At 71.1% G+C, this 57098-nt stretch carries 53 protein-coding genes, 1 tRNA gene and 1 other RNA gene (1 of these 55 running past the window's edge); 30 read left to right on the top strand and 25 right to left on the bottom strand.

Features of this window, described 5'->3' with window-relative positions:
- Together IEY17_RS21400 and IEY17_RS21395 are read right to left on the bottom strand one after the other, a co-directional pair.
- Positions 1-770: the 5' portion of an FAD-binding oxidoreductase gene (locus IEY17_RS21400; protein WP_188990550.1), read on the bottom strand. 598 nt of this gene lie to the left of the window's left edge; the window shows 770 of its 1368 coding nt (coding positions 1-770); its start codon is at positions 768-770; the stop codon falls past the left edge of the window.
- Positions 771-931: 161 nt separating this feature from the next.
- Positions 932-1017: transfer RNA gene (locus IEY17_RS21395), tRNA-Ser, on the bottom strand.
- 247 nt (positions 1018-1264) lie between these two features.
- Here IEY17_RS21395 and ffs point away from each other — a divergent pair.
- Together ffs and IEY17_RS21385 are read left to right on the top strand one after the other, a co-directional pair.
- An RNA gene (gene ffs, locus IEY17_RS21390) (signal recognition particle sRNA small type) lies at positions 1265-1359 on the top strand.
- A gap of 64 nt (positions 1360-1423) precedes the next feature.
- A complete protein-coding gene (locus IEY17_RS21385; RefSeq protein WP_188990548.1) occupies positions 1424-3487 on the top strand; it encodes a DNA polymerase III subunit gamma and tau in 2064 nt (687 codons plus the stop codon).
- Between the two features lie 33 nt (positions 3488-3520).
- On the opposite strand, the gene IEY17_RS21380 is transcribed toward IEY17_RS21385, so the two are convergent.
- A complete protein-coding gene (locus tag IEY17_RS21380) occupies positions 3521-5344 on the bottom strand; it encodes an alpha/beta hydrolase family protein (protein ID WP_188990546.1) in 1824 nt (607 codons plus the stop codon).
- A 99-nt stretch (positions 5345-5443) separates the two neighbouring features.
- On the opposite strand from IEY17_RS21380, the gene IEY17_RS21375 reads away from it, so the two are divergent.
- The 8 genes from IEY17_RS21375 to IEY17_RS21340 all read left to right on the top strand — a co-directional run bounded on the left by IEY17_RS21375 (position 5444) and on the right by IEY17_RS21340 (position 12917).
- Positions 5444-5782 (top strand): YbaB/EbfC family nucleoid-associated protein, encoded by a 339-nt coding sequence (locus tag IEY17_RS21375; RefSeq protein ID WP_188990644.1) that lies wholly within the window; start codon positions 5444-5446, stop codon positions 5780-5782.
- 55 nt (positions 5783-5837) lie between these two features.
- On the top strand, positions 5838-6434 hold the full coding sequence (gene recR / locus IEY17_RS21370) for a recombination mediator RecR (RefSeq protein ID WP_188990544.1): 597 nt from the start codon (positions 5838-5840) through the stop codon (positions 6432-6434).
- 264 nt (positions 6435-6698) lie between these two features.
- Positions 6699-8393: an ABC transporter substrate-binding protein gene (locus IEY17_RS21365; protein ID WP_188990542.1), complete on the top strand. Its 1695-nt coding sequence runs from the start codon at positions 6699-6701 to the stop codon at positions 8391-8393.
- An 83-nt stretch (positions 8394-8476) separates the two neighbouring features.
- Positions 8477-9487 carry an ABC transporter permease gene (locus tag IEY17_RS21360; protein WP_188990523.1) on the top strand — a complete coding sequence of 337 codons (1011 nt, stop codon included), beginning with the start codon at positions 8477-8479 and terminating at the stop codon, positions 9485-9487.
- A 4-nt stretch (positions 9488-9491) separates the two neighbouring features.
- Positions 9492-10424, top strand: a complete 933-nt coding sequence (locus tag IEY17_RS21355; RefSeq protein WP_188990521.1) for an ABC transporter permease — start codon at positions 9492-9494, stop codon at positions 10422-10424.
- Between the two features lie 85 nt (positions 10425-10509).
- Complete coding sequence (locus IEY17_RS21350; protein WP_188990519.1) at positions 10510-11508, top strand: ABC transporter ATP-binding protein; 999 nt, start codon at positions 10510-10512, stop codon at positions 11506-11508.
- Positions 11505-12605: an ABC transporter ATP-binding protein gene (locus IEY17_RS21345; protein WP_188990517.1), complete on the top strand. Its 1101-nt coding sequence runs from the start codon at positions 11505-11507 to the stop codon at positions 12603-12605. The genes IEY17_RS21350 and IEY17_RS21345 overlap by 4 nt, the downstream gene beginning before the upstream one ends.
- Before the next feature lie 129 nt (positions 12606-12734).
- Positions 12735-12917: a hypothetical protein gene (locus IEY17_RS21340; RefSeq protein WP_188990515.1), complete on the top strand. Its 183-nt coding sequence runs from the start codon at positions 12735-12737 to the stop codon at positions 12915-12917.
- A 150-nt stretch (positions 12918-13067) separates the two neighbouring features.
- On the opposite strand, the gene IEY17_RS21335 is transcribed toward IEY17_RS21340, so the two are convergent.
- A complete protein-coding gene (locus IEY17_RS21335) occupies positions 13068-13418 on the bottom strand; it encodes a hypothetical protein (RefSeq protein ID WP_188990513.1) in 351 nt (116 codons plus the stop codon).
- Between IEY17_RS21335 and IEY17_RS21330 the strand changes: the two genes are divergently transcribed.
- A complete protein-coding gene (locus IEY17_RS21330; RefSeq protein ID WP_188990511.1) occupies positions 13392-13565 on the top strand; it encodes a hypothetical protein in 174 nt (57 codons plus the stop codon). The genes IEY17_RS21335 and IEY17_RS21330 overlap by 27 nt on opposite strands.
- Here the strand turns inward: IEY17_RS21330 and IEY17_RS21325 are convergent.
- Positions 13562-14509: an EamA family transporter gene (locus tag IEY17_RS21325; RefSeq protein WP_188990509.1), complete on the bottom strand. Its 948-nt coding sequence runs from the start codon at positions 14507-14509 to the stop codon at positions 13562-13564. The genes IEY17_RS21330 and IEY17_RS21325 overlap by 4 nt on opposite strands.
- 95 nt (positions 14510-14604) lie before the next feature.
- On the opposite strand from IEY17_RS21325, the gene IEY17_RS21320 reads away from it, so the two are divergent.
- A complete protein-coding gene (locus IEY17_RS21320) occupies positions 14605-15501 on the top strand; it encodes a LysR family transcriptional regulator (RefSeq protein WP_188990507.1) in 897 nt (298 codons plus the stop codon).
- Between the two features lie 99 nt (positions 15502-15600).
- The gene (locus IEY17_RS21315) at positions 15601-16833 is read left to right on the top strand and encodes a hypothetical protein (protein WP_188990505.1); all 1233 of its coding nucleotides are present in this window, start codon (positions 15601-15603) and stop codon (positions 16831-16833) included.
- Here IEY17_RS21315 and IEY17_RS21310 read toward each other — a convergent pair.
- Both IEY17_RS21310 and IEY17_RS21305 read right to left on the bottom strand, forming a co-directional pair.
- Entirely contained in the window at positions 16820-19246 is a 2427-nt protein-coding gene (locus tag IEY17_RS21310; RefSeq protein WP_188990503.1) for an ATP-binding protein, read from the bottom strand. The two genes, IEY17_RS21315 and IEY17_RS21310, sit on opposite strands and share 14 nt — an antisense overlap.
- On the bottom strand, positions 19243-19848 hold the full coding sequence (locus tag IEY17_RS21305; RefSeq protein ID WP_188990501.1) for a hypothetical protein: 606 nt from the start codon (positions 19846-19848) through the stop codon (positions 19243-19245). Before IEY17_RS21305 ends, IEY17_RS21310 begins: the two co-directional genes overlap by 4 nt.
- 123 nt (positions 19849-19971) lie before the next feature.
- Here IEY17_RS21305 and IEY17_RS21300 point away from each other — a divergent pair, with 123 nt between their 5' ends.
- A complete protein-coding gene (locus IEY17_RS21300) occupies positions 19972-20913 on the top strand; it encodes a hypothetical protein (RefSeq protein WP_188990499.1) in 942 nt (313 codons plus the stop codon).
- Positions 20914-21034: 121 nt separating this feature from the next.
- On the opposite strand, the gene IEY17_RS21295 is transcribed toward IEY17_RS21300, so the two are convergent.
- The 5 genes from IEY17_RS21295 to IEY17_RS21275 all read right to left on the bottom strand — a co-directional run bounded on the left by IEY17_RS21295 (position 21035) and on the right by IEY17_RS21275 (position 26159).
- Positions 21035-22423, bottom strand: a complete 1389-nt coding sequence (locus tag IEY17_RS21295) for a hypothetical protein (RefSeq protein WP_188990497.1) — start codon at positions 22421-22423, stop codon at positions 21035-21037.
- On the bottom strand, positions 22423-22737 hold the full coding sequence (locus tag IEY17_RS21290) for a type VII secretion target (protein WP_188990495.1): 315 nt from the start codon (positions 22735-22737) through the stop codon (positions 22423-22425). The genes IEY17_RS21295 and IEY17_RS21290 overlap by 1 nt, the downstream gene beginning before the upstream one ends.
- Before the next feature lie 113 nt (positions 22738-22850).
- Positions 22851-24485: a hypothetical protein gene (locus IEY17_RS21285; protein ID WP_188990494.1), complete on the bottom strand. Its 1635-nt coding sequence runs from the start codon at positions 24483-24485 to the stop codon at positions 22851-22853.
- Entirely contained in the window at positions 24461-24718 is a 258-nt protein-coding gene (locus tag IEY17_RS21280; RefSeq protein ID WP_229680390.1) for a hypothetical protein, read from the bottom strand. Before IEY17_RS21280 ends, IEY17_RS21285 begins: the two co-directional genes overlap by 25 nt.
- A gap of 322 nt (positions 24719-25040) precedes the next feature.
- Positions 25041-26159 (bottom strand): mandelate racemase/muconate lactonizing enzyme family protein, encoded by a 1119-nt coding sequence (locus IEY17_RS21275; protein WP_188990490.1) that lies wholly within the window; start codon positions 26157-26159, stop codon positions 25041-25043.
- A gap of 212 nt (positions 26160-26371) precedes the next feature.
- Between IEY17_RS21275 and IEY17_RS21270 the strand changes: the two genes are divergently transcribed.
- Positions 26372-27013 carry a DedA family protein gene (locus tag IEY17_RS21270; protein WP_188990488.1) on the top strand — a complete coding sequence of 214 codons (642 nt, stop codon included), beginning with the start codon at positions 26372-26374 and terminating at the stop codon, positions 27011-27013.
- Positions 27014-27127: 114 nt separating this feature from the next.
- Here IEY17_RS21270 and leuA read toward each other — a convergent pair whose 3' ends face one another.
- On the bottom strand, positions 27128-28918 hold the full coding sequence (leuA, locus tag IEY17_RS21265) for a 2-isopropylmalate synthase (RefSeq protein ID WP_188990486.1): 1791 nt from the start codon (positions 28916-28918) through the stop codon (positions 27128-27130).
- Between the two features lie 223 nt (positions 28919-29141).
- On the opposite strand from leuA, the gene IEY17_RS21260 reads away from it, so the two are divergent.
- A complete protein-coding gene (locus IEY17_RS21260; RefSeq protein WP_188990485.1) occupies positions 29142-29423 on the top strand; it encodes a hypothetical protein in 282 nt (93 codons plus the stop codon).
- 28 nt (positions 29424-29451) lie between these two features.
- Complete coding sequence (locus IEY17_RS21255; RefSeq protein WP_188990483.1) at positions 29452-29802, top strand: hypothetical protein; 351 nt, start codon at positions 29452-29454, stop codon at positions 29800-29802.
- Positions 29803-29901: 99 nt separating this feature from the next.
- Here the strand turns inward: IEY17_RS21255 and IEY17_RS21250 are convergent, their stop codons facing one another.
- Positions 29902-31125, bottom strand: a complete 1224-nt coding sequence (locus IEY17_RS21250) for an aminotransferase class V-fold PLP-dependent enzyme (protein WP_188990481.1) — start codon at positions 31123-31125, stop codon at positions 29902-29904.
- Positions 31126-31472: 347 nt separating this feature from the next.
- On the opposite strand from IEY17_RS21250, the gene IEY17_RS21245 reads away from it, so the two are divergent.
- Positions 31473-31739, top strand: a complete 267-nt coding sequence (locus IEY17_RS21245) for an HC3 family zinc finger protein (protein ID WP_188990479.1) — start codon at positions 31473-31475, stop codon at positions 31737-31739.
- A gap of 107 nt (positions 31740-31846) precedes the next feature.
- Here IEY17_RS21245 and IEY17_RS21240 read toward each other — a convergent pair whose 3' ends face one another.
- Positions 31847-32767, bottom strand: a complete 921-nt coding sequence (locus tag IEY17_RS21240; protein ID WP_188990477.1) for a LysR family transcriptional regulator — start codon at positions 32765-32767, stop codon at positions 31847-31849.
- Between the two features lie 222 nt (positions 32768-32989).
- Here IEY17_RS21240 and IEY17_RS25610 point away from each other — a divergent pair, with 222 nt between their 5' ends.
- Together IEY17_RS25610 and IEY17_RS25605 are read left to right on the top strand one after the other, a co-directional pair.
- Positions 32990-33421: a hypothetical protein gene (locus IEY17_RS25610; RefSeq protein WP_229680389.1), complete on the top strand. Its 432-nt coding sequence runs from the start codon at positions 32990-32992 to the stop codon at positions 33419-33421.
- Entirely contained in the window at positions 33418-34026 is a 609-nt protein-coding gene (locus IEY17_RS25605; RefSeq protein WP_229680388.1) for an alpha/beta hydrolase family protein, read from the top strand. Before IEY17_RS25610 ends, IEY17_RS25605 begins: the two co-directional genes overlap by 4 nt.
- 22 nt (positions 34027-34048) lie before the next feature.
- Here the strand turns inward: IEY17_RS25605 and IEY17_RS21230 are convergent, their stop codons facing one another.
- Together IEY17_RS21230 and IEY17_RS21225 are read right to left on the bottom strand one after the other, a co-directional pair.
- A complete protein-coding gene (locus IEY17_RS21230) occupies positions 34049-34672 on the bottom strand; it encodes a nitroreductase family protein (RefSeq protein ID WP_188990476.1) in 624 nt (207 codons plus the stop codon).
- A 15-nt stretch (positions 34673-34687) separates the two neighbouring features.
- Positions 34688-35842: a hypothetical protein gene (locus IEY17_RS21225; protein ID WP_229680387.1), complete on the bottom strand. Its 1155-nt coding sequence runs from the start codon at positions 35840-35842 to the stop codon at positions 34688-34690.
- A 360-nt stretch (positions 35843-36202) separates the two neighbouring features.
- On the opposite strand from IEY17_RS21225, the gene IEY17_RS21220 reads away from it, so the two are divergent.
- From IEY17_RS21220 to IEY17_RS21200, 5 genes are all read left to right on the top strand, one after another.
- Positions 36203-37468 (top strand): aspartate kinase, encoded by a 1266-nt coding sequence (locus tag IEY17_RS21220; protein ID WP_188990473.1) that lies wholly within the window; start codon positions 36203-36205, stop codon positions 37466-37468.
- Positions 37468-38520, top strand: a complete 1053-nt coding sequence (locus IEY17_RS21215; protein WP_188990471.1) for an aspartate-semialdehyde dehydrogenase — start codon at positions 37468-37470, stop codon at positions 38518-38520. Before IEY17_RS21220 ends, IEY17_RS21215 begins: the two co-directional genes overlap by 1 nt.
- A gap of 195 nt (positions 38521-38715) precedes the next feature.
- On the top strand, positions 38716-40191 hold the full coding sequence (locus IEY17_RS21210) for a gluconokinase (protein WP_188990469.1): 1476 nt from the start codon (positions 38716-38718) through the stop codon (positions 40189-40191).
- Positions 40192-40304: 113 nt separating this feature from the next.
- Entirely contained in the window at positions 40305-40805 is a 501-nt protein-coding gene (locus IEY17_RS21205) for a Fur family transcriptional regulator (RefSeq protein ID WP_188990467.1), read from the top strand.
- On the top strand, positions 40802-42250 hold the full coding sequence (locus tag IEY17_RS21200; RefSeq protein WP_188990465.1) for a catalase: 1449 nt from the start codon (positions 40802-40804) through the stop codon (positions 42248-42250). The genes IEY17_RS21205 and IEY17_RS21200 overlap by 4 nt, the downstream gene beginning before the upstream one ends.
- 285 nt (positions 42251-42535) lie before the next feature.
- Here IEY17_RS21200 and IEY17_RS21195 read toward each other — a convergent pair whose 3' ends face one another.
- The 3 genes from IEY17_RS21195 to IEY17_RS21185 all read right to left on the bottom strand — a co-directional run bounded on the left by IEY17_RS21195 (position 42536) and on the right by IEY17_RS21185 (position 47239).
- The gene (locus IEY17_RS21195) at positions 42536-44215 is read right to left on the bottom strand and encodes a dynamin family protein (protein ID WP_229680386.1); all 1680 of its coding nucleotides are present in this window, start codon (positions 44213-44215) and stop codon (positions 42536-42538) included.
- On the bottom strand, positions 44212-46023 hold the full coding sequence (locus IEY17_RS21190) for a dynamin family protein (RefSeq protein WP_188990463.1): 1812 nt from the start codon (positions 46021-46023) through the stop codon (positions 44212-44214). The genes IEY17_RS21195 and IEY17_RS21190 overlap by 4 nt, the downstream gene beginning before the upstream one ends.
- 163 nt (positions 46024-46186) lie before the next feature.
- On the bottom strand, positions 46187-47239 hold the full coding sequence (locus IEY17_RS21185; protein WP_188990461.1) for an IniB N-terminal domain-containing protein: 1053 nt from the start codon (positions 47237-47239) through the stop codon (positions 46187-46189).
- 288 nt (positions 47240-47527) lie between these two features.
- On the opposite strand from IEY17_RS21185, the gene IEY17_RS21180 reads away from it, so the two are divergent.
- Positions 47528-48892 (top strand): Hsp70 family protein, encoded by a 1365-nt coding sequence (locus tag IEY17_RS21180; RefSeq protein ID WP_188990459.1) that lies wholly within the window; start codon positions 47528-47530, stop codon positions 48890-48892.
- Positions 48893-48916: 24 nt separating this feature from the next.
- On the top strand, positions 48917-51388 hold the full coding sequence (locus tag IEY17_RS21175; RefSeq protein ID WP_229680385.1) for a helix-turn-helix transcriptional regulator: 2472 nt from the start codon (positions 48917-48919) through the stop codon (positions 51386-51388).
- Positions 51389-51450: 62 nt separating this feature from the next.
- Here IEY17_RS21175 and IEY17_RS21170 read toward each other — a convergent pair whose 3' ends face one another.
- On the bottom strand, positions 51451-52518 hold the full coding sequence (locus IEY17_RS21170) for an alpha/beta hydrolase (RefSeq protein WP_188990455.1): 1068 nt from the start codon (positions 52516-52518) through the stop codon (positions 51451-51453).
- 149 nt (positions 52519-52667) lie between these two features.
- Here IEY17_RS21170 and IEY17_RS21165 point away from each other — a divergent pair, with 149 nt between their 5' ends.
- A complete protein-coding gene (locus tag IEY17_RS21165; RefSeq protein ID WP_188990453.1) occupies positions 52668-53222 on the top strand; it encodes an NADPH-dependent FMN reductase in 555 nt (184 codons plus the stop codon).
- Between the two features lie 97 nt (positions 53223-53319).
- A complete protein-coding gene (locus IEY17_RS21160; RefSeq protein WP_188990451.1) occupies positions 53320-53817 on the top strand; it encodes a Dps family protein in 498 nt (165 codons plus the stop codon).
- A 69-nt stretch (positions 53818-53886) separates the two neighbouring features.
- On the opposite strand, the gene IEY17_RS21155 is transcribed toward IEY17_RS21160, so the two are convergent.
- Together IEY17_RS21155 and IEY17_RS25600 are read right to left on the bottom strand one after the other, a co-directional pair.
- Positions 53887-54705, bottom strand: a complete 819-nt coding sequence (locus tag IEY17_RS21155) for an ESX secretion-associated protein EspG (protein ID WP_188990449.1) — start codon at positions 54703-54705, stop codon at positions 53887-53889.
- Positions 54706-54719: 14 nt separating this feature from the next.
- Positions 54720-55577, bottom strand: coding sequence for a hypothetical protein (locus IEY17_RS25600; RefSeq protein WP_229680384.1), 858 nt, complete (start codon positions 55575-55577; stop codon positions 54720-54722).
- On the opposite strand from IEY17_RS25600, the gene IEY17_RS25595 reads away from it, so the two are divergent.
- Entirely contained in the window at positions 55564-55893 is a 330-nt protein-coding gene (locus IEY17_RS25595) for a hypothetical protein (protein WP_229680383.1), read from the top strand. The genes IEY17_RS25600 and IEY17_RS25595 overlap by 14 nt on opposite strands.
- 267 nt (positions 55894-56160) lie before the next feature.
- Here IEY17_RS25595 and IEY17_RS21145 read toward each other — a convergent pair whose 3' ends face one another.
- Both IEY17_RS21145 and IEY17_RS21140 read right to left on the bottom strand, forming a co-directional pair.
- Positions 56161-56745 carry a DUF3558 domain-containing protein gene (locus tag IEY17_RS21145; protein ID WP_229680382.1) on the bottom strand — a complete coding sequence of 195 codons (585 nt, stop codon included), beginning with the start codon at positions 56743-56745 and terminating at the stop codon, positions 56161-56163.
- Positions 56717-57098 (bottom strand): hypothetical protein (locus IEY17_RS21140; protein WP_188990447.1); only part of this gene is annotated, 382 nt, incomplete at its 5' end. The genes IEY17_RS21145 and IEY17_RS21140, both read right to left, overlap by 29 nt.

Here is a 57098-nt window from a genome sequence, read left to right as displayed (position 1 = left end):
CGGTTCTCCGGGATGAACGGCAGCGGCGGCGCGATCTGGAACGCCGGGAAGGCCCCGAGCTCCTCCGGAGCGTCGGCGATGATCTCGCGGAACGACCGCAGCACGGTCGCGGCCTGGTCGACGTCGAAGAAGATCGGCCCGCCGTAGATGTCGCCCACCGGGCCGAGCCGGTATTCGAACGAGGTGACCACGCCGAAGTTGCCGCCGCCGCCGCGCAGCGCCCAGAACAGGTCGTCGTGCTGCTGCTCGTCGGCCACGACGAACTCGCCCGAGGCCGTGACGACGTCGGCGGATATCAGGTTGTCGCAGGACAACCCGTGCCCGCGCGCCAGGTAGCCGATGCCGCCGCCGAGCGTCAGCCCGGCGATGCCGGTGGTGGAGATGATCCCGCCGGTGGTGGCCAGCCCGAAGGCGTGCGTGGCCGCGTTGAAGTCTCCCCAGGTCGCGCCGCCCTCGGCCCGCGCGGTCCGCGCCGCCGGGTCCACGCGCACGCCACGCATCGGCGACAGGTCGACGACCACTCCGTCGTCGCAGGTCCCGAACCCGGGAACGCTGTGCCCGCCGCCGCGCATGGCGAGGTCGAGCCCGTTCTCCCGGGCGTAGTCGACGCCGGCCATGACGTCCCCGGCGTTGACGCACCGCACGACGGCACGCGGGTGCCGGTCGATCATCGCGTTGTGCACCCGCCGGACCTCGTCGTAGCGCTCGTCGTGAGCGCTGATGACGTCGCCGCGAACCTGTTCCCGCAGCTTCTCGATCGTGATGCTCATGGCCGCCCCCGGAAAGCCGTCCAGACCACCACGGTCGGCCGCTGGGAACGCGGGTGACCAGGGGCGGAGGACCCGAGGCCGACTGCGGGGCCGGGTTGTCGACAACCGAGACGGAACGCGAAGAGCCCCGGTCGCGATCGTGCGGCCGGGGCTCTGCCCTGCGGAGGATACGGGATTCGAACCCGTGAGGGCTGTTAACCCAACACGATTTCCAATCGTGCGCCTTAGGCCGCTCGGCCAATCCTCCGTGCGGAAGCCTAGCAGAGCACCCCCTGAGCAGCGGATACGGGTCGTGACCTGGGGCGACGGTCCGGTGACCGGTGGAGTCACGATCTTGCACAGCGCTCGGAGACAACACTGTTCGAGGGCCCGTGACTGGTGTGCGTCAGGCACCTTCCAGACGGAAGGTGCCTGGCCGGGAGGCTGGTGCGGTGCTGGCCGGGCCGGGTGGTTGAGGGGTGCGCGAGGTGTCGGGCCGCTTCGGTTACACTGGTCGTGGACCTCGTGCGGCGTCCATCCTGTGAACCCCCCCAGGGCCGGAAGGCAGCAAGGGTAAGCGGGCTCTGGCGGGTGCACGGGGTCCCCATCTTTTCTCCCGGAGGGCCCGCCGGGGGCCGTCCGGGGTGTCAGCCGCACCGCGTAGGGTTCTGACCGTGGCGCTCGCCCTCTACCGCAAGTACCGGCCGGCGACCTTCGCTGAGGTCGTCGGGCAGGAACACGTCACCGAGCCGCTGCGGACCGCGCTGTCCTCCGGTCGGATCAACCACGCGTACCTGTTCTCCGGGCCGCGCGGCTGCGGCAAGACGTCCAGCGCACGCATCCTCGCCCGCTCGCTGAACTGCGCGCAGGGACCCACCGCCGACCCGTGTGGGGAGTGCGACTCCTGCGTCGCGCTCGCTCCCGAGGGCGGCGGCAGCGTCGACGTCGTCGAGCTCGACGCGGCCAGCCACGGCGGTGTGGACGACACCCGCGAGCTGCGCGACCGGGCGTTCTTCGCGCCTGCCCAGTCGCGATACCGGATCTTCATCATCGACGAGGCCCACATGGTCACCACGCAGGGCTTCAACGCCCTGCTGAAGATCGTCGAGGAACCGCCGGAACACCTGATCTTCGTTTTCGCCACCACCGAGCCGGACAAGGTGCTCACCACCATCCGGTCCCGCACGCACCACTACCCGTTCCGGCTGATGCCGCCCGGCGTGATGCGCGAACTCGTCGAACGCATCTGCCGCGAGGAGGGCGTGCGGGTCGAACCCGCGGTGTTCCCGCTGGTCATCCGCGCCGGTGGGGGGTCCGCGCGCGACACCCTGAGCGTGCTTGACCAGCTGCTGGCCGGGGCGAGTTCCGAGGGCGTCACCTACGAGCGCGCGGTGGCGCTGCTCGGTGTCACCGATGTCGCCCTGATCGACGACATGGTGGACGCGCTCGCCGCCGGGGACGCCGCCGCCGTGTACGGCACCGTCGACCGGGTCGTCGAGGCCGGGCACGACCCGCGCCGGTTCGGCACCGACCTGCTCGACCGGCTGCGCGATTTGATGCTGCTCAACTCGGTTCCGGACGCCGCGGAGCGCGGTCTGGTCCAGGCCGCCGGGGACGAGCTGGCCCGGATGCAGCAGCAGGCCGAGCAGCTCGGTCCCGCGACCCTGTCCCGGTTCGCCGAGATCGTCCACAACGGACTGTCCGAGATGCGGGGGGCGACCGCGCCGCGACTGCTGCTCGAACTGCTGTGCGCCCGCATGCTGCTGCCCACCGTTTCGGACTCCGAAACCGCGCTGCTGCAACGCCTGGAGCGCCTCGAGCGGCGGATGACCATCGCGCCGGGCGAAGGGGCGCCCGCCGCGACCATCGCGCCGGCCGCGGCCGACGTCGCGCCGGATGCCGAAGCGCGCCCCAGGCGTGTCTTCCAGCGCCCCCACGAACGCGCGGCGCAGGAGGCGGCGGAACCACCGCGCTCCGAGCCGCCCCGTGCCGCGACGCCCCCGGCTCCGGCGGAGCCGGTCGCGCCGCCGAAGGCACCGGAACCCGCCCAGGGCGGGACCGACGCGGCCACGGTGCGCCAGGTGTGGACGAAGGTGCTGCAGGCGGTCGCGCAGCGCAACCGGCCGACGCAGGCGCTGCTGCTCAACGCCCAGGTCCAGGACCTCAACGGCGACAACACGCTCGTGCTGTCGATGCCGACCTCCGGGCTCGTCAAGCAGTTGGCGCAGCAGCGGCGGTTGGACTTCGTGCGCGATGCGCTGCGCGAGGTGATGGGCGGCGAGTGGGAGATCCAGTGCGTGGAGGCCGGTGCGGCCCCGCCCGCACCGACTCGCCGCGCCGCGCCCAAGCAGCCGCCGCAGCGGCGGGAGACCCCGCAGCGCCAGAACTCCGCTCCGGCCGGGCAGCCCGTTACCGGCCAGCAGGCGTCGCACCCGCAGCCGGGGACGCGAAATTCGGTGCCGCGACCGCCGGAACCCGACGACATCCCGCCGCCGCCGGAACCGCCGTACGAGGAACCCCCGCCGCCGGACGACGTGCCGCCGCCCCCGGAGCCGCCGAAGCCCCCGGCGCCGGTGCGGCCGCCGGAACCGCCGGTCGCGGACGACGAGGAGGACCCGGAGGCGATGCTCGCCGAGTCGTCCCCGATGGACGACGACGCACCGACCGGTCCCGATTCGGAAGCAGCCGCGGTGGAACTGCTCGAACGCGAACTCGGCGCCCGCCGTATCGACAACTGACGCGGCTGCTCCGCGCGCATCACCAACCCGGGATCACGTAGTGAGGTGGCGGGCCAGGAAGTTCAGCGCCTTCGGGTAGGCGTCGAGGCGGTTCACGCGCTTGGCCAGACCGTGGCCCTCGTCGCCGTACACCAGCAGTTCGCACTCCAGGCCCTTCGCCCGCACCGCGGCCGCGATCTGCTCCGCTTCCGACAGCGGGACCCGCGGGTCGTTCGCGCCGTGCAGTACGAACAGCGGTGCCGCGATCGAGTCAGCCCTGGTCAGCGGGGACGCCTCCCGCAGGAAGTCCGCGTCGGCGGCCAGCGACCCGTACTCGCGCTCGCGGTGCGCCCGCCGGTACGGGGCCGTGTTCTCCAGAAACGTCACCAGCGACGAGATCCCCACGATGTCCACCCCGGCCGCCCAGCGCTCCGGCTGGAACGCCAGCCCGGCCAGCACCATGTAGCCGCCGTAGGAGCCGCCCCACAGCGCGGCCCGCCCCGGGTCCAGGCCGATCGTGGGCAGCCATTCGTGCAGGTCACCGAGGTCCGCGACGGCTTCCAGCCGGTTGCGGCCGTCGTCGGCGGAGTACCAGCGCTTGCCGTGCCCGGTGGAGCCGCGCACGTTCGGCACCAACACGGTGTGCCCCTGGCCGACGAGGGCCTGCACGACCGGGCTGAACGCCCGCACCGACTGGCTCTCCGGGCCGCCGTGGATCACGAGCACCGCCGAGCCCGCCAGCCGCGGGTCCGGGTCGGTCGGCGCGTAGACGAAGCACGGCACCTTCTCGCCGTCCCGGGTGGGCACCCGGTGCGAACTCGGCCGGACCGGTCGGTGCCCGTCGAGCTGCGCCGCGGACCCGGTCAGCGACCGGGCGGCACCGGTCGCGACGTCGACCAGCACGGCGTCCCCGGGCGCGTCGGGGGCGCTCAGGGACAGCACCACATGGCGCGAGTTCGGCGACCACACCGGTGTGGGCAGGGGGTTCGCGCACCAGCCGTCGGCGGGCAGGGTGATCACGCGCCGCAGGTCGCCGGTGGCGGCGTCGTGCAGCGCCAACCGGCTGACCCCGTCGTCGTCGGCGTGCACCAGCAGCGTCGATCCGTCGGGGGAGAGCCAGCCGATGAGGTCGTGTGCGTCGGAGGTCACCAGCCAGCGCCGTTGCCCGGTGCGCGGGTCGAGGAGTGCCACGCCCGCCCGGTCCCGCTCGAAGTCGGTGGTGACCACCAGCCCCGCGGCGTCGGGCAGCCAGGCCGGGGCGATGTGCCGGGCCGGTGTGGCGCGGTCGGTCAACTCGCGTACCTGCTCGGCCTCGGTGGCCGGCATCCTGTTGACCACGAGGACCTGGTCGGACATCGACTTCTCGGCGGGCACGGTGACGGCCACGTACTGGCTGTCCGGTGACGTGGACACCGCCAGCACCATCCCGCCCCGGTCGTAGACGACCTCCTCCTCGCCGGTGTGCACGCTGCGGATCACCACGTCGAAGTCGACGCCGTTGCGCCGGTTGGTGGCGTAGACGATGCGGCCGGGCAGGACGTCCAGCAGTCGGTGTACGTACTCGGGGTCGCGGACCAGCGGCACCAGGTCGTCCAGCCGCGCGGGCAGCGTCCCCGGCTCGTCCCACCGCAGCAGCGACAGCTGGCCGCGCTCGTTGCCGTCGGTGTCGTGCTGCACCACCACCGCCCGCTCCCCGGGCAGGTAGCGGCCGGTCACCGCGCCCGGCAGCGCCGTCAGCGGGGTGCACGTCCCGTCGGCGATCTCGACGAGCTGCGTCGACCCGGACTCGTCCGAACCGGCCAGCACCCGGCCGTCGTCGGTCACGTCGAAGGCCCGCCAGGTGGTCAGCTCCAGCAACCGCACGATGTCCAGCGCCATGCGATCACCTTGGCACGCCGCGCGGCCCGCGCCCAGAGCCTTGCTCCTCCGGCCGACTAGGCTGGTGGGGTACATGCGCCAGCTGGATGGAGGATGACGGTGCAACCTGGTGGCCAGCCGAACATGCAGCAGATCATGGAACAGGCGCAGAAGATGCAGCAGCAGCTGATGACTGCGCAGCAGGAGCTCGCCGCCGCCGAGGTCACCGGGAGCGCCGGTGGCGGACTGGTCACCGCGACCGTCAGCGGCGCCGGCGAGCTGAAGTCGTTGTCGATCGACCCGAAGGCGGCCGACCCGGAGGACACCGAGACGCTGGCCGACCTGGTGGTGGCCGCGGTGCGGGACGCGAACCGCGCGGCACAGCAGCTGCAGGCCGAGAAGATGGGGCCGCTGGCCGGTGCTCTCGGCGGTGGCGGTCTGGGCCTGCCGGGCATGTGACCGCTGTTTCCGGTGGGGCGACAGTCCCACCGGGACCCTGTGGAATGAGCGAGAAGTGTACGAAGGTCCCGTTCAGGATTTGATCGACGAGCTCGGCAGGCTGCCGGGCATCGGTCCGAAGAGCGCGCAGCGCATCGCCTTCCACCTGCTCGCGGCCGAGCCCGCGGACGTGACCCGCCTGCAGGAGGTCCTGCAGAAGGTCAAGGAAGGCGTGGTGTTCTGCGACATCTGCGGCAACGTCTCGGAGCAGACGACCTGCCGCATCTGCCGCGACGAGCGCCGCGACAAGACGATGGTGTGCGTCGTGGAGGAACCCAAGGACGTGCTCGCCGTCGAGCGGACGCGCGAGTTCCGGGGCCGCTACCACGTGCTCGGTGGGGCGCTGGACCCGCTGTCCGGGATCGGGCCCGACCAGCTGCGGGTGCGCGAGCTGCTGGCGCGCATCGGCCGCGACGAGATCACCGAGGTGATCATCGCGACGGACCCGAACACCGAGGGCGAGGCCACCGCCACGTATCTGGTGCGGATGTTGCGCGACTTCCCGGGCCTGACGGTGACCCGGCTGGCGTCCGGCCTGCCGATGGGCGGCGATCTGGAGTTCGCCGACGAGTTGACGTTGGGCCGCGCGCTGGCCGGGCGCCGCGCGATGTGAGTGTGCACGGTCCGTGACGGCCGCGGGTGTCGGAGCCACCCGCGGCCGATGCTCCCGCCCCTGTCCACATTCGATGGGTGTTCCGCGCTTGTGCAGGTGAGCGCGATCCGCCGAACAGGCTATTGAACTGGGTGGATTGCCGGAAAGACCGGATTTCTTAGGTAGCCCTAAGTAGCGGGATCGTAACCTCGGCTACCCCAACCTCGCCCAAATGCGAGTTAGTCTCACGACACTCTGAGATCTGAGACACACCGAGGTGCTTCCATGAGAAGAGCTCCATCGGCGCAGCGTCGCGCTCCGAGCGCGTGGCGTCGTGTCGCGGCGGCGGGGGTCGCACTCGTCGCGGCGACCTCGCTCGCCGCGTGCGCGCAGTCGCAGCGTGAGGCAGGCGGCGGTGAAGGTGGCACACTCACCTTCGGCGCGGCCGGTGCACCCGACCTGTTCGACCCCTTCTACGCCTCCGACGGCGAGACCTTCCGGGTCACCCGCCAGATCATGGAGGGGCTGGTCGGGTTCAAGCCGGGCACCGCCGACGTCGAGCCGGAGCTCGCCGAGAGCTGGGAGCACAGCCCGGACGGCAGGACCTGGACCTTCAGGCTGCGCCAGGGCGTGAAGTTCCACGACGGCACCGACTTCAACGCCGACGCGGTCTGCCGGAACTTCACCCGCATGTTCACCCAGACCGGCGCCGGGCAGAACAACGCGCTGTCCTACTACTGGATCGAGAACTTCGGCGGCTTCGCCGACGGCGCAACACCGTCGCTGTACCAGTCCTGCGAGGCCCCCGATCCGACCACCGCGGTGCTGCACCTGACCCGGGCCACCTCGAAATTCCCCGACATCCTCGGGCTGCCGTCGTTCAGCATGCAGTCGCCGACGGCGATGGACCGGTACCAGGCCAACAACGTGCAGGCCCAGGGCGACAGCTTCGTCTACCCCGAGTACGCCAGGGCGCACCCGACCGGCACCGGGCCGTTCCGCTTCGACTCCTACGACGAGAGCAACGGCACCATCAAGCTGGTCCGCAACGAGCAGTACTGGGGCGAGAAGGCCAAGCTCAAGGAGCTGATCTTCCGCATCATCCCGGACGAGACGGTCCGCAAGCAGGAACTGGAAGCCGGCGGCATCGACGGCTACGACTACCCGAACGCCGCCGACCTCAGGGCGCTGCGCGACGCGGGCAACAACGTCCAGATCCGCGCCCCGTTCAACATCCTGTACCTGGGTATCACCCAGAAGAACAACCCGGCGCTGCGGGATCTCAAGGTGCGTCAGGCGCTCGCCTACGCCATCGACCGCGAGACGCTGGTCAGGGCGAACATGCCGGAGGGCGCCGTGGTGGCCACCCAGTTCTATCCGGACACTGTGGACGGTTACGCGCCGGACGTGGTGCGCTACCCGCACGACCCGGCCCGGGCCCGGCAGCTGCTCGCCGAGGCGGGAGTGCCGAACCTGACGCTGAACTTCTACTGGCCCACCGAGGTGTCCCGCCCCTACATGCCGGACCCGAAGGGCATCTACAACGCCATCGCCGAGGACCTGCGCGAGGTCGGGATCACCGTCAACCCGATCAGCAAGCCGTGGAACGGCGGCTACATCGACGATGTGGACAACGCCAAGGCCGACATCTTCCTGCTCGGCTGGACCGGTGACTACAACACGCCGGACAACTTCATCGGCACCTTCTTCGGTACGCCGACCAACCGCTTCTACACCGCCGCCTCCCCCTGGGGCGAGGACCTGGCGGCGCAGCTGCGGGCGGCCGACAGCGAACCGGACGAGGCCAGGCGCACCCAGATGTACCAGGAGATCAACCGCAGGCTGCTCGCCGAGTACCTGCCCGCCGTGCCGCTGGCGCACTCGCCGCCGGCGATCGTGACCAGCCCGCGCGTGCACGGCCTGCAGCCCTCGCCGTTGACCGCCGAGGAGTTCCAGACGGTCAGCATCTCCGAGCAGTGACCCACCCGCGCTCCAGCCGGTGTCGACGCCGACTGGAGCGCGGACCGGCCGTTCGCTGACCGACTGATCAAAACGGGGGTTGCGTGCTCCGCTACACGATCCGACGGCTCGCGCAGCTGGCGCTGGTCGTCGTTGTGCTGTCGATGCTGCTGTTCGCCTGGCTGCGGCTGCTGCCCGGCGGGCCGGTGTCGGCGCTGCTGGGGGACCGCGCCACACCGGAGGCGCGGGCCAGGCTGGAGGCCGACCTCGGCCTTGACCAGCCGATCCCCGTGCAGTACTGGAGGTTCCTGGAACGGGCCGTCACCGGTGACTTCGGCACCTCGACCGGGGTGCAGCGCGGCGCGCCCGCGCTGGAGGTGTTCCTGACCCGCTTTCCGGCCACGCTGGAACTGTCGATCCTGGCGCTGTTGATCGCCGTCGCGGTCGGCATCCCGCTGGGCTACCTGGCGGCCCGCCGCCGCGGCAGCTGGCTGGACAACCTGAGCATCACCTGGTCGCTGATCGGTGTCGCCGTCCCGGTGTTCTTCCTGGCGTTCCTGCTGAAGTACGTGTTCGCCATCGAGCTGGGAATGCTGCCCGCCTCCGGCCGCCAGGACACCGGGCTGGACGCCACGCGGGTGACCGGCTTCTACATCCTCGACGGGCTGCTGACCCGCGAGTTCGACGCCGCGTGGAACGCCCTGGTACACCTGATCCTGCCCGCGGTGGCGCTGTCCACCATCCCGTTTGCGGTGATCTTCCGGATCACCCGGGCCGCGGTGCTGGACGTGATGGACGAGGACTACGTGCGCACCGCGCGGGCCAAGGGCCTGGCGGGCATGGTGATCCGGCGACGGCACATCCTGCACAACGCGATGCTGCCCGTGGTGACGACCATCGGGTTGCAGACCGGTGCGCTGCTGGCCGGGGCGGTGCTGACCGAGCGGGTGTTCAACATCGCCGGGATCGGCCAGGCGGTCGCGATCGGGTTCCAGCGCAAGGATTTCCCGGTGCTGCAGGTGGTGATCCTGGCGTCCGCCATGGTGTACGTGCTGGTCAATCTGATCGTGGACCTCTCGTACGCGTTGATCGACCCTCGACTGCGGGCACGGTGAGGTCATGGTGCTGAAGACGCAGCGCACGGAGCGGATCGACGCGCTGGCGGAAACGGCGTCCGACGCCGGGGTGAGCCTGGCCGCCTCGGCGTGGCGGCGACTCAAACGCAACCCGGTGTTCGTCACCGGAGCGGTGATCATCGCGGTGTTTGTGCTGCTGGCGCTGCTCGCGCCGCTGCTGGCCCCGCACGACCCGGCGCAACGGCTGCTGGAGCAGCAGGTGTCCCGCGCCGCCAACACGATCCCGCCGCCGCAGCCGGGGTTCCCGCTCGGCGGCGACCAGTACGGCCGCGACCTGTTCTCCCGGCTGCTGCTCGGTTCGCAGCAGACGCTGCTGGTCGCGGTGCTGGCCACGGTGATCGGGCTCGGCGGCGGACTGGTGCTGGGCATCCTGGCCGGCGCCTTCGGCGGCTGGGTCGACTCGCTGGTGATGCGCGTCGTCGACGTGATGCTGTCGGTGCCGTCGCTGTTGCTGGCGGTGTCGATCGGCGCGTTGTTCGCGCAGCAGACCCAGTTCACCGTGATCCTCGCGGTAGCGATCGTGCAGGTGCCGATCTTCGGGCGGTTACTGCGCGGCACGATGCTCGCGCAACGCGCCAGCGACCACGTACTGGCGGCCCGGGCGCTCGGCGTGAAGGAGAGCGCCATCGTGTTCCGGCACATGCTGCCCAACGCCCTCGGCCCGGTCATCGTGCAGGCCACCCTGGGGCTGGCGGTGGCCATCATCGACGCGGCGGCCCTGTCGTTCCTCGGCCTGGGCGCGGCCGACGACTCGGTGCCGGAGTGGGGGCAGATGCTCGGTGGTGCGCAGAACATCATCGACTCGCACCCGCAGCTGGCGTTCTGGCCCGCGAGCTGCATCATCCTGGTCGCCCTCGGGTTCACGCTGGTCGGCGAGTCGCTGCGGGACGCCCTCGACCCCAAGCGCCGCCGGTAGCCGGGAGGGTCGGTCCGTGAGTCGGTCGCCGTGGCAGGGCCGGGAGCCTCGCTCGAGTGCCCTTCGGGCGTAAAGGAATGGGGATATGGCACTGCTGGAAGTTCGGGACCTGTCGGTGGTGTTCACCCGCAAGGGCGAACCGCCGGTGACCGCCGTGGACGGCATCTCCTTCGACGTCGAGCCGGGGCGCACGGTCGGGCTGGTCGGTGAGTCGGGCTGCGGCAAGTCGGTGACGTCGCTGGCCATCATGGGCCTGTTGCCCAACCGGGGCGCGGAGGTGTCCGGCTCGGTGGTCTTTGACGGCACCGACCTGCTGGGGCTGCCGCAGCGCGAACTCGACCAGCGCCGCGGCCGGGACCTCAGCATGGTGTTCCAGGACCCGCTGACCTCGCTGAACCCGGTGGTGCCCATCGGGTTGCAGGTCTCCGAGGTGATCGAGCGGCACCGCGGCCTGCCGCGCAGGGCGGCGATGCCCGAGGCGGAGGACCTGCTGCGGCGGGTGGGCATCCCGGACCCGCGGCGGCGGTTGAAGGAGTACCCGCACCAGCTGTCCGGCGGCATGCGGCAGCGCGCGCTGATCGCGATGGCGCTGGCCTGCAGGCCGCGGCTGCTCATCGCCGACGAGCCGACCACCGCGCTGGACGTGACGATCCAGGCGCAGATCCTGCGGCTGCTCGCGGAACTGGTCGCCGAGACCGACACCGCGCTGATCATGATCACCCACGACCTGGGCGTGGTGGCCGGGCTCTGCGACGAGGTGAACGTGCTGTACGCGGGGCGGGTGGTGGAGCGCGCGGCGCGGCACGAGCTGTTCGCCCGGCCGCGCCACCCGTACACCGCCGGGCTGCTGGCCTCGATCCCGCGGCTGGACTCGCCACGCGGGCAGCGGCTGGTCCCGATCAGGGGTTCGGTCAGCGACAACATCCCCTGGGACGCGGGCTGTGCGTTCTGCCCCCGCTGCCCGAACGCGCTGAATATCTGCGAACAGCAGACCCCGGACGCGAGCATCGACGTGGGCGCGCGTCTGCTGCGCTGCCACAACCCGATGCGCGAGACGATGTCGACTTCCGTGGAGGCGTCATGAGCGAGACCGCGGGGACCGCCGACCCGCTGGTCGAGGTCGAGGACCTGGCCGTGCACTTCCCGATCAGGCGCGGCGTGGTGCTGGACCGCACGGTCGGCCACGTCTACGCCGTGGACGGGGTGTCGCTGCGCGTCGAGCGCGGCGAGACCTACGGCCTGGTCGGTGAGTCCGGCTGCGGCAAGTCGACGCTGGGGCGTGCCGTGCTGCGGCTGGAGAAACCCACCTCCGGGCGCGTCGTGTTCGACGGGGTGGATCTGTCGGCGATGAAGGGCGAGCCGCTGCGGCGGATGCGCCGTCGGATGCAGATGGTGTTCCAGGACCCGCTGTCGTCGCTGGACCCCCGGCAGTCGGTGCAGTCGCTGCTGGTGGAGGGCATGCGCGCGCACGGGCTGGACACCGACCGCGCGGCCACCGACAAGCGGCTGCGGGAACTGCTGTCGTCGGTCGGCCTGCCGTCGACGGCGCTGCGCAAGTACCCGCACGAGTTCTCCGGCGGGCAGCGGCAGCGGATCGGAATCGCCCGCGCGCTGTCGGTGGGCCCGGAGCTGGTGGTGGCCGACGAGCCGGTGTCGGCGTTGGACGTCTCGGTGCAGGCCCAGGTGCTCAACCTGCTGGCGGACCTGCAGGAGGAGTTCCGGCTGACGTACCTGGTGATCGCGCACGACCTGGCGGTGGTGCGGCACATCGCCGACCGGGTCGGGGTGATGTACCTGGGCGGCCTCGTGGAGGAGTCCACATCGGACGAGCTGTACGCGCAGCCGCTGCACCCGTACTCGAAGGCGCTGCTGTCGGCCGTGCCGGTGCCGGACCCGGTGGTGGAGGACCAGCGGGAGCAGATCCTGCTCTCCGGCGACCTGCCGTCGCCGGCGGCGCCGCCGTCCGGTTGCCGGTTCCACACCCGCTGTCCGTGGCGGCAGCCCGTGCGGTGCGACACCGAACGCCCGGTGCTGCGGGAACTCAGGCCCGGGCACCGGGTTGCGTGCCACTACGCGGAGGACATCCGGGACGGCCGGATCGAACCGCACGAGGTGGTGGCCGAGGCGGTGCACCCGGCGGACTTCGGCGACGTCGACATCACCGCACCCCGGTCCGCCTGACCCGCGGGTGCGATGTTATGGGAAATATGCCGCCGTCCGGGCGGGGAAGCGAGGTGTGTCGCATCTCGCCCGCGCGGTGTTGTGCGTCCACATAGGATCCACCGTGTCAGCGGTGGAACGGAGGAGCGAGTGAGGTACAGCAGCGCGCCGCGGTGCTCCGCGTGCGAGCACCGGGCGATCCTGGAGCGCACGACGGCCGAGCGCCTGGTGGCCGAGTCGCGGGAGTCCCTGGTCACCTATGACTGCCCGGCGGGCAACGGAGTCCACGTCTGCAACCCGGACTTCGAGCGCATCGGGACCCACCGGTCCTGACCGCCCTGGCGGCGGTTGCGACGAAACTGCGACATTGCCGAGACGGGGTTCCGACGCCACAGCGCAGCACAGTGGCTGCCATGAGCCACTTCCCTCGGAGAGCAAGCACGTTGCGCAGCAGGATCGGCGCGGTGGCGGCACTGGCGCTCGTCACCCTTCCAGCTCCTGGTTCCCCGCCCACGAGGACGACCACGACAGGGCTGACTTCCGCCTGACGGCGACCGTGCCGGACGGCTGGAGCGTCGTGTCGATCGGCCGGGAGGAGCCGGTGCCCGCCGTGAACACCGTCCGCTGGAGCGAAACGGACGTCGACCCGGCCGCCATTTCCGTGGCCGTCGACCGCTTCGAGATCGAACGCTCGACGTTGGCCGACGGGACCCCGGTGGTCAACGCGTACGCATCAACACCTACACCAAGGGCAAGCTCGCGCTGCACGCACTGCGCCGGCAGATCGGTGACGCCGCGTTCGACCGGGTGCTCAAGCAGTGGCCGCAGCAGCACCGCGGTGATGACGTCGACTGGCCGCAGTTCGAGGCGTTCGTGGCGGACATCTCCGGGCAGGACCTCAGCGGTTACTTCCAGGAGTGGTTCCGCGGCTCGGCGGTGCCCGCGAAGCAGCACCTCTGGCCCGGCACGCTGACGCCCTAGTCCGGGCGCCCCGGCCCGAACGCCCGGGCCGGGGCACTCACGTCACCGGGTTCGAGCACCTCGGGCGGGGCGGTTCGCCGGGGAAGCTCCAGGCTGCCCAGGAGGACTCCGGTGACCACCACGGCACCCGCGGCGAGCTCCACCGGGTGCGGGCGCTCGCCCAGGATGAGCCACGCGGTGGTGATCCCGACGATCGGCACCAGCAGCGAGAACGGTGCCACCCGGCTCGCCGGGTAGCGGCCCAGCAACGTCGTCCACAGCCCGGAACCCACGATCGTCGCGAGCAGCGAGGTGTAGGCGAGACCGCCGAGCGCGTACCAGCCGGCGGGGGAGTCCAAGGCGGTTGCCAGCGCGTCCCAGCCCGCGGTCGGCCCTTCGAAGGCCGCCGACAGCGCGAACATCGGCAGGGGCGGGACGATCGCGATCCACAGCGTCAGGTGCAGCGGGTTCTGCGGGTTGGCCTTGCGCGCGCACAGGTTGCCCAGGGCCCACGAGAGCGCACCGCAGACGGTGATCAGCATGGGCAGCAGGGCGGCGCTCTGCGCGCGGTGCCAGCCGATCAGCACCATGCCGAACACGGCGGTGAGGATGCCGGCGACCTGCACCGGGGAGATCCGCTCCCGCAGCAGCAGCGCCCCGAGCGCCACGGTGAACGGCGCGGAAGCCTGCTGCACCAGCGACGCCAGCCCGGTCGGCATCCCGATGTGCATCGCCACGAACAGAAACGCGAACTGCAGGGACCCGAAGAACAACCCGTAGCCGATCAGCCACTGCCACGGGACCTGCGGCCGCGGCACGAAGAACAGCAGCGGCAGCAGCACGGCGAACCGCAGCCCCGCGAAGAAGAACGGGGGGAAGTGCCCGAGCCCGAAGTCGAGGGCGATGAAGTTGGCGCCCCACAGCACGGCGACGAGCACGGCCAGCGAACGATCCCGCGGAGTCACGTCCTCCAGCCTGGGCGGCACGATCGTGAAGAACAAGCAACATTATGTGCACTGAGCATGGAGAAGTCCTTCATGGACACCGCTAGCATCGTGCCATGGACGTTCGCAGGTTGCGATTCCTGCGGGAGCTGGCCGACCGGGGGACCGTCACCGCCGTCGCCAAGGCGCTGTCCTACACCCCGTCCGCCGTGTCGCAGCAGCTTCGGGCCCTGCAGGCCGAGGTCGGGGTGCAGCTGACCGAGCCCGCCGGTCGCGGCCTGCGCCTCACCGACGCCGGCCGGGCGTTGGCCGCGCGGGCCGACGAGGTGCTGGCCGCGATCGACCGAGCCGAGGCGGAGCTGGACAGCTACCGGTCCACGCCGCGCGGGGTCGTGCGGGTGGCGATCTTCCCGTCGGGAGCGTTCCTGCTGCTCCCTGGCCTGCTGCGACGAATGGGCGCGCACCCCGAGGTGCGGCTGGAGTGCCGCGACGTCGACATGACGCCGGTGCAGGTCCCAGGCCTGACCGCGGATTTCGACCTGGTGGTCACGCACCGGGACGACCAGGCACCGCCGTTCGACGGCGAGCGGATGGCGATCACCCCGCTGCTGCGCGAACCGCTGGACGTCGCGCTCCCGCTTGGGCACCCGCTGGCGGCGCAGGAGCGTGTCGAACCGGCCGAGCTGGTCGAGGAGCCGTGGCTGAGCGTCGACGTGGGGTTCCCGGTGGACGACGTGCTGCGCTCGCTGGCCGTCCGCACCGGCGTGCGGCCGAGGGTCGTGCAGCGCATCAACGACTTCCGGGTCACCGAGGCGCTGGTCGCCGACGGGCATGGCGTGGCCCTGCTCCCCCGGTACTCGGCGAATCGCCGCTCGGTGGCGCTCCGCCCGCTGGGCGGTGTCCGCGCCGGTCGCAACATCGAGGTCGTCTCCCGGCGCGGAGCCACCGAACGCCCGGCCGTCCAGCTCGTGCTCGACGAGCTGATCGCCGAAGCGAGCCGGATCGTCGAATGATCAGTGGTTGATCAGAAGTTCCGAAGTTCGCTGGTCCTGGTCCGGTTCGGGTCGCCACCGTGGTCGGCGTTCGGTTCGATCACGGGAGTTGGTTCAGGCATGGCAGGACGGATGCGGTGGGTGGCAGCGGCGTTCGCCGCCCTGGTGGGCGTGGCGGGGTGTGGTGGTTCGCCCGCCCCGGCGCCAGCCGAGGCCGCGCGCCCGGCTTTCCCGGGAGCGCCCCTGCCGGGGTTGGCCGCCCAACCGGCGTGGCAGGGGACGGTGGCCACGCGGGGTGAGGACGACTTCGGGGCGGGACCGTTCCGCAAGGTCGTCGGTGTCGGTGACGTGTTCGCCTTCCTCGGCGACCGCGGGCAGCAGGAGGTGCTGCTCTTCCTCGACCCCGCCACCGGCCGGGAGCGCGCCAGCGTCCCCGTTCCCTCCGACGACGCCCAGTCCGCGCTGGAGCCGGCGGAGGTCGGTGGCCGGCCGGTCGTGGTGCTGACCTATTCGACGACGACACCGGAAACGACCATGACCGCGGCCCAGGAGCAGCACGTCACCGAGGTGTACGACGCGGCAGCACGGCTGGTGTGGCGGGAGGTCGCGACCGACGGGTCCCCGGGGCACTTCCGGAACGGTTGGGTCCTGCGCTCCGAGCAGGTGGGCGGCGTCGACACCGAAACCGTCCACGACCTGCAGGGACGTCCGGTGTGGACAGCGGGGGAGCCGACCATCGCCGGGCGGCAGCGCGTCGTCGGCGTGTACGGTGACGTGCTGCTGGCGCAGTACGGCGATGACGGTGAACTGGTCGCCTACCGGCTGTCGCCGACCACCGAGCTGTGGCGGGGCCGCGACGTCGCACCGCCCGGCGAGGAGGGCCCGGCCGAGGCGCCGGACGTGGTCGGCTTCGCCGACGGCCGGGTGCTGATCCACTGGCAGCTCGGCGTCGACTCCTTCGCGCTCGCCGCTCACGATCCCGCCAGCGGTGCCATCGCCTGGTGGTTCCCGGTCGAGCGCGGGCACCGGTGGTCCGGCTTCCACCAGGAGTTGACCTACGACCCGGTCAGCGGCATCGGCGCGGTGCATTCCGACCAGGGCGCCACCGTGGTGGACGTGCGCGGCGGGCGGCTGCTGTGGGAGAACGCCGACGGCGACCGGGCGTTCCGGGTGACCGCGGTGACCGGCAGCACCATGTACGGGCTGGTCGACGAGAAACTGCCGGTCGCCGTGTCCACCGAGCAGAAGCGGCCCCTCGCAGAGGGCCTGACCGCGCTCCCGGTCGCCAGCGCGGGCGGCTACGCGTGGGCCACCCGCGGTCCCGGTGAGCACTGGGTGTTCAAGGTCGAGTGAGGCCGGCCGCCAGCGCCACGCCGTCCGGGACCGACAGCCGGGCGCCTTCGTCGAACTCCTTCGCGAAACAGTCTTCGCCGAGGGAGTCGCGGACTCGGTCGGTGTGGTGCTCGTGGCGCGCCACCAGGTCGGGAAAGCCCAACAGCCGCTCGCCGACGTGCCGCCACGTGGCGTGGGCGAAGCCGAACAGGCGGGCCGCGTCCGCGGCGCGGTCTTCGGCCGAGGCCACCCAGGCCAGTGCGTCGGCGACCGCGGCGATGCCGAGCCGGTCGTTGAACCCGCGCTTGAGCAGCAATGTTTCGCGCAGCAGCGCGGTCGCGGCTGCGCTGTCGCCGCGGTGCAGGTGTTCGATGCCCAGCACCCACAGCACCGACGACCGCAGCCAGGACTCGCCGTGAGCCTTCCCGATCTCCAGCGCCTGCTCGTAGAGCTCGATCGCCCGATCGCTGTCGCCGCCCGCCGCGTGCACCATGCCGAGCTGCCCCAGGCCGAGCTGGACGCGGAACGGGTCGCCCCAGTCGCGGTACCCGGCCAGCGCCGCTTCGGAGAACGCCGCGGCCTCGTCGCGTTCCCCCCGGTACACGGCGGCCAGGCCGCGGACCATGGCCGCGTCGGTGAGCAGGCGGCTGTCGCGGAACCGCCGGGCGATGCCTTCGGCAGCGCTGAGCTGCTCCAGCGACGCGGCGAAGTCGCCCTGCACCGCGGCCAGGTACGCGCTCGCCCACAGCCCCCGGGCCAGTGCAAGCCCGGGTTCGGAGTGTTGCCGTCGCGCCCGGTCGAGCCAGTCGCGGCCCTCGCGCAGCAGGCCGCAGGCGATCCAGTAGAAGGCCAGCGAGCTGGTCGCGCACAGCACCGCCTCGGTGTCCCCGGTGCGCAGCCAGGAATCCAGCGCGCCCCGGAGGTCGGCGTGCTCGTGGCGCAGCCGCTCGAACCACATCACCTGGGCGGCGCCACCCCACTCCGCTTCGGCGCTGCGCACCAGGCGCGCGCACCAGGCGCGGTGCCGCGCGCGGACCTGCGGCTCGTCGCCGGATTCGGCGAGCCGCTCCCGCCCGTACTGGCGCAGCGTCTCCAACAGCGCGTAGCGAACCTGACCGGAAGTGTCCACTGTGGTCAAAATGGATTTGTCGACCAGCCCGGCCACCGCGTCGAACACGTCCTCTGCGGTCGTCTCCTCGTCAGCGGCGACGGCCTCGGCGGCGTCCAGCGCGACACCGCCTTCGAAGACGCTCAGCCGCGCCCACACCGCCTGCTCGGTGGGCGAGCACAGGTCCCAGCTCCAGTCGAACAGCGCCCGCAGCGTGCGGTGCCGCTGGTCGCCGCCGCGATCCCCGTTGCGCAGCAGCCGGAAGCAGTCGCCCAGCCGCTCCAGCAGGTCCTGCGGCCGCAGCACCCGCAACCAGCGCGCGGCCAGTTCGATGGCCAGCGGGATGCCGTCCAACCGGCGGCACAGCTCCGCGACGACTCCGCGGTTCTCGGGGGTCAGCGCGAAGCCCGGGACGACGGCGGACGCGCGGTCGACGAACAGCGCCACGGCATCGGACAGATCATCACCGTCCGGCAGCGGCAGCGGACGCACCAGCATGGTGTGCTCGCCGGTGATGCCGAGCGGCTGGCGGCTGGTGGCCACGATCAGCAGCTGTGGTGCCGCGGCCAGCAGACTTCGGGCCAGCGCCGCGCATTCGTCCAGCAGGTGCTCGCAGTTGTCGAGCACCAGCACGAGCCGCTTGCCCGACAGGAAGTCCGCCAGCGCCGACGGGTTCGACTCGCGCACGCCGAGCGCGGCGGCGACCGTGCGGGCCAGCATCCCGGGCTGCCTCAGCCCGGCCAGCTCGACCAGCCACGTCCCGTCCGGGCATGCCCGGCCCGCCCGAGCGGCGACCCGCAGCGACAGCCGGGTCTTGCCGACACCACCAATCCCGACCAGCGTGACCAGCCGCGACCGGCCCAGCAGCCGTTCGGCTTCGGCGAGTTCCCGTTCACGGCCGATGAACGTGGTCAGTTCGGCGGGCAGGTTGCCCTCGGGGGTGGCGGGTTCGGCGCGGCGCTCGACCGGATCGGGCGCGTGCCGCAGCTTCCGCCAGCGCTGCGCCCACTGCGCGGCGAGCTCCTTGGCCGTCCAGCCGCGCGCCGAGTCCGCGGCGTGTTCGGGGTTGGCGTGGGCGAAGGCGACGCACGCGCGGACGAACATCTCGGTGACGTCCCACGTGGGCACCTGCTTGCCGGCGGCGGCGTTGCGTAACGACGTGTCCGAGAAGCTGTGCCCCAGCCGGGCGGTCTCGTAGGACAGCGTCTCGTAGCTGGGGTTCCCGGCTTCCTGCCGCAGGCGTTGCAGGTCGAGCGCGAACCGGCCCAGCGGTGACTGCGGGTCCGGCACGGGCGCGGCGCGGCGGCCGACACCGCGCGGGCTCACGGCGTGCCGTCCAGGAGCGAGAGCACCAGCATGATCAGGACGATCACCCCGCCCGCGATGCCCATTCCGGCCCAGCCGTGCCGCAGCCGCCGGCGTGCCAGCTCCCGGTCGGTCGCCGAGCGCGCGGCCAGGGCGAACCCGATGCCGATCAGGCCCACCATCGGCATGAGCAGGGCCGCGCCGCACACCAGCAGGATCGTCGCGTGGCGGCCGACATCGACGCCCGGATCACGCAGCCGCCTCGCGCAGACCACCCCGGTCACCAGCACGGCCAGCGCCGCCACCGCCATGATGTGCCCCAGGTTCCGCGAGATCAGCGCTGCCGCGGCGAAGAGGAACACGAACGACGCGAGTCCGCCGCTGCCGACCAGCACGCGCGGGAACGGGTCGACCGGTTCCTCGCGCTGCAGGCTGCCCCGACCCGCCGAGCTCAACGGGGTGCTGCTGTTCACCTCGGGCGGGCCGATCGGTGGCGTGACCGGGGATGGTCCCGGGTCGATGGTGGGCACCCCGGACGGGGACAGCACGTCCTGGGTCCAGCCCGTCTCCCGGCTCCACCACCGCGGTGTGCCGGACGAGTCGGCGTACCAGCCTGGTCGCAATTGCCACCTCCCTGTTGATGCGGGATGAACACGATCACGGTGACGTGCTCGATGATGAACAACCAACGAGGTCAGCGGGCTGCTAATTCTTTGTGCAGCATCTACCGACGATTGGAGCCGGACATGACGGGGAAACCGGGTCGCCGCGAGGCCGCCATCGACCCGGAGGAGGGGCCGCTGGCCAAGTTCGCGTACGAGTTGCGCATCCTGCGGCAGCAGGCGGGTGGGCCGAGCTTCCAGGAACTCGCCCGGCAGTCCCGCCAGCTCGGGGAACCGTTCTCGACCAGCACGATGCGCAACGCGGTGTCCGGTTCGGTGCTGCCGACCGCGGAGGTGACCGCGGCGTTCGTCCGCGCGTGCCTGCGCCACGCCCGGCAGAACCGCCACCTGCTGGCGAACCCCGAGGTGCTCGACCACGACGTGGACGAGCTCGTGGACCGCTGGTGCCAGCGCCGCAACGAGCTCGCGCGTCCCGCTCCGGCCGAGGAACCGGCCGCGCCACCCGAACCGGCCCCGGCACCGCCTCCCCGCCGCCGGCTCCGGCCAACGGCGATCGTCGTGGCGGCGACGGTCGCGGTGCTCGGAGGCGTCGCCGCTGTCGTGGGTGTCACCCTGCGCACGGCGGAAGACCCGCCGCTGGCCAAGCCGATCGTCGCGAAGTCCGCCACCCCGGTGCCTGAGGACCAGATCGCCGAGCGGTGCCGGGGGGCGTGGCAGCGGGGGCCGGTGAAGATCGACCCGTGCATCAGCACCGCCCCGGAAGGCGTGCGGATCTCCGTACGGGTCACGTCGGTGGAAGCCGCGCCGGACGTCGCGGTGCACCTGTGGCTGCGGGACGCCACCACCGCGCAGCGGGTGGCCGACACGCTGCACCACTGCCAGCTGTCCTTCACCGCGCCCGGCCAGACGGCCACCTGCGGCCCCGTCCTGATCCGCCCGGAACCGGGCCACGACTACGTGGCGGCGGCGAACTCGGAGACGGGCACCTCACCGGTCCCGGCCATGTGGAAGGACCCGAACGCCACCGGCCTGAACAGCGCAGCAGTCACCTGGCCCCCACGCTGACGGGCGGCGAACGAAGGGTGGCGCTGGGGAGAAGCCCCGGCGCCACCGGACCTCGGAAGGGGGTTTCCAGGTTTGCCTAGATTGGGCTGCTTGTCGCCCGGTGGGGTCCAGGTTCGGCGCATCAGTCGAGGGGGATGGAGCGCAGCTTGCTGCTGCCCTGCATGTCGAATTCCTGCGCGTTCCCCAACTTGTGGCTGATGCCGTGCAGGTGATCCATCAGGACAGGCTGGCCCCAGTTCCAGTTGTAGCGGTCGGCGGTGTGGATCTGGTAGTCCAGGGACACCTTCGGATTCCCCTCGTTGTCCGGTTCAGCCTTGACGACACCTGTCACGGTGTAGTGGTAGGAGCCGTAGGCGAAGTAACCGTCGGGCTGGAACAGCAAGGATGTGTGCTGTGGTTTCCATTCGAGCTGCTTTTCCAGTGCCACCGGTTGCCCGCCGGACTTGTGGAAGGCGTCGATGGCCTCCTTCTTCCATGCTGGCGCCTTGTCGTCGATCAGCGCGTTGACCCTCTCACGCAGAATCGCGGGCGTGTCGGAGTCGCTGCCGTCGTCCGCGATGTTCTTGGTCGTTGGTTCGGGGAGAACCTCCTCGATTTTTTCGCTGATCCAGTCGAGCACTTCCGAGCGGTAGAGGTACTCGACGTCCATCTCGCGCGGCTTCCCCGAGTTCCCCAGGTAGTGCCGCATGTTCCCGGCCGCCAGGTCCCAGCCGACCGCATCGCCCAGGTCGGCCAGCGTCTTGTCCAGGTAGCGGGGGAGGGCACTTTCGATCGTGGCCAGGGCATTCGCCGGGAAGGTGCCGTACCTGGCCGCCAACCCCTGCTTCCACGCCCCGTGCTTGCCGCTGCCGATGTCGAACTTCGGCTGGGTCGCCGGGCTCAGGACACCGGCGTTCTGGAGTTCCGTTCCGGCGTGCTGCCACAGGAAGGCGCGGTCCACCGGGTTGAGCCCGTGCCACCAGCCCGTGATCTGGGTGGCCGCTGCCTTCAGCATCGCAACCATGCCACCCGGCGCGCCGGTGTTGGTCCTGAGCACCGGCCTGGAGTGCTGCAGCAGCGCGTTGGCCAGGGCCTGGTCGGTCTGCTCGGCGGACCGCAGGGCGCCCTGGGCCAGCTGCGTCAGCTCGGTGATGTCGCGCTTGTCCGGTTGGTGACCCGGGAGCGGGACCGCCGTGCCGTTCTGCTCGATGCGCACGCCCACGCCGGGCGCCTGCCGTAACGCCTGGCGGAGCTGGCCCTGGGCGGTGCGGAAGCCGCCTGCTGCGGTGCGCAGCGCGGCCGCGATGGCCTCGGCGGCGTCCGCGGCAGCGGCCAGTTTCCCGCCGTGCCCGGCCAGCTCGGCTTTCGCGGAGTCGGCTGCTTCACCCAGCCATGCCAAATCCAGCGCCGCCGCGGGCTTGGTGGAGCCGTCGGCCCGGCAGTCCCCGAGCGCGTCGGCCAGCTGCCGCCACTTCGCCGCGCAGTCGTCGAACACGGTCACGGCGCAGCCGTCGAGGGTCCTGACGTCCATCACCGACCCCCACGGACAGCGCCCTCGAGTGCCGCGAGGATGTCCGCCGCGTTGCGGTCGATCGCGGCGTACCCGGTCGCCGACGCCTGGAGCTGCTCACCGGTGCCCCGCACGGCCGTCGCCAGCTGCTGGACGCTGTGCCGCCACTCGGCCGCGAAACTCGGCAGCAGGGCCGCAGTGATCGTGCCCGGCATGTCCCGTCCCGCAGCGCCCAGTTCCAACCCGCCCACTGTGTCGCTGAGCGCCTGGGCAGCGGCCACCACTGATGTCCCGGCCGCGCGCAGCTGCTCCGGTTCTGCTTTGACCTTCTCCATCCTTTTCCCGCCAGATCAGCGCGGACACCCGGTGTGTCCGCGGCATGGCACAAATCTGGCGGCGAGGCCGATGATGAGCCAGCGAACTGCGGAAATGCTGATCGTCTGCGCAACTACTTCGGGCCGTGGCGGGCGGCCCACCGGCAGATCGACGCCACCTCCTCGGCGTAGGTGGGCAGGGTCGTGTCCACGATGCCCACCACCGGGATGTGGCCATCGCGCGCCACGTCCGGCGGGCGCGGCACGAACCCCTTCTCGTGCACGCCCGTGCTGCCCAGGCCGGGCGTGCCCACCGCGAGGTGGCCGGTGGTGCGGGCGTAGCGGGTGAGCACCCGCGGCTTGCGCAGATCGCGGTCCAGGCCGAACCACTGCTGGCTGAGCGGGAAGATCGCCGACAGGGCGTCCCACCAGCCCTCCACCGCCAGCACGAGGTGCGGGTGGCGGCGGCGCAGCTCCGCCGTGAGCCGCCGGCAGCCGTCGATCACCTCGTAGCGCGGGTCATTGAACCAGTAGCCGAGCGTGTCGAGGAACGCCGCGTCCACGCCGAAATCGCGCACCATCGCCGAAATCGACTCCACGAGGTGGGCGCGGAACTCCGGCTCGCCCGGATTGAGGAACACCTGGTCGCCCTCACCCACCCGATCGGTGTCCCAGTCCGGGCGGTTCAGCAGCTCCACGTAGCGGTTGGTGTCGTTGCGCAGCACCGCCCGCTCCCACTGCGGGTACTGGACGACGTTCGCGCCATGCCCGCCGAACATCGGCATCAACCGCACGCCCAGCTGCCGCGCGGTGCGCGCAAGCTCGGCGAAACCCTCGTCGCCGCCCAGGTCCGGGCCCGGCCGGTAGCACGGGTAGGTGTAGTAGTAGCGGCCCTCCCAGCCGGGCAGGTACGCCAGCACCCGGTGCGGATCGATGTGCTGGGCGACGAACCGCAACGCGTCCGCCATCTGCACGAAGGTGTTGAACACGTAGCCGGTCCAGTGCTGCCCGTGCAGCGTCACCACCAGCGCGGTGTGCCGCAGCCACTCCGGGACGTCCGCCCGCGCCGACCACGGCACCAGGTTGTGCGCACCCTCCACGAAGGACAGATGCTCGTCCAGGTCCGCGTCCGCGACCAGGGCGTTGGTGCCCATCAGCAACCGGATGGACGGCACCCGGCAGGTCGTGGAGCGCGCCCCCGCGGCCGGCACGTGCACCAGTTCGACGACCGGCTCCAGCGCGTACGGGGGCTGGTGGACGTGCAGAATCTGCCGACGCACCAGCGGGTCTCGCACGCTGAGCACGAACCCGTCGTCCTCGGGACCTGCGGCCACCCACGGCGTCACCCAGTCCGGTCCCGGGTACTCCAGCTGGAACCGCTGCCCGTTGACGCCGTGCGCCCAACCGCGGCCGGTGCTCGGCGTCCACCAACCCGCCCGCAGCTGGTCCGGCGGCAGGCCACGCAACAGCAGCTTCACCGCCTTGACCGGCTCGTCGTGGCGGGCCGTGATCGACCACTCCAGCAGCCCGGCCGTCCAGGTCACCGTCACGTCGAGCTCCCCGGCCTCCACCGTCCGCTGCTGGCCGAGCAGGGCGTACCGGTCGGCGTGTACGTGCACGAGGTCGCCCTCGCGCACGTGTGCGCCGTTCACGCCGTAGCCGTTGGTCGTGGTGAAGACCTGGACCGCCCACTCCACGCCGGACGGGCCCGGAGTGGGGAAGTAGGGGTCGCGCGGGTCGAAGCTCAGGTCGGTGTCGATGTAGGCCACGGTGCGCCCTCCGTTTCGCGCGGCGTGCCACGCGGGAGGTCGCGCGCGGCCTCGTCGAGTAGGTCGGCCAGGGCGTCGGCCTCGTCGGCGGTGAAGACGAGGGTGTCACCAGGCGGCAGGACCACCGCGACCCGGTCACCGAGCACCAGCACCGTCACGTTCGCGGTTGCCCCCGTGGTGGCGCAGCGGATGCGCCAGCGGAGTTGTTCGGTCGGGTCCTCGGTCGGCCACATGTCCACCTCAACACTGCTGCGTCTCGGTGCCTGACTGAACCGCCTTGTCCCCGCGTCCTCAAGCTCGCTCGACCGATCAGGTGAAACCCGAGGCGGAGCGGCCAGGTCCCCGACGTGTCCCCCGTCCGCTGGCCGCTCCCCCCGGTCCTGTGTCCCCAGGGGGCGTCGCTGCTCGACAAGCCGCGTGCCGCGACGTTGACACCATCCTCCCGACCAGGACGAATCCGCAGTACCGTCTTTGGTCGAGTGAGTTCGCCGGTCCGGACGCGGATGTCAGCCCACGGGACTGAATCCTCTCGGAGTAGTCGTCGCGCTGCCGTGATCACGGCGTCGTCGCGGCGAGGCCGTACTCCTGCCCCGCCACCTGGTACAGCTCCGCGTACCGAGCCAGCCGGTCGCGGTCCAGCCGCGCCCCGATGCCGGGCTCGTCGGGCAGCCGCAGCCGTCCCGCCGGGCGCATCGGTGGTCCGCCCGCCACCACGTCGTCGGCCAGCAGCGGACCGTACGAGTGGTGGGCGTGGCGGAACCCCGGCGTGGCGGCGATCAGGTGGGCCGCCGCGCACGTCGCCACCCCCAGCTCGCCGAGGCTGTGCTTGATCGCCGGGATGCCCGCGGCCTCGCAGATTCCGGCCGAGCGCTTCATGTTCAGCAGACCGCCGTCGAGCACGTTGTCCACCAGGACCGCGTCCGCCGCGCCGAGACGGATGACGTCGAGGTGGTCCTGTCGGGTCCACGACGTCCCCACCAGCAGCGGCACCCCGGTGCGGGCCCGCAGCCGGGCCAGTTCCGGCAGGTTGCGGCCGGACACCGGGTGCGCGGCGAACTCGATCCCGTAGGGCTCCAGCGCCCGCAGCGCCCGGAACGCCGTGGGCACCGACCACGCCCGGCCGGCGTCCACCCGCAGCGCCGCGGCCGGGCCGATGCCGTCGCGCACCGCCGCGACCCGCTCGACGTCGACCGCGGGATCCTCCGCGCCGACCCGCACGCCGAAGTTGCGGAACCCGGCCGCCGCCGCCCGCGCGGCCTGCTCCCGCATCCGCTCCGGGCTGCCCTGCGGCACGTGGTGCAGGTATTCAACGTCCTCCCGCAGCGGGCCGCCGAACAGGTTCACCAACGGCTGCCCGCACGCCTTGCCCACGACGTCCCAGCACGCCATGTCGATCGCCGCCAGCGCCGGGCCGGCCCCGAGCGAGGCGGCCAGCCTGGCGATGTGCTCGGTGCGGAACGGGTCCTCGCCGATGGCGTGGCGTTCCACGGCCCGCAGCGCGGTGAGCACGACGTCGGCCGACGGGTGCGCGGGCGCCTCGCCGAGCCCGGTGATGCCCTCGTCGGTGTCGATCTCGACCAGCACGCTGACCAGGCCGCGGCTGCCGGCGGGCCCCGCCTCCTCGGCGTGGAACGGCACCGCGACCGGGATGCTGCGGACTCCGATGATACGCACGACGCCCCTCCCCCCAGAGGCGTCGTGAGTGGAAAGGTGAGGTCCACTCACGACTGCTGTGCGAATACCATCACATCTTTCGCGGTCCGGGGCCAACGATGGGCGCCGGTCCCGCGGTCGTGGCCGACGTCGGACGGGGCGTATCCGTACCCTGGCCGGGTGGTCGTGGCCCACGACCGCGCGCCGCAGTTCCCGGACCGAAGTGGACGTTCATGATCGAGTGGCTGGAGAGTATTCCCCCAGGGGTCATCTACCTGGTGGTCGCCCTGATCATCGGGTTGGAAAGCGTGGGGATTCCGCTCCCCGGCGAGATCACGCTCGTCAGCGCCGGTGTCGCCGCCGCGCAGGGCGTGGTCGACCCGGTGCTGCTGGGGGTGCTCGCGGCCGCCGGGGCGATCAGCGGCGACTCGATCGGCTACGTGGTCGGCAAGCGCTACGGCCGTGCCCTGCTGGGCTGGCTGGGCCGCAAGATGCCCAAACACTTCGGTCCGAAACCCGTGCGCCAGGCCGAACGGGCCTTCGACCGCTGGGGAGCCTGGGCGGTCTTCGGCGGCCGCTTCGTGGCCCTGCTGCGCATCCTGGCGGGGCCCCTGGCGGGCATCCTCGGCATGAAGTACGGCAGGTTCCTCGTGGCCAACGCGGCCGGCGGCATCGCCTGGGCGGGCACGGTCACCACCCTGTCGTACGTCTTCGGCCTGGTGGCGGGCCAGTGGTTCCACCGCTTCTCCTGGGTGGCTCTTGTGATCACGGTGCTGATCAGCTGGCTGATCGCCCGCACCATGCGCCGCCGGGTGGAAGCGGAAGACGACGCCGACGAGCCGGCCGAACTCGACACCGACGCCCCGGTGAAGTGACCACACGTTCCGCACGCGGTGCTGCGCAGTCCTCGCGACGGCGGTTCTCCACAGGGTTGTCCACAGGCGGAAGCGGCCCGCTCGCCTGGGCGAACGGGCCGCTTCCGGGTGCCGTCAGCGGTGGGCGCGGTTGACCGCGGAGACCACCGCTCCCAGCGTCGCCGTGATCGTCGAGGTGTCCACGCCCACGCCCCAGAAGACGTCGTCACCCACCGCGCACTCCAGGTACGCCGCGGCTCGGGCGTCGTCACCCGAGGTGAGCGCGTGCTCGTGGTAGTCCAGGACCCGCACGTCGAAGCCGATGCTGCTCAACGCGTCCACGAACGCCGATACCGGGCCGTTGCCGGTCCCCGTGATCTGCTGCTCCGTGCCGTCGACGACCACCGTCGCGGTGATCTTCTCGTCGCCGCTCTCGCCGGTGGTCTGCTGGCGCACCAGCTTCAGCGGGACCGTGGCCTCCAGGTACTCGCGGGAGAACGCCTCCCACATCTGCTCCGGGGTGACCTCGCCGCCCTGGGCGTCGGTGTGCGCCTGCACCACCTTGGAGAACTCGATCTGCAGCTTGCGCGGCAGCTGCAGCTGGTGCTCGGTCTTCATCACGTAGGCCACGCCGCCCTTGCCGGACTGCGAGTTGACCCGGATGACCGCCTCGTAGGTGCGGCCCACGTCCTTCGGGTCGATCGGCAGGTACGGGACCTCCCACGGGAAGTCGTCCACCGGTACGCCCGCCTTGTCCGCCGCATCGCGCAGCGCGTCCAGGCCCTTGTTGATGGCGTCCTGGTGGCTGCCGGAGAAGGCCGTGTAGACCAGCTCGCCGCCCCACGGGTGGCGTTCGTGCACCGGCAGCTGGTTGCAGTGCTCAACGGTGCGCTTGATGTGGTCGATGTCGGAGAAGTCGATCTGCGGGTCGATGCCCTGGCTGAACAGGTTCATGCCCAGGGCGACCAGGTCGACGTTGCCGGTGCGCTCGCCGTTGCCGAACAGGCAGCCCTCGATCCGGTCCGCGCCGGCCTGGTAGCCCAGCTCGGCGGCGGCGATGCCGGTGCCACGGTCGTTGTGCGGGTGCAACGACAGGATCACCGAGTCGCGCCGCTCCAGGTTGCGGTGCATCCACTCGATGGAGTCGGCGTAGACGTTCGGGGTGGCCATCTCGACGGTGGCCGGCAGGTTCAGGATCACCGGCCGCTCGGGCGTGGGCTGCCAGATCTCGGTGACCGCGTTGCACACCTCGGCGGCGTAGGACAGCTCGGTGCCGGTGTAGGACTCGGGCGAGTACTGGAACCGGAAGTCGGTGTCGGGGTACTTCCCGGCCAGCTCCAGCACCATCTCGGCGGCCGAGGTGGCGATCTTCTTGATGCCCTCGCGCTCCTCGCGGAACACCACCCGGCGCTGCAGGATCGACGTCGAGTTGTAGATGTGCACGATCGCGCGCGGCGCGCCTTCCAGCGCCTCGAACGTGCGCTCGATCAGCTCCGGGCGGCACTGCGTCAGCACCTGGATGCGCACGTCATCGGGGATCGCGTCGTCCTCGATGATCTCGCGGACGAAGTCGAAGTCGGTCTGGCTGGCCGCCGGGAACCCGACCTCGATCTCCTTGAAGCCCATCTGTACGAGCAGCTCGAACAGCCGTCGCTTGCGGGCTGGCGACATCGGGTCGATCAGCGCCTGGTTGCCGTCACGCAGGTCGACGGCGCACCACAGCGGGGCGCGGGTGATCCGCTTGTCCGGCCAGGTGCGGTCCGGCAGCGACACGTTCTCGACCAGTTCGTGGAACGGGCGGTAACGGTGGTACGGCATGGAGCTGCCCAGCTGCGGGTTCCACGGCTGCTGGTCGGCGGGCGCGGGGCGGGACGGCTTGCGCACACCACCGCTGATCGGGGCCTGGTCGGGGGAGTTGGTGCTCATGCGAGAAGTTCTCCTGCTCGGTTTCCGGGTCTGGACGACCGGCGCGTTCGAACCCCGCGACGAGGGGCCGGTCTAGCAGACCCCGTCGCGGCGGCGAAGCAGGAGAACGCGAGCCACGCGCCCAGGCTAACCGCACCGCCCGCCCGCGATGCAAGCACCCCGTCCACATGGTGGGAGATGTGCTCACTGCCGGGAGATCGCCGGACCTGGCAGAGTGGCGGGCATGGCGGTGAAGAAGAGGCGTTCCGGGCTCGGGACGCTGATCCACGGCGTGGGATTCCTGCTCGCTGTGCTGTTGGTCATGCACATCGTCTTCGTGGTCACCGGCTTCCCCACGGAGAACGGGCTGGCCCAGTCGGTGGCCCAGGCGGCGGAGCCGCTGGCGCTGTTCTTCCCCGGGCTGGTCCAGACCCAGAGCGAGATCCTGCAGGTGTTCGTCGACTACGGGCTCGCGGCGGGGTTCTGGGTGCTCCTGTGCGCGGTGCTGGCTCGGGTCTTCGGCTGAACGCGCGGACCGTGCCACACTTCAGATCGTGGCTGAAGATGTCGGTTCGGGCGCGCACCACAGGGGCGTGCACCGCGCTGAGCTGCGGCGGGCGCGGACGCGGGTGGTGGGCGCGCTCATCATCGCGGTGCGCTGGTTCGGCACCCTGTGCGCCGCGCTGCTGGCCATCCACGTGGTGCTGACGGTCGGCGGCGCCAATCCCGAGAACGGCATCACCCGGTTCGTGGCGTACTGGGCTGATCCGCTGGCGCTCGGCTTCCAGGAGCTGTTCATGCCCGAGGACCCGAAGGTCGCCGTCCTGGTCAACTACGGAATCGCGTCGATCTTCTGGCTGGTCGTCACGTCCCTGGCCACGCGGGTGCTGCGGGCCATCGCCTGAGCGACCCAGCCCTGGTCACACGCGCCTTCCGGTGCCGGCGCGCTCCACCGCTCACCAGGCCCTGGTTCAGCGAACCCACCCTGAGACAGGTTCCCAACTTCAGGCAAGCCTGGGAAATCCACCCCGGGGTGCCACGACGCCGGGTTCGCTGTCAGCCGGTCGCTGCACTTCGTGGAGCGTGGCGTGCAGCTGCTCCGTGGCCTCCCAGATGTCGACGTAGCGCAGCCACGACGGCGCGAAGTTCAGCCGGATCAGGTCCGGTTCGGCGTAGTCCACCACCACGTCGCGGGCCCGCAGCGCGTGCGCGATCCGCTGCGCCTGGGGGTGCAGCAGCGTCAGCTGTGCCCCGCGCGACATGCCCGACGGCGGCGGCAGGACGGTGATCCGCGTCTCCGGGCAGAAGGACTCCAGCTGTTCCAGGAAGAGCTCGACCAGGCCCGCCGCCTTGGCCGCCAGCGCCGCCGTTGACACGCCGTCCAAAATGGACAGACTGGTGCGCAGGTCGCACAGCGACAGGGTGGACACCGAGCCGGTGAAGCCGTCGGCCAGCGGATGCGGCACCCCGGCCGCGTGGCACCACCCCGTCGGCAACCGGCTGCGGTGGTGCCCGGCGACGAACGAGTACGCGGGCGCGCCCGCGCCGCCGCCGAGGAACCGGTGGCCGCAGCCGATGGCGAAATCCGCGCCCCAGGCGTGCAGGTCCACGTCCAGAGCGCCGGCCGAACCGCTCAGGTCCCACAGCACCAGCGCGCCGAGCCGGTGGATCTCCGCGGTGGTCGCCGCGGCCGCGCGCACCGCCCCCGACCGCACGTCGGTGTGCGAGAGCGCCACCACGGCCACCTGGTCGGGCGGCAGCGCGGCCAGGTCGTCGACGCTGTCCAGCAGGTGCAGCCGACCGCCGATGAAGTCGGCGGCGGAGCGGGCCAGGTAGCGGTCCGCGGGGAAGCAGTCCCGGCCCACCGCGAGGATCGGCCGCTCCGGCCGCAGCCGGGCTGCCGCGAGCAGCCCCTTGAACAGGCTGATCGACGTGGACTCGGCGATGCTCAGCTCATCGGGCGCGGCGCCGATCAGCGGGGCGAGCGCGGCGGCGGCGAGCCGGGCCTCCCGGCGCCAGTCGGATTCGCCGCGCGGTTTCGCGGTGTGCGGGTCGCGGCGGTGGTCGACGAACCGGCGCAGCCGGGCGGGCGCGGTCCGCGGCAGCGGCCCGCCGCTGTCGCCGTCGAGCCGGATCAGGCCGGGCGGCAGGTCGTACCGGGCGCGCAGACCGGCCAGCTGATCAGCGTCATCGAGCGCCTCCGCCGTGGGTCTGCTGCTGGTCCACACGAGTGAAGTCTTACCGCATCGCCGCACGGTTCGTAACGGGTACGGTGAACCAGGGCTGAACTGGTGGTAAACACGTGGTGCGCTCGGCGCAGTGCGGCTCAGCCGGGTGCCGCAGTGGTGGTGCCGACCACGGGTTTCACGGGCCCTGACTGGGCGCTGCCGCGCCGCGGCGTCTCCGTCTTATCGTGCGGGACACCGTCTGCCGTCATGGTCGTGCGTGCACCCGATGTGCCTCGAAATCCCGAAAATAACCCCTTTTCTTTCAGGGCGTTGCCGTCACTGATCGGCCAGTGTTGACATTGAATCTGTGAACGCATCAAGACCTTGACGCCCGGGAGGTTGTTCCGATGCATCCGTTCCATTGGGTTCCTGCGGAGGGACAGCGGCACGCAAGTCTGGATTTCCGCCCTGGCGGCGGCTACCCGACCGGAATGACCGTCTCCACGCTGTGCAAGCAGCAGCTCTCGGCCGACAACTCGCAGCTTGCCTGGCTGTGGGAAACGTGCCGGGACTGCAACAAGGAGGCCCACCGCATCGCGCGGTCGTCGGCTCAGCACCACGCCCAAGGTCCGCAGTTCGCCATTGCGGCGTGGCCCACCGCGCGCGGCGTCTGACAACCGCGGCGCTGGCGGTGTTGCTGCGCCGAACCCAGTGGTTGCGTGACGGATATGCGCTGCCGCACACGATTGTCGTCATCGCGAGTTCGTGGCTCAGCAATCTTTTACCCGTGGGTCGTCGCGTCCAGGGATTCCGGGAGCCAGTGCCGGGTCGGGTCGTAATCGAGCCAGCCGTGGCGGGTGGCGGCTTGCGCGGACGCGCGCAGGAGGGCATCGAGGCGACGACCCCGGCGCCACAGCAGCGACCACGTGTAGAGCGGCGTCGGGTCGACGAGCCGGATGCGTCGCAGATCGGTGTCCGCGGGCAGCTGCACGCCCGCGGGAAGCACAGCGACGCGGTCGCCGGTCAGGTGTCCGAGGAAGTGCTCCAGGCCCAGGTTGACCTCGGCCGATTCGGCGTCGAGTCCGAAGTGGTCGGTCAATCGGTCGAGGAAGTCCAGGCGGCGCAGCGGCGCTGGGCACCACACCGTGCTGCCCCGCAGGTCCACCGGCCGCGCCCGGTCCGCCGTGGCGAGCGGGTGGTCGGCGTTGACGACCGCGTCCACCGGCTCCAGCCGCACCGGCCGGTGCTGGAACTGCCGGTCCACCGGCAGCGGCACGCGGCCGAACCCGGCGTCGATCTCACCGCGCGTCAACGCCGTCATCGCCGCCGCCGCGTCCCGGCTGAACCCCAGCTCGGCGCGCACCCCGCGCTCGATGACCGGGCCGATCATCCGTACCGGCCCGAACAGGTGTCCCCACACGTCGATGCGCAGCGGCGGTTGTTCGCGACGTGCCTCGAGGACCGCGAGATCGGCGGCGTCGAGCGCCCGCTGCGCGGGTTCCAGGAACCTCCGCCCGGCCTCGGTCAGCGCCACGCCCCGGCTGCCGCGGTCGAACAGCCGCACGCCCAACACGCTCTCCAGCCGGGCGATCCGCTTGGACAACGCCTGCTGGCTCACGAACAGCTGCTCGGCGGCCCGCCCGAAGTGCGACAGGCGCGCGACCGCGACGAACGCCCGCACCTGGGCCAGATCCAGATCCACCGCTCACCTCGAACGACAACCAACGGTTGTCCCAGCGTACGAAGTGCTGTTGGACACCCCGGGTCGGCCGGGGTCTGCTGGGATGGAGCACGGAACCAGCAAGGGGAGCGATGCGTGCCCATCCTCGTCCGGGCGCCCGAGGCCGGGGGGCCGACCGGGTCGACACCGCGGACATCCTGACGCCGGGTTTGCGGTGCGCACCATCCCCGGACGGAGCTGACCATGTACACCTTCTTCGACGAACCGGGCCTGCTGCCCGGCTTCGCGGACCTCAACCGCCCGCGCGCCATCGCCGCGGGCCTCGACCCCTTCCAGTACGACCAGGTCACCGCCGGTCTGACGGCGATCCGCGAGTGGCCCACGGCGTTCGTCCGCGCCGGGCAGGATTACGTGGCGCGCGCCGAGCAGGCCGAGGCGCATGGGCGCAGCGCCTCGGCGGCCGAGGCGTACCGCGCCGCCGCGCTCTGGCTGCACTTCGCCACGGTCCTGCCGAACCGAACCTCGACGCGCACGCCGCCGCTGCCGCGGCCTCGGCCGACGCGCTCCGCCGAGCCGAGCCGACCGCCGAGTTCTTCGCCGAGCCCGACCTCGCCGGCGTCCTGCGCCGTCCGGCGGCCGAGCGCCCGCCCGTCGTCGTGCTCGTCCCGGGCATGAACTCCGGCAAGGTCGAGTTCCTGGCGATCGCGGACACCCTGCTGCGCCGCGGCGTCGCGGTGCTCGCCATCGACGGGCCCGGGCAGGGCGAACTCGCCACGGCCGCGCCCTGGGAACCCGAGTACCAGAAGGTCGTCCACCGCGCCGTCGACCTGGTCGAACAGCGGTCCGATGTGGACGGGAGTCGGGTCGCGCTGCTCGCCATGAGCATGGGCGGCTACCTGGGCGCCCTGGCGGCGGCGCACGAACCGCGGATCCGCGCGCTGGTCAGCGTCAGCCCGCCCTCGGCGCTGGACTGGGACCAGCTCGCGCCGTACGTGACCGACACCTTCGTCCTGCGCACCGGCAGCGCGGCGGCCGCCCGCGACTTCGCCCGCAGGATCAACGCGGCCGAGATCGCGCCGCGCATCCAGCAGCCGTTCCGGGTCGTCGACGGCGCCCTGGACACCATCCCCGGGGTCACCAACGGCGAGCCCCTCGCCCGCCTCGCCCCGCGCGGCGAGTACCTGCTCATCCCGGAGGGCCACCACCTCGTGGAGAACCGCCGCTGGGAATGGCTTCCCGACACCGCCGACTGGCTCACCCGGCACCTCGCCGACGACTGACCTCCGCCGGCAGCTGCCCGGCTCAGAAGCGCGGTTGCCCCCACGTTCCGGTGAAGACCAGGTCGGACAGGGGTTTGCGGACCCGCGGCCGGAGTTCCTTCTCCCGCAGCCGTTCCGGCATGCCCTCGGTCGACCCCAGACCGCCGATGGCCACCGCGATGATCGGCTCGAACTCCGGCGGGATGGCGAACTCGGCGCGCGCCGCGTCCCGGTCGAACCCGGCCATCTGGTGCGCGTACAGGCCCTCCGCGACGGCCTGCAACACCAGGTTCTGCGTCGCCAGCGCCAACCCGTACTCGCCGTACGGCAGCCGCTCACCGTCCTCGTCGACGACCCGCGCCACGCCCAGCACCAGCGCCGCCGCGTTGCTCGTCCACCCCTTGTTGCCGCGCGACAACGTGCTGTGGATGCGGTCGAACGTCTCCTCCCCGCGGCGCCCCGCGAGGTAGCGGGCGGGCTGCGTGTTGCCCCACGACGGAGCCCAGCGGGCCGCCTCGAACAACGCGGTGAACTGGTCGTCACCGATCACCACCGCCGGATCCAGCGCGCGCGGACTCCACCGCTCCGCCAACAGCGGATGCAGCGGCACCGACGTCTGTGCGGGTTTGCTCGCCGGAACCCCGACCGTGAACTCCTCGGCGCTCACAGACACCCTCCCTGTTCAGATCGCGTACTGCCAGGCGGTCAACGAATAAGCGCCGAACCAGGAGCCGAAGAACACCAGCAGCACCGCGGTCGCCGCGGCCGTCGTCGCCCGCCGCCGCGCCAACCCGATCGCCACCGGGATCAGCAGCGGGAACGCCGGCAGCATCAACCGCACCTTGGAGTACATCAACCCGTCCGACCCCAGGTCCAGCGTGAGCACCGCCGCCGCGAACAGCACCAGCGGCCACGGCATCCGCTGCCGCAGGCACAACACCATCAACACCAGCGCGGCCAGCACGATCCACACCGTGAACGTCTCCAGCACCGACTTCTCCTCGGTCAGTGACTCGACCACGAACTTCGCGGTCGCCACACCGCCGTCGAAGGCCGACGACCAGCCGCGCTGCTGCAGCTCGAAGTAGCCGGTGGGACTGCCGGTCTGCACCGCCACCCAGCCGATGTAGGTCACCATCCCCACCGGTGCCAGGACCAGCGCCAGCCACGGCCGCCAGGTGTCGCGGCGCCGCGCGATCGCGACCAGCGCGGCCAGTCCCACGACCCCGATCAGCGCGGCGGCGGTCGGCCGCACCAGCCCGGCCGCCGCGCAGCACAACCCCGCCCACGCCCACTGCCGCTCCACGACGCCGATCAACGCCCAGATCGACAGCGCGCAGAACAACGCCTCCGTGTACGCCATCGACAGCACCACGGACATCGGCGCCGCCGCGAAAAGCACGACCAGCAGCAACCCGACGCCCTCGGAGCCGCCGACCCGCCGCCCCAGCCGGGCCAGGCCGTAGGCCGCGGCGACCCCGCAGGCCAGGCTCACCGTGACCGCCGCCCCCGTCGCGCTCACCCCGGGGATCCAGGCCAGCGACATGATCAGCAGCGGGTAGCCGGGGAAGAACGCCAGCGGCGTCTCGGGGTACCGATGCCCGTACCCGTCGACCATGCTCGGGTCCACCCCGCCGTAGCCGTGCTGGGCGATCTCCAGGTACCACTGCCCGTCCCAGGCGCGGAGGTTGTCGATCAGTGCCTCGTCGTTGGCCGCGGACAACCACGCCAGCACCAGCAGTCCAACCAGCCGGATTGCGAGGTAAACCACAGCCGGGGCGATGGCGAGGACGGTGCGGCGGTACGGCCGAAGCTCGGCCCGGAGTCGATCCAGCACCCTCGGGGCGGGTCGTTTCCGCTGCGTAACCGCGGTGTTTCCGGCGTTGCGCACGGGCGGATCGAGCGCTTCCGGAGTGGTGGACAACCCGGTCCTCCGCTCTTGTCGACAATCGCGTCCCACAGGGTAGTAGCGGACGCCGGGACTGGGGGCGGGCGGTATCGGTTCGGTAGGCTAATCCGGCAGCGGAGCGACCTGGTAGGAGGCCGTTTCGGCCGGTGAGGCCGACGCTGCCACCCTGCTCGGTCGCGGGGCCTGCGGCTCGCCCACGGGTGTGCCGGGAGCTCTTCGTCTGCCTGGTGTCAGTGCGGGGACAACCCGCGCCCGGGACGACCGCACGGTCGAGGAGGTTTGTTTCACGTGGCGCTCGTCGTCCAGAAGTACGGCGGTTCCTCACTCGAAAGTGCCGATCGCATCAAACGGGTCGCCGAACGCATCGTGGAGACCCGTAAGGCGGGCAACGACGTGGTCGTCGTCTGCTCCGCGATGGGCGACACCACCGACGAACTGCTCGACCTCGCCAAACAGGTCAACCCGGCTCCGCCGGAACGCGAACTCGACATGCTGCTGACCGCCGGCGAGCGGATCTCCAACGCGCTCGTCGCCATGGCCATCGAGTCGCTCGGCGCGGAGGCCCGCTCGTTCTCCGGCTCCCAGGCCGGGGTGATCACCACCTCGGCGCACCAGAACGCGCGGATCATCGACGTCACCCCCGGCCGGGTGCAGGAAGCGCTGGAGCAGGGCCAGATCGTGCTGGTCGCCGGCTTCCAGGGGGTCTCGCAGGACACCAAGGACATCACCACGCTCGGCCGCGGCGGCTCGGACACCACCGCGGTCGCGGTCGCGGCCGCGATGAACGCCGACGTGTGTGAGATCTACACCGACGTCGACGGCGTGTACACGGCCGATCCGCGCATCGTGTCCAACGCCCAGCACCTGGAGCGCATCACCTACGAGGAGATGCTGGAGATGGCCGCCACCGGCGCCAAGGTGCTGCACCTGCGGGCCGTCGAGTACGCCCGCCGCTACGGCGTGCCGCTGCACGTCCGCTCTTCCTACTCACCCAAGCCCGGAACGATCGTGTCCGGTTCAGTGGAGGATCTTCCCGTGGAACAGGCGATGATCACCGGCGTCTCGCACGACCGGTCGGAAGCCAAGGTCACCGTGCGCGGTGTGCCCGACAACCCCGGTGTCGCGGGGCGGATCTTCCGCGTCGTCGCCGACGCCGAGATCGACATTGACATGGTGCTGCAGAACGTCTCCAGCACCGCGTCCGGGCTCACCGACATCACCTTCACGGTGGCGCGCAGCAACGGCGCGGTGGCGGTCGCCGAGCTGGAGAAGATCAAGGACGAGGTCGGCTTCCAAGAGGTCGTCTACGACGACCAGGTCGGCAAGGTCTCGCTGGTCGGCGCGGGCATGCGCTCGCACCCGGGCGTCACCGCCACCTTCTGCGAGGCGCTGTCCAACGCCGGGGTGAACATCGAGATCATCAACACCTCGGAGATCCGGATTTCGGTGCTGATCCGTGACACCCAGCTCGACGACGCGGTGCGCGCGCTGCACGAGGCGTTCGAGCTCGGTGGCGAGGAAGAGGCCGTCGTGTACGCGGGGAGTGGTCGCTGATGGCGCCGACGCTGGCGATCGTGGGTGCCACCGGCGCGGTCGGCACCGTGATGATCGACATCATCAACCACCGCGAGTCCGTGCCGTGGGGCGAGATCCGGTTGATCGCGTCCGCCCGGTCCGCGGGCCGGAAGATCACCGTGCGCGGTCAGGAGCGCACCGTGGTGGAGTTGTCGCCGGAGGCGTTCGACGGCGTGGACATCGCGCTGTTCGACGTGCCCGACGAGGTCTCCGCACAGTGGGCGCCGGTGGCGGCCGAGCGCGGCGCCATCGCGGTGGACAACTCCGGTGCGTTCCGGATGGATCCCGACGTGCCGCTGGTCGTGCCGGAGGTCAACCCGGAGAAGGTGCACGAGCGGCCGCGGGGCATCATCGCCAACCCGAACTGCACGACGCTGTCGATGATGGCCGCGCTGGGCGCGCTGCACCGTGAGTTCGGCCTGCGCGAACTGGTCGTTGCGTCCTACCAGGCGGCTTCCGGCGCTGGTCAGGAGGGCATCGACCGGTTGTACGCGGAGATCGCCGCGGTTGCTGGCAAGGGCGTCGGCATCCGGGCCGGTGACGTGGCCGAGGCGCTGGCCGCCGCCGGGCTGCCGGAGGAGACCCCGTTCCGGGCCCCGCTGGCGCTCAACGTCGTGCCGTGGGCGGGCTCGCGTAAGGACGACGGGTGGACCTCGGAGGAGCTGAAGGTCCGCAACGAGTCCCGCAAGATCCTGGGCATCCCGGACCTGAAGGTGTCCGCGACCTGCGTGCGGGTGCCGGTCGTGACCACGCACTCGCTGGCGGTGCACGCCACGTTCGAGCGCGAGGTGACCGTCGAGCAGGCGCACCGGGTGTTCGAGGCGCAGCCGACGATCGTCCTGCAGGACGACCACGACAACGGCGTGTTCCCGACCCCGGCGGGGGTCGTGGGCGGTGACCCGACCTACGTGGGCCGGGTGCGGCAGGCGCTGGACTTCCCGAACACGCTGGACTTCTTCGTCTGCGGTGACAACCTCCGCAAGGGCGCGGCGCTGAACACCTACGAGATCGCCGAAACCCTGGTGAAGTAAGCCCGGGAACCACGACGGGCGAGGGCGTCTTTCTCCTGGCCGCAGGAGGAAGGCGCCCTCCGTTTTTCATTCGAACGTGTGTTTGTGTTGAATCCTGCTTGGCGGACACGCCGGGGGAACGCCACAGTGGACCCATGAACATCATCTCCTTTCCCGAACATCTGAGGCACGGTGTCCGGCGGATAGGTTGGGGGCATGAGTTGTGTCCCGGTCGTCCTCGGCATCGATCTCGGCACCACCGCCACGAAGGTCGTCGCCGCGGGCAGCGATGCGGTTGTGCTGCACCAGACCGAGCGCGGGTATCCGCTGCGCACGGAGGAGCCGGGGGAGGCGGTGCAGGACGCCGCGCGGGTCCGGGACGCCGCCATCGAGGCCCTGGCCGACTGCGTGGCGTGGGCGCGCGCGCACGACCACCCGGTGGTCGGGCTGGCGTTCAGCACCGCGATGCACACCCTCGTCGGGCTCGACGCGACCGGTGAACCCGCCACCCCGGCGTTCAACTGGGCCGACACGCGGGCCGCGGACGTGGTGGCGCGGTTGCGGTCGGACTGGGACACCGCCGCGGCGCTGCACCGGGCCACCGGCACTCCGGTGCACACTCAGTCGGTCATGGTGAAGCTGGCGTGGCTGACCGCAGGTCGTGCGGACCTGACCCGGGGCGTCGTGCGGTGGTGCGCGCTCAAGGACTTCGTCGTGTCGGCCTTCGTTGAGGAGTTCGTCACCGACTACTCGCTGGCGTCCGGCAGCGGGCTGCAGGACATGGTGACCCTGCAGTGGTACGGGCCCGCCCTGGAGGTTGCGGGCGTCCGCGCCGACCAGTTGCCGGAGATCCACGCCCCGACGGCCACGCTACCGCTGAAACCGCAGGTCGCCAGGGCTGTGGGGCTGCCGGCGGGGCTTCCGGTGGTGCTCGGCGGCGGGGACGGTCCGCTGGCCAACCTCGGTGTCGGAGCGGTCAACCCGGGCGTCGCGGCGCTGTCGCTGGGCACCAGCGGCGCGCTGCGGGTGGCCCGCGACCGGCCTGGGGTGGACGACCGGTGCCGGACGTTCAGCTACGCCCTGGTCGACGGGCTGTGGGTCGTCGGCGGCGCGGTCAGCAACGGGGCCGTGGTCGGTCAGTGGGCGGCGGAGACCTTCGGCGTCGACGTCGCGGACCTGCTCGAGGAGGCCGCGGCGGTGCCGCCGGGGGCGGACGGGTTGATGGCCCTGCCGTACCTGCTCGGCGAGCGGGCGCCGTGGTGGGAGTCCGGTCTGGCCGGGGCTTTCATCGGCCTGCGGCGTTCGCACGGCCGCGCCGAGATGACCCGCGCGGTGATCGAGGGCGTGGCGCAGCAGCTCGCGCTGGTGCGCGACGCGGTGGCCGACTCCGGTGCGGAGGTGCGGGCGGTGCGCGCGACCGGCGGCGGTTTCCGCAGCGCGGTCTGGGCCGAGGCGATCGCGTCCGCACTGGACATCGAGCTGGAGCTGGCGGAGGGCAGCGGCGGTTCCGGGCTCGGTGCCGTGCTGCTCGGCTGGCGGGCGCTTGGGGAGTTCGATTCACTGGAGCGGGCCGCCGAGCTGGTGGTGCCGGAGACCAAGGTCGCACCGAACCCCGAAGCGGCCCGGGTGGCGGCGCGGCGGCGTCCGCTCGTCGATCAGCTGCACGCCACCCTCCGCGACCTGAGCCTCTGAGGTGCCAATGCGCTGAACGGCAGCGTGCGACTACGCCGATCGGGGAATGAGCCCGGGACACGCCCGGCTTTTCTTGACTCATTCAAATCTATGCGTGGCATACTGGCCGCGTCATGACCCCCAACGCACCGAACGGCACCCACGCTGTCGGCACGAACGACCCGCGCGAGCGGCTGCGCACCGCTGGGCTGCGGGTGACCAGGCCGCGGCTCGCGGTGCTGCGGTGGTTGACCAGGCACCCGCACGCCACCGCCGACCAGGTGGCGACCGCGGTGCGCCGACAGCTCGGTTCGGTGTCCACGCAGGCCATCTACAACGTGCTGAACGCGTGCAGCGGGGCCGGCCTGCTGCGGCGGATCGAACCGGCCGGACATCCGGCCCGGTTCGAGACCCGCACCGCTGACAACCACCACCACCTGGTGTGCCGCCGGTGCGGTCGGACCGAGGACGTCGACTGCGTCTACGGCGCGGCTCCGTGCCTGTCCCCGTCGACCACCCACGGCTACGCCGTGGACGAGGCGGAGGTCGTGTTCTGGGGGTACTGCCCTGATTGCCGGTCCTCGGCAACCGCGCCCGAGGATCCCAGCCACCACCACGAGGAGGGACGATCGTGAGTTCGGCACGAATCACGACGACCAACGCCGGTATTCCGGTCGCCAGCGACGACCACTCGCTGACCGCCGGTCCGAACGGCCCCGTCCTGCTGCAGGACCACTACCTGATCGAGAAGAACGCGCAGTTCAACCGCGAGCGGGTGCCGGAACGCGTGGTGCACGCCAAGGGCGGTGGCGCGTTCGGGTTCTTCGAGGTCACCGAGGACGTCAGCCAGTTCACCAAGGCCGCCGTGTTCCAACCGGGCACCAAGACCGACACCCTCGTCCGGTTCTCCACGGTCGCCGGCGAGCTGGGCTCGCCGGACACCTGGCGCGACCCGCGGGGTACCGCGATCAAGTTCTACACCACCGAAGGCAACTACGACCTCGTCGGCAACAACACCCCGGTCTTCTTCATCCGCGACGCGATCAAATTCCCCGACTTCATCCGGTCGCAGAAGCGCCGCGCCGACAACCACCTGCGTGACCACGACATGCAGTGGGACTTCTGGACCAAGTGCCCGGAGTCGGCGCACCAGGTGACGTGGCTGATGGGCGACCGCGGCATCCCGCGCACCTGGCGGCACATGAACATGTACGGCTCGCACACGTTCATGTGGATCAACGCTGCGGGCGAGAAGTTCTGGATCAAGTACCACTTCAAGACCGACCAGGGCCACCAGTTCCTGACCCAGGCCGAGGCGGACCAGCTGGCCGGTGAGGACGCCGACCACCACATCCGCGACCTGTGGACCGCGATCAAGAGCGGTGAGCACCCGAGCTGGACCCTCTACGTCCAGGTCATGCCGTTCGAGGAGGCCGCGGACTACCGGTTCAACCCGTTCGACCTGACCAAGGTCTGGCCGCACGGCGACTACCCGCTGATCAAGGTCGGCCGGTTCGTACTGAACCGCAACCCGGAGAACTACTTCGCCCAGATCGAGCAGGCCGCGTTCGAGCCGTCGAACATGGTCCCGGGCGTGGGCGCCTCGCCGGACAAGATGCTGCAGGGCCGGCTGTTCTCCTACCCGGACGCGCACCGCTACCGGATCGGCACCAACTACATGGACCTGCCGGTCAACCGCCCGGTGGTGCCGGTGAACAGCTACAGCAAGGACGGCGCCATGCGGTACAGCTTCGGCATCGGCGACCCGGTCTACGCGCCGAACTCCTACGGCGGCCCGCACGCGGACCCCTCGTACGGCACCGACGACGCCGCGACCGGCATCGAGCAGGAGGTCATCCGCTCCGCCTACCGCCTGCACCGGGAGGACGACGACTTCAGCCAGCCGGGCACCCTGGTCCGCAACGTCTTCAGCGACGAGGAGCGGGCCCGGTTCGTGGACAACGTCGCCGGCCACCTGTCCAAGGGCGTGAGCAAGCCGGTCCTGGAGCGGGCGCTGGAGTACTGGCGCAACGTCGACAAGGCCACCGGCGACAAGATCGCCGACAAGGTCCAGGGCTGAGCCCGGACCGACCCGGGGCTGACCTGGTCAGCCCACCACGCTGACTGGCTGCAGCAACCACCACACGCGAAGACCCGGGAGCCCCCGCTCCCGGGTCGTCGCGCACCCAACCCACCCCCAGCGCTACGGCCTGGGAATCCCCCCGCCCCCAGACCGCGGCGCAAACTCCCCAGATCTGCCTGAAGTGGGAAACCCCAGCGCGGGCGGGAACCCTGGCGGCGGGCGTGTGAACTCGGGTGGAGGGCGTTCCGAGCCGACCGGGGCGATGAGCGAACGGTCCTCGCCTCAACGACTGTGGGCGCCTCGACGAGAATGCTGGGCCTGTTGGGCCTGAGCGTGCTGGGGTTGGGCGGCTGGAGCACGCACCTGCTGGGTTTCGGCGTGCCGGGCATGGGTGTGTTGAGTGTGTGCACGCTCGCGTTGGGCCTGGTCGTGCTGAGCGTGGGCCTGGTCGTGTTGGGCGACCGGAGTACGCGCGTGCTGGGCGTGGGCCTGTTGGGGTTGGGAGTTGTGGACCTGGTGGACGATCAGGCGTTCGCAGCTGCGGAGGATCGTGCGGACTGCTTGGCGGTGGGGGCGGTCGTGCAGGGGGTTCACCGACTGCTCGCGCCAGCGGGACAGCGCCGCCGCCGCCTCGTCGGCCAGGTCGACCGCCAGGGTGGTTTCGTCGCGGCCGAGGCGGGCGTGCGGGGCGGTGCCGAACGCTCCGAGCAGCCGCTTGGCCTCCGCCTGGAGCGGCCGGGGGAACCGGATCTGGCCGGAATCCATCGCCGAGAGCAGGCGCAGCTCGTTCCACTCGTGCGCGTTGGCCAGCAGCCGCTCGAACTCGCCGAGCAACTGCTGCACCCCGGGGCGGGGGTTGGCGCGCAGCACCATGTCGACGGCCAGAAGCGCCGACCTGGCCCGGAGCGCGTCCTGGCGCACCACGAACTGCTGGTGCACCGTTTCGTGCAGCGCGTTCAGGCCGCTCTCCTCGAGCAGGGCGGCGCGCAGCTGCCCGGGTTCGGTCACGCCGCCGCGCAGCAGCGTCAGCGCGCGCTCGATCCCGAACTGCCCGAAGCGCTCCAGCAGCCGCTGCCGGGTGGCGTTCGGCACCGACTCCAGCCCGGTGCTGTTGACGAACCGGTCCGCGGACAGCAGCAGTGCGTCGAGGTCGTTCTGCGACAGGCGTGCCAGGTGGCCGAGCGCGGTGAGCTCCTCGTCGGTCATCGTCGCCGCGGCCTGCCCGAGCAGCCCGATCACCGGGATGACGTGCTGCGTGAACGACTGCAGCGTCGGGTCGTTGCGGTACCGCTCGGCCAGCTGTTCCGCGGCCTGCAGCGCCTCCGGGCCGCCGCTGCCCGTCTCATCGGCGCGGGAGAGCGCCACGACGGTGTTGATCGGTGCGCTGCGGGCCGTCTGGAGCTCGTTGACCGACTGGAGGAACTGCAGGTCGGTCTGCCGCGGGTACCGGGTCAGGTACAGCACCGCGTCGGCTTCGGAGAGGATCTGCGCCAGCGCGGACCGACCGGTCTCCTGCACCGCCGCCGAGGCGACCCCGGGCGTCTCGATCAGCGTGCTGGACCGCAACCCGGGTGTCGGCGACTCGACCACCAGTCGCGCCACCTCGTCGGGTCGCCAGCGCTGCAGGTCGCGGATGGTGCCGATGTCCACTGTGGTCACCGGGATGTTCTGCACCGTGCCGTGCGGAGTGTGCACCAGGATCTTCGGTTCCGGGCCGTACTGGAAGAACGTGGTGACCTGGGTGCGCTCCTCCGCGTCGGTGGGCGCCAGTTCCGTGCCGACCAGCGCGTTGATCAGCGTCGACTTGCCGGACTTGACCCGTCCGCTGACCGCGATGCGCAGCGGCTGCCCGAGGCGCTCCAACCGGCCCCGCAGCCAGGTCGAGGTGCGCGGGTCGTCGCGGTAGAACGTCATGGTGCGGATCAGCAGCGCACGGGCGCGCTCCAGCAGTTCGGCGCTCATGCCGCGGTGATCCGGTTCTGGGTCAGCATGGTCACCCGGCGGCGCAGCACGGTCAGCTCCTCCAGCTTCTTCCTGATCTCCCTGGCCCGCTGGTCGCGGTCCACCGCGCTGCGCTCGGCGGACCGCTTGATCTCCTGGATCGCCAGGCTGATCTCCATCTGCGCGTCCTCGGTGATGCGCATGAAGTGGTTGTGCAGGGCTCGGTGCACGCCGCGGATGGCGTCCTTGGCGTGCTTGTTGACGTGGAAGATCACCTGCTCGACGTGGCGCTGCACGGCCGCCTTCGCCTCGGTCTGGCGGCGGCGCAGCCGCATGTCCTTGTCCTCCCTGAGGCTCTTGGTGCCGAGCAGGACACCGGCCGAGATGGACACCACGTTGATCAGTGGCAGGTTCGCCAGGCCGGTGATCAGCCCGAACATCAGCACGCCGCCGTAGGAGCCGCGCAGACCGGTGAGGAACTGGTCGAACTTCTTGTACTCGGATCCCGGCGGCAGCTTGGGTTCGGGCACGCCGTCGAACGGGTCCGGCGGGCGGATCCGCTCCAGGTTCGGGATGGCGCCCGCGTGCTCGGCGAGCATCTCGTCGGCGACCTGCTCGGCCAGCACGGCCTGCCGCTGCTCCAGCCACTGGAACGTCTCCACCATGGCGTCGGTGAGCCGGGCGGTGAGCCAGTTGCGGAACTCGTCCCAGATCTCGAGCGGATCGGCGGTCTCGAAGATCTCGCTGACCTGGTGCAGCACCGCCCAGGCGCGTTCCCGGAAGTCGAACTCGATGTCGGTGTAGAGCGCGGAGATGCCGTCGTTGAGGGTCTTCTGCCAGCGACTGGACACCCGCCGCAGGTCTTCGGCGCGGCGCTGCGCGGTCTCCAGCTCCACCAGGGTCTCGGCGGCGGTGCGCGGGTTCTGCGCGGCGAGTTCGGCCTTCAATGCGTCGTTGACCTGGCTCAGCGCTTCGGAGACGTTGTGCGCGACCAGCCGCCGGGTGAGCTGCTCGTGCTTGCCGGCGAGTTCGGTTTTGAGGAACTCCAGCAGCGGCGGGAACCCGGACTCGGCGTTGAGAGTGGTGTTCTGGGTCTGCATGGCGCGCATCCGGATGGCGGCCGAGACCGGGAAGATCTTCGCCGCGATGCCCGCGTTGTTCAGGTGCTTGCGGTTGACCTCCACGACCCGCCGCCAGTGCGGGGTGCGGTCGATCTTGGGCAGCACGAGCGCGACGTTCGGGCACAGTGCGGTGGCCTGCTTGAGGAAGGCCAGCTCGGTGGTGGTGAGCTCCTGGGTGGCGTCGGAGACCATGAGCAGCGCGTCGGCCTCGGCGACCACGGCCAGGGTGGTGGCGGTCAGCGACGAGGACATGCTGCCAACACCCGGGGTGTCCATCAGGGCGAGACCGTTCTGCAGCACCTGTCGGGGGATGCCGACCTCACCGCGGGTGATCGGGCGGCCGAGGGCGAGGGCCCGTTCGAGGTGTTCGCGGACCTGCTCGATGGGCACCGGGCGGCGTTCGAGAGCGGCCGGGCCGTGGGTGGGGGCGTGCTCGACGAGTTGTGCGGTCGGTTCGTCGGAGTGCCGCACGAGGGTGGGCACGAGGGTGGTGACGTCGTCGCCGGACGCACACACCGGGGCGTTCACTATGGCGTTGACCAGGGCCGACTTACCCTGCTTGGATTCGCCGACGACGAGCACGAGCTGCGTGGGGTCGAGCACGCGCGTGCGGATCTGCCGCAGCCGGTTGTGCAGGTCAGCGCGCTGCTGCTCGGCACATTCCGCGGTTGCGCGGTCGATCAGTTCCACCAGCGCCGTCTCGATCACGGCGTCGATTGTGGCGTGCCACAGCGTGGAGTTAAACCCAATCGGCTGAACTCACATGCGGATGGGTGTGACGAGCAGCCGAAACGCATCAATAACAGTGATATGCGGAGAATGCCGGGGTCCGCGGAAACCACGAACCCCGGCATTCAGTCGCTCACTGGGCTCAGAGCAGGCCGTCCACGACGTCGCCCACGACCGGGGCGTCGGTCACGGCACCGGCCACACCACCGACGATGTCGCCACCGGCGACGTTGTCCACCACGTTACCGACGACCGGGACGTTGGCGGTGACGTCGCCCGCCACGCCGGTGACGTCGCCAGCCACACCGGTCACGTCGCCGGCCACACCGGTGACGTCGCTCAGCACGTCGCCGTTGATCAGGCCACCGACGTTGGTCACGTCGCCGACCAGCGGGGCCTCGTTGGCGATGTTGACCACGTCCAGGTCGGTCACGTCGTCGACCACGTTGGTCACGTCGTTGTGCACGACGGTGCCGACACCGGCGGTCAGGTCGACGCTGGTGTCGAAGACGTGGTTGGCGGTGTCGTTGACCTCGACAACCGAGCCGTAGGTCACGTCGCCCACGACCTGGGTGACGTCGCCCAGGTCCACGTTGTCGCCCACCTGGCCGACGGTGTTGCCCACGACGCTGCCGACGATGTTGTCGTTGGCGATGTTGGCGTCGCTCAGCACGTGGTGGATGCTGATCAGGTTGTGCGAGTCGTTCTGCTCGATGTCGACGTCGACGTTGTGGGTGTGCGACGGAGCCGGAGCCGGGGTCGGCAGCGTCACGTCGACGTCCTTGTCCTTGCCGAAGTCGGCGGGCTGGGCGGGGGTGTTCTGCAGCATGCTCTGTTCTTCCTGCTCTGTTGGATGTGCGGGATGCAGTTGGTTGATCGCGACGTGCTGGGTGCTCGCGGCGAACTTCTCGACGCTGCTCTGCAGTGAGCGGTCGTACTCGGTCACAACCTCGACCGGCGCGTAGTCGAGCACCAGCGACGTTGCTTGCAGGACGTCTGTCGCGGTCATGCCCCCGAGTCCGGCCTGATCCAGCATGGCTTGCGGATCAGCATCAAAAGCCGACCGGGCCGCCGGGTCGCTGACGAGGCGCGTGAGGAACTCGTACAGCGTCGGCTGGTCCGGCAGCGGGGTGTGCGTCCCGGGGTCGGAGGTGGGGGACTCGGCCCGACCGGTCGCGTGCTGAGAGTCCGCCATCCTGGGCCTCCCGTTGCTGAGCGGTTACTCGGCTTGGGGTCACCGAGTGAGGTCGCGTCGTCCCTCACTCCCTTGGTGATCAAGGTAGGCCCTCCGGCGCCCCCCGCCATCGGGAACGACTCCTAGTTAGTTGGACCCCTATTAGGGGATCATGGGGGCGGCCCATTAGGGGGTTGGATAGGGTATCCGGAACCTCTGCGTAACCGAATGCACGCTAAATTGTGTCGACCCCGCGCCACCATGGGGCGTCGCCCGATGGTGGCCTGTTCGGTAACACGAAGGGATTGCATGCCTTACGTCCTGGGCATCCATCTGGGCGCCACGGCAACGACGGCTGCCCTTGCCCGGCGCGACGGTGGCCAGTGGGCGGCGGCCGCGCCGGTTCCGCTGGCCGGCGGGCCGGTGGTGCCCACCGTGCTGTGCAAGGTGCAGGACGGGTCGTTCGTGGCCGGAGAGGCTGCCCGGCGGCAGGAGATCAGCCACCACGAGTGGGTGGCCCGCGGTTTCACCAGGCGGCTGGGCGAGGACGCGCCCCTGCTGGTGGGCCGCGAGTTCGTCTCGGCGCAACGCCTGGTGGCGACCATGGTCGAGTGGGTCGCCGACGCCGTCGCGAACCGGCAGGGGCACCCCCCGGAGCACATCGCCGTCGCGCACAGCGCCACCTGGGGCCCGCACCGCGTCCACCTCGTGCACCAGGCGCTGGCGCAGCTCGGATTGACCGACGTGACCATGCTCCCCGAGCCGATGGCGGTGGCCCTGGACTACGCGGCCAAGCAGCGTGTCGCGGAGCACGACGCGATCGTCGTGGCCAACATCGGCGGCAGCAGCTTCGACGCGACCGTGCTGCGCCGCCGGGAAAGCGGCTTCGAGGTGGTCGGCTCGCCGCTGAACTCCGAGCACCCCAGCGGCCAGGACCTCGACGACGAGATCTTCGCGGCGGTGCGCGCCGAGTTCGGTGACGCGCTGGACGCCCTGGACCTGTCCGACCTCACCCAGCGGGCCGCGCTCGCGCAGCTGCGCGCCGAGTGCGTCCGGGCGAAGGAGGTGTTGTCACACCAACCCGGCGTCCAGATCCGGGTGGAGCTGCCCGGGCTGCGCACCGAGTTCGCGCTGTCCCGAGCGCGGTACGAGCAGCTCACCCGGCCGCACCTGGAACGGGTGCCCGAGCTGATCCTGCAGGCCGTGCAGTCGGCGTCGCTGACCCCGGAGGACGTCTCGGCGTTCGTGCTGGCCGGGGGCACCGCGCGGACACCGCTGCTCAGGCACCTGGTGGCCGAGCGGCTGCAGCGACCACCGCTGGTCGACGTGGCGCCCGAGCTGGCCGCGGCCAGCGGGGCGGCGGCTGCCGCGGTGCAGGTCGTGTCGACCGACACCGACCAGAGTGCGCTGGCCGAGACCAGCGTGCTGGTGCGCATCGAGGGGCCCGACGAGTTCGACGACGCCGAGGCCGACCTGCCGGATGCTCCGCGGCCCCCGGTCGAGGTGGAACCGCTGCCGCTGGAACCGCCGGACGAGGACCGCGCCCGCCTCATCAAGATCATTAAACTGTCGGTGGCCGCCGTGTTGATCATCGGTGGACTGCTGCTCACCTACCTCTGGCCCAATGCCTCGATCGGCGGCGTGCTCAGCGCCTTCCAGCACATCCGCCACTGACCGCAGATGACGAGGACTCCAGGCGTGAACCATTCGACGACCTCCCGCCCCGCCGCGCTGCCGGACGGGCATGCGGCCGGGCTGCGGTCGGCGATCACCGCCGATCCAGCCCGACCGGTCGTGGCCGGGATCCAGGGCGCCGGCGGCTACGGCAAGACCGCACTGCTGGAGCAACTCGCCCGCGCCTACCGCGACGCAGGCGTCGCGGTGCTCGACGCGTCCACCCCGGTCGACCGCGCCACCGAGGGAGCGGTGCTGGTCGACGACGCGCACCGGCTGGACGAACCGGTGCTGGTCGGGCTGCGCGAGATCGCCCGGCAGCCCGGGGCCCGGCTCGTCGTCGCCTACCGGCCGGGGCCGCGGCCCGCGGCGCTGGGCGAGCTGATCGGGGAACTCGGCGCCCCCGTGTTGCTGTCCGGCCTGACCCGCGAGGACATCGCCGAGCAGGCGAGGCGAACCCTCGGACCGGTGTCGGCGGAGTGGGTCGCCTGGCTGCACGCGCAGACCGGTGGCGTGCCCCGCTACGTCAACCGGGTGCTCGCGGTGACCGATCCGGGCCGGGCGGAGCTGCCGCCGCGCGCCCTCGACCAGTTCCAGCACGATTTCGACCAGCTCGGCGAGGTCGGCTGGGAGTGCGTCACGGCGATGGCGGTCGGGGCCACCCCGCACCCCGACCTGCTCGCGGCGCTGCTCGACCTGACACCCGCCGCGGTGAGCTCGGCCCTGCTGGCGGTGCGGGCCGGTGGGCTGGTCACGGCGGACGACGCGCTGTTGCCCATCGTCCGCGCGGCGGCGCTGCGGTTGACCCCGTGGGAGCGTCGGCTGCGCGTGACCCGGCGGCTGGTGGAAACCCAGCTGGCCCGCGGCGGCTCGGTACTGCCGCTGGTCAGCCCGCTGCTGGAGGCGGAGATCGCGCTGCTGCCGGAAGCGACGCTGGCAACCGCGTTCGAGCGCGCCGGGGACGAGGCGTTGCGCGACGCGCCGCACCTGGCGCGGCGGTTGTTCGCCGCGGCCGTGTCAGCCGGGGCCCCGGTCGCGTCGGTCGCCGCCCGCCAGGCGCGGGCCGCGGCGGTGGCCGGTGAGCTCGACGAGGCGCTGCGGCTGGCCGACCAGGTGATCGTCGACGAGACCGTGCCGGACCGGGAGACCGGCGTGCAGGTCGCGGCCAGTGTGCTGGCACACCGCGGACTGCTGGAGCGCTCGGCGGAGATGTGCCGATGGTCGGTGGGTCGGCTGCCGTGGCCCGGGGACCGGGCGTTCGCGGCCGTCGGGCTGATCGGCGTCGGACGGCTGGGCGACGCGGACGAGCTGTTGGATTCCGCCGACGACAGCGGCCCGCCCACCTCGATGTCCGCCGCGGCGGCGCAACTCGCCGCGGGGGTGCGCGAATCCGTGGTCGGCTCCGCCACCACCGCGCTGTCCACCCTGGTGCGCGCGGCATCGCTGTCGGAGTCGGTTGGCCGCGGCATCCTGGTGCCCGACACCCCGGCCGCCATCGCGGCGCTGGTGGCGCTGCACTGCGGGGAACTGGACGTCGCGCAGTCCACTTTGGACCGCGCCATCGAGTCGGGCACCGGCGGACCGCTGCTGCGCGCCCGGCACCGGCTGCTCGCGGCCTGGCTGCCGCTGCTGCGCGGCGACACGGTGACCGCCCGCGCGAAGCTTCCCGCGACGAGCGAACCCGCGGCGCGCGACCGGCTGCTGGCCACCGCCATCGAGGCCGGGATCGCCAGCCGGGACAACGATATGGCCGCGCTCGCCGCGGCACGCGGCCAGGCGCGCCAGGCCGTGGCCGAGCACTCCGTCGACCTGTTCACGCTGCTCCCGCTGGGTGAGCTGGTGGTCGCCGCCGCGCGCCTGCGCGACCAGGACTGGATCAGCCCGTACCTGCTGGAGGCGCGGGCCCTGCTGGACCGCCTGGGCAACCCGCCGCTGTGGAGCTGCATGCTGACCTGGAAGTGCCTGCAGGCAGCCGTGGTCCTGGAGGAGCTGGACGACGCCCGCCGGTACGCCACCGAGCTGGACCGCATGGCCGGGCACACCCCGCTGTCCGCGGCGATGGCCGAGGCGGCGCAGGTCTGGCTGCGCATCCTGGCCGGTCAGGTCGACCACGAGGAGTCGGAGCGGGCGGCGCGGGGACTGCACGCCGCCGGACTCGCATGGGACGGAGCACGGCTGGCCGGGCAGGCCGCGATCCGCACCACCGACCGGCGCGCGATGCTGGCCCTGCTGGAGTGCGCGCGAGCGCTGCAGGGCAAGCCGCCGCGCCCGCGCGCAGTGCGCGGCTCGGGCGAGTCGGACCTGCTCAGCGAGCGGGAGAAGGAGGTCGCCGAGCTGGTGCTGGCCGGGCTGACCTACAAGCAGGTGGGCAAGCGGCTGTTCATCTCGGCGAAGACGGTGGAGCACCACATCAGCCGCATCAAGCAGCGCCTGGGCGCGACGAGCCGCGAGGACCTCCTGAACCGCCTCCGCGAACTCCTCGGCCAATCCTCCTGATCACACCCCCGGCCAACAGCCGCTCGCGGCCGCCGGCGGAGATCACCGGCGTGGCCTGGGCGTCAGACGCGCTGGAGCTCCAAACCGGCGCGCAGCGTGCCGACGATCTCGAACAGCGCCTCCTGGAAGCGGGTGCCGATCGGGCGCAGGTTCACGAAGCCGTGGATGAGGTCCGGGAACCGGCGGGTGACCACCGGCACGCCCGACTCCGCCAGCCGCTGCGCGTACGCCTCGCCCTCGTCGCGCAGCGGGTCGAACCCGGCCGTCACCACGCACGCCGGCGGCAGCCCCGACAGGTCATCCGCGAGCAGCACCGACAGCCGCGGGTCGTACCGGTCCGCCGCATCCGGCGCGTAGTGGTCCATGAACCAGTTCATGTCCCGGTCGGTGAGCAGGAACCCGTCGCCGAACAGCTCCCGCGAGCGGCGGCGCGTGGTGGCGTCCACCGCCGGGTAGATCAGCAGCTGGAACACCGGCCGCACCAGGCCGGACCGCGTGGCGTGCAGCGCCACCGAAGCGGCGAGGTTGCCGCCCGCGCTGTCCCCACCCACCGCGATCGACTCCGGGCGGCTGCCCAGCTCGGTGGCGTTGTCCGCGGCGTACCGGTAGGCCGCGACGCAGTCGTCCAGGGCCGCCGGGAACGGGTGCTCGGGCGCGAGGCGGTAGTCCACCGACAGCACCCGGATGCCGGCGTGCTTGGCGAGGAACCGGCACAGGTCGTCGTGGCTGTCCAGGTCGCCGATCACCCAGCCGCCGCCGTGGAAGTACACCAGCAGCGGGCCCGGCTCGGTGAGGTCCCGTGGCCGGTACAGCCGGGCGGCCAGGTCGCCACCGTCCGCCGGGATCCGCCGGTCGGCGGCCACCACGTCGGACAGCCGCGGGCCGCCGGTGAGCTTGGTGGAGCGACGCATCCCGGCACGGGCCGCCTCCGGAGTAACCCCCGACAGCCCGTCCCGTCCGCTGAGCTTCAGCAGCTTGAGCAGCAGCTGGGCGTCGAGCGCGAGTTCCTGGCCGTCCAACCGGACGGGGCTGCCCGCGATGAGCCGCCGCACCGGCCGGGGGAGCGCGTAGACGCCGCGCAGGACAGCAGCCTCCAGCACGGGCTGCATCAGTTCGAGGACCTTCGCCATGGCCGTCGCCTTCCGCACGAGGTGACAGTTACCGCAGAGGTTACCCACAGGTAGGTGTGGTCCGGGACACCGGCTTTGACCTCCAGCGGAATCGAAGTCGTAGCGTGCGGGGAGAGACAGGTGCCGAGGGCAGGTGAAAGGATCAAGGCATGACGGTGACCGTGGTGGGAATCGGCGGGTCGGTCCGACCCGACTCGCAGTCCGAGCGGGCGCTGCACGTCGCCCTCGCGGGCGCGCGCGAGGCCGGGGCGAAGACCCATGCGATCACCGGGGCGAGCCTGAACCTGCCGTTCTACGACCCGTCACTCACCGAGCGCACCGAGAACGCGATCGAGCTGGTGGACGCCCTGCGCGGCGCCGACGGCGTCATCCTCGCCTCGCCCGGCTACCACGGCACCATCTCCGGGCTGATCAAGAACGCCCTCGACTACGTCGAGGATCTGCGCGGCGACGAGCGCCCCTACCTCGACGGTCGGGCGGTCGGCTGCATCGGCATCGCCCACGGGTGGCAGGCCACGGTCACCACGTTGCAGGCCCTGCGCTCCGTCGTGCACGCCCTGCGCGGCTGGCCCACCCCGCTGGGTGGCGCGGTCAACTCGGCCGAGACGCACTTCGAGGCCGCCGGTGAGTGCGCCGACGCGAAGGTCGCCACGGTGCTGCGCACCATCGGCCACCAGGTGGTGGACTTCGCCCACCGCCGGTGACGCTGCGCACTCGGTGCGTAGCTCATCGACGTGCGCGGGTACTCCCGGGACGCACCCGCAATGGGTCTGCTCGCGTTCCGAGGAGGTAGCACCGCTCATGAACCAGAAGACGGTTACGAAGAAGGCCCCGATCAGCACCCCGTTGCACGACCAGGACCGGGAGATCACCGGCAAGGTCCTGCAGGCCACCCTGCTGGACCTGATCGACCTGCACCTGGTGGGGAAGCAGGCGCACTGGAACGTCATCGGCAGGCTGTTCCACGACGTGCACCTCCACCTCGACGAGTTGGTCACCGCCGCTCGCGGCTTCGCCGACGACGTCGCCGAGCGCGCCGCCGCCATCGGCATCTCACCGGACGGGCGCGCCGCGACCGTGGCGCAGGGTTCCGGGCTGCCGAAGTTCGAGGCGGGCTGGCGCGACGACCGGGACGTGGTCCAGGCGATCACCGACATCCTGGAGGAACTCATCCGACGCCTGCGCGAGCGCATCGACGAAACCGACAAGACCGACCTGGTCACCCAGGACCTGCTCATCGGCATCTCCCGGGAGCTGGAGAAGTCGCACTGGATGTGGCAGGCCCAGCTCGCCTCGTGACCTCGCAGGGGGCCCGCAGTTCCACACGGGGTCCGCGGATCCGACCGGAACCTCGGACCCCCGCGCTGGTCAGTGCGCTTGGGAGCGGACCTCGGCGATGCGGTTGTCCAGCGCGGTGCTGAGATCGGCGGGCCCGACCGGGGCCAGCACGATCTCCGGGCCGACGCCGGGTCGCTGCTGCTGGGTGACGCCGTAGCGGCCGTCCGGTTCGAAGGCGTCGAACCACCTGAACACCTGGGACCGGTGCGTGCGGCCGATCCGGTCGCGCAGGTTCGCGGTGAACTGGCCGTCCCGGTAGTGCTGCTCTTCGGTGATGGCGCGCAACGCCTGTGCTGCCGGTGTGGTTCGGCGGGTTCCGACTGACTGCATCATGTCGACGTCCTCGAAGCTCTCGTCGGTGTTGTCGCGCGGAGCGAGGTCGGCGACCGGAACCGCCAGGCGCGGACGCCTGCCGGGTGGTGCCGAAGGCATGCCCTGGACCGCGGCCGCGGCCACCGACGTCCGGTGATGCACGGAAATGCGCAGGTCACCGCCGAACTGCTCGGATTCGCCGGGCTCCTGGACGCACAGCACCGCCCCCTCGTCCGTGGCCACCGACAGCAGCCGGGCGGGGGAGTCGGTGGTGTCGTCCGGCATCCAGACGCCCTCGACCCACAGGCCCGGTTTGGCGATCTGCCCGAGCACGTGCGCGAAGCGGGGCGCCAGGCCGCCGTCCGCGAGCAGTCCGGCGGCCCGCATCTCCGGCAGCGCGCGTTGGCGCAGCACAGCGCGTTCTTCCAGCGTGGCGCCGTGCGAGCGCACCGCGATCGGAAAGGGGGCCTCGTCGAAACCTCCGATTTCCCAGCACAGGTCGAACCACAGCGGTGGCATCAGCCATCGCTCGGACATGCCCTACCCCCAGATCAGTCGGTGAAGTCGCCGAAGACCGGTGGAGCCGTCCTGGGCATGCCGTCGAGCCACACGTCCTCCTGCTCTTCCAGCCAGCTCGGCCGCTCGTGCTCCCGGTCCTCGCTGCCCTGACCACGCTGGCCCGCACCAGCACCCATGGCACCCGCACCAGCGCCGCCCCGGGCTCCGGCCGCCCCAGCGGCACCCACCGCCCCGGGACCGGCTTTGAGGCCGCCGACGCCCGAGCGACCACCGGCCCCAAGCGCGCCGGCCCCCAGGCCGCCCGCGCGACCGCCAGCGCCCAGACCAGCGGCGCTCCGACCACCGGCGCCCATGCCGGTAGCTCCGCGGTTACCGGCGCCGATGCCGGCAGCTCCGCGGGCGCCCGCACCGGGCCCCGCGTCGGCACCGGACGGCATCGCGCCCACGCCACCGATCGCACTGGCGGGTGGCTGTGTGCCCGGCGACACCGGCATGCCACCGGGATGCGGCGCTGACGGCGGCGGGCTCGCCCACTGCGAGCTGCTCTGCGCCGGAGGCTGGTAGCCGTCCACCCGCGGAGTGTCCACACTAGACGAACCGGGTCCGTCCGGCAGGCTCCCGACCCTGCTGCGGTCGGTGTCCGACGTCGTGTTCCCAGAGGTGCTGGTGCTGGAAACGTCCTGCGTGGTGCGGCCCCGGTCGGGCGGCGGGGGCGGGTTGAGCGGGTCGATGGGCGGTGGGAACGTCGGCGTGCTGCCGTCCACCGCCGTGTAGCCGGGTGTGTAGATGTTCTGCACGATCGCGCGAGCCTGCTTGTTGGCTTCCTCGCGCTCCCGCATCTGCGCGGTGACGTCCATCATGGTGCCGGCCGGCCCGATGATGGAGGCCATGCCGGTGCGCAGGCTGTCGTATTCCGCGGGCGGCTGCAACGACGACTTCGTCTGCGCGGCGGCAACGCCGGCTTCCTGGATCTTCAACCCGGTACCGCGCACCGCGTCGCCGAACTGCTGCCCCCTGCTGCAGCGGCTTGCCCGCGTTGAGCGCGGCCTCAGCCGCCCGCCCCTGCATCCCGTCACCGGCCGCGTTGCGCGTCTGGGCCTCGAGGTCGGAGAAAATATCGGCGATCTGTTGACCCAGTTGCTCCCAGCCGCGGCCGGCGGCGTTGATCTGGTCCACCTGCAGCGACGGCTTGAGCTGGTAGGCTAACCGGGCCTGGTCCCAGTCGTTCCAGTTGTCGTGCTGGCTGATCGAGGCCGGGTCGGTGCCGGAGATCTGCAAACCCTGCTGCTGCTGGTTCAGGGCCTCGCGCTGTTTCTGTCCGACGGCCGTGGCCATCTGCTGCCGCAGCCGCTGAGCCTGCTCGGCCCGCGTTTCACCCCCGGTGATCCCCGCCCACAGATCTTGAGCAGATCCCCCGACCTCCCGAACCCCGTCGGTGAACCAGTTCCCCACGTCGTTCCCCCTCGATGTGCCTTACTTCGGCAACTTCGGCTCAACGAGCCGCGCGATCTCCAACGCCTTGGCGCACGGGTCGTTGCCCTGAATCTTGTCCGCGCGGTAGGTGATGGCAATCGACACCGAACCGCCACCGGACTCCATGATTTGACGGCACAAGCCCTGTCCCTCGGACCCCTTGGTCACGGCCTTGATGCCATTGCGGGAGCCCACCTGGTTCGGTTCAAAGACGGCGAAATTGTCACGCTGACCTCGCCAGTAGGACAGATCATCCTTTTCGGCCTTGTAGATAGTCAGCAGGAAGTCGCCCGCGTTGAAATCACAACCGGACTCGCCTGTACCTTGGTCTACGAACTCGCCAGGCTTGGTCACGCCGATGCTTTGAAGCTCAGCCTGGGGGAGCACCGTGCACGGATCAAGACTGGCCAACGCCGACGTCTCGTTGGTCGGCGGCTGGTTGGTCGATGATGGTGCTTCCGCACCGCGTGGGCCTCCACACCCGCCGAGCAGAAGACCAGTGACCGTCAACGCAGCTACGGCTGTGACTCGTGTCGTACGCATGATCACTATCAGATCAGACAATCCGTCCCAGGCGGTCGGCATGGTCCTCATCCCTACTCTGCATGTTTCGGGCCGAGTCCCGGTATGCCTGCGCCATGTTCCGCAGGATTTCCTCCACCTTGGTCAAGATGGCCACTAGGCCGACCTCGGGCGCCCTAACCTTGTCCTCGAACTTCTTCTCCATCTGCTGACCGATGAAGCAGTCCCCGAACGCGCCACGTGCGATGAGCGCGTCTGTGCGTTGTCGCGTGCTCATGATCTGGTCGGCCTTGTCCTCGTAGACTCGGGCGACGCGCTCGGCGGCTTGGGGGTCCATGACGAGGTGCCCGGCGTCGACGGCTGCGCGCAGGCCCTGGGCTTGCCCGGCCAGGTTTCCTGCCTGCGCGGCGAAGCCC

The sequence above is a fragment of the Saccharopolyspora thermophila genome (genome assembly GCF_014646075.1).
Taxonomy (GTDB): domain Bacteria; phylum Actinomycetota; class Actinomycetes; order Mycobacteriales; family Pseudonocardiaceae; genus Saccharopolyspora; species Saccharopolyspora thermophila.
The sequence above is the reverse complement of the archived record's forward strand: the minus strand, read 5'-3'. Positions and strand labels throughout refer to the sequence as shown.

Coding starts and splice junctions, on each gene's coding strand:
- IEY17_RS21260 (WP_188990485.1), top strand. CDS start 29,142: ATGGCGGTGAAGAAGAGGCGTTCCGGGCTCGGGACGCTGATCCACGGC.
- IEY17_RS21145 (WP_229680382.1), bottom strand. CDS start 56,745: ATGCCGACCGCCTGGGACGGATTGTCTGATCTGATAGTGATCATGCGT.
- IEY17_RS25610 (WP_229680389.1), top strand. CDS start 32,990: ATGTACACCTTCTTCGACGAACCGGGCCTGCTGCCCGGCTTCGCGGAC.
- IEY17_RS21205 (WP_188990467.1), top strand. CDS start 40,305: ATGACCCCCAACGCACCGAACGGCACCCACGCTGTCGGCACGAACGAC.
- IEY17_RS25595 (WP_229680383.1), top strand. CDS start 55,564: ATGATGGAGGCCATGCCGGTGCGCAGGCTGTCGTATTCCGCGGGCGGC.
- IEY17_RS21215 (WP_188990471.1), top strand. CDS start 37,468: ATGGCGCCGACGCTGGCGATCGTGGGTGCCACCGGCGCGGTCGGCACC.
- IEY17_RS21155 (WP_188990449.1), bottom strand. CDS start 54,705: ATGTCCGAGCGATGGCTGATGCCACCGCTGTGGTTCGACCTGTGCTGG.
- IEY17_RS21350 (WP_188990519.1), top strand. CDS start 10,510: ATGGCACTGCTGGAAGTTCGGGACCTGTCGGTGGTGTTCACCCGCAAG.
- IEY17_RS25600 (WP_229680384.1), bottom strand. CDS start 55,577: ATGGCCTCCATCATCGGGCCGGCCGGCACCATGATGGACGTCACCGCG.
- IEY17_RS21170 (WP_188990455.1), bottom strand. CDS start 52,518: ATGGCGAAGGTCCTCGAACTGATGCAGCCCGTGCTGGAGGCTGCTGTC.
- IEY17_RS21300 (WP_188990499.1), top strand. CDS start 19,972: ATGACGGGGAAACCGGGTCGCCGCGAGGCCGCCATCGACCCGGAGGAG.
- IEY17_RS21345 (WP_188990517.1), top strand. CDS start 11,505: ATGAGCGAGACCGCGGGGACCGCCGACCCGCTGGTCGAGGTCGAGGAC.
- IEY17_RS21280 (WP_229680390.1), bottom strand. CDS start 24,718: ATGTGGCCGACCGAGGACCCGACCGAACAACTCCGCTGGCGCATCCGC.
- IEY17_RS21320 (WP_188990507.1), top strand. CDS start 14,605: ATGGACGTTCGCAGGTTGCGATTCCTGCGGGAGCTGGCCGACCGGGGG.
- IEY17_RS21295 (WP_188990497.1), bottom strand. CDS start 22,423: ATGGACGTCAGGACCCTCGACGGCTGCGCCGTGACCGTGTTCGACGAC.
- IEY17_RS25605 (WP_229680388.1), top strand. CDS start 33,418: ATGAACTCCGGCAAGGTCGAGTTCCTGGCGATCGCGGACACCCTGCTG.
- leuA (WP_188990486.1), bottom strand. CDS start 28,918: ATGAGCACCAACTCCCCCGACCAGGCCCCGATCAGCGGTGGTGTGCGC.
- IEY17_RS21210 (WP_188990469.1), top strand. CDS start 38,716: ATGAGTTGTGTCCCGGTCGTCCTCGGCATCGATCTCGGCACCACCGCC.
- IEY17_RS21180 (WP_188990459.1), top strand. CDS start 47,528: ATGCCTTACGTCCTGGGCATCCATCTGGGCGCCACGGCAACGACGGCT.
- IEY17_RS21160 (WP_188990451.1), top strand. CDS start 53,320: ATGAACCAGAAGACGGTTACGAAGAAGGCCCCGATCAGCACCCCGTTG.
- IEY17_RS21365 (WP_188990542.1), top strand. CDS start 6,699: ATGAGAAGAGCTCCATCGGCGCAGCGTCGCGCTCCGAGCGCGTGGCGT.
- IEY17_RS21245 (WP_188990479.1), top strand. CDS start 31,473: ATGCATCCGTTCCATTGGGTTCCTGCGGAGGGACAGCGGCACGCAAGT.
- IEY17_RS21290 (WP_188990495.1), bottom strand. CDS start 22,737: ATGGAGAAGGTCAAAGCAGAACCGGAGCAGCTGCGCGCGGCCGGGACA.
- IEY17_RS21315 (WP_188990505.1), top strand. CDS start 15,601: ATGGCAGGACGGATGCGGTGGGTGGCAGCGGCGTTCGCCGCCCTGGTG.
- IEY17_RS21195 (WP_229680386.1), bottom strand. CDS start 44,215: ATGAGCGCCGAACTGCTGGAGCGCGCCCGTGCGCTGCTGATCCGCACC.
- IEY17_RS21165 (WP_188990453.1), top strand. CDS start 52,668: ATGACGGTGACCGTGGTGGGAATCGGCGGGTCGGTCCGACCCGACTCG.
- IEY17_RS21270 (WP_188990488.1), top strand. CDS start 26,372: ATGATCGAGTGGCTGGAGAGTATTCCCCCAGGGGTCATCTACCTGGTG.
- IEY17_RS21185 (WP_188990461.1), bottom strand. CDS start 47,239: ATGGCGGACTCTCAGCACGCGACCGGTCGGGCCGAGTCCCCCACCTCC.
- IEY17_RS21380 (WP_188990546.1), bottom strand. CDS start 5,344: ATGGCGCTGGACATCGTGCGGTTGCTGGAGCTGACCACCTGGCGGGCC.
- IEY17_RS21355 (WP_188990521.1), top strand. CDS start 9,492: ATGGTGCTGAAGACGCAGCGCACGGAGCGGATCGACGCGCTGGCGGAA.